Annotated in this window: 52 protein-coding genes, 1 tRNA gene and 1 pseudogene (2 of these 54 running past the window's edge); 28 read left to right on the top strand and 26 right to left on the bottom strand. The window is 40.1% G+C overall.

Annotated elements, in window-relative coordinates; all coding sequences use genetic code 11:
* From BLR37_RS04705 to ade, 15 genes are all read left to right on the top strand, one after another.
* Window positions 1–887: the 3' portion of an MFS transporter gene (locus BLR37_RS04705; RefSeq protein ID WP_090765269.1), read on the top strand. The gene continues 292 nt to the left of window position 1, outside the view; 887 of the gene's 1,179 nt are visible here — the last part of the coding sequence; its start codon lies beyond the left edge, outside the window; it ends in the stop codon at window positions 885–887.
* Between the two features lie 4 nt (window positions 888–891).
* On the top strand, window positions 892–1,734 hold the full coding sequence (locus BLR37_RS04700) for a sulfurtransferase (protein ID WP_090765266.1): 843 nt from the start codon (window positions 892–894) through the stop codon (window positions 1,732–1,734).
* A gap of 178 nt (window positions 1,735–1,912) precedes the next feature.
* Window positions 1,913–2,398 (top strand): YceD family protein, encoded by a 486-nt coding sequence (locus tag BLR37_RS04695; protein WP_244154595.1) that lies wholly within the window; start codon window positions 1,913–1,915, stop codon window positions 2,396–2,398.
* A 15-nt stretch (window positions 2,399–2,413) separates the two neighbouring features.
* Window positions 2,414–2,605 carry a 50S ribosomal protein L32 gene (gene rpmF / locus BLR37_RS04690; protein ID WP_039480510.1) on the top strand — a complete coding sequence of 64 codons (192 nt, stop codon included), beginning with the start codon at window positions 2,414–2,416 and terminating at the stop codon, window positions 2,603–2,605.
* A 101-nt stretch (window positions 2,606–2,706) separates the two neighbouring features.
* Window positions 2,707–3,645 carry a phosphate acyltransferase PlsX gene (gene plsX / locus BLR37_RS04685; protein ID WP_090765262.1) on the top strand — a complete coding sequence of 313 codons (939 nt, stop codon included), beginning with the start codon at window positions 2,707–2,709 and terminating at the stop codon, window positions 3,643–3,645.
* Between the two features lie 18 nt (window positions 3,646–3,663).
* Complete coding sequence (locus BLR37_RS04680; protein WP_090765259.1) at window positions 3,664–4,662, top strand: beta-ketoacyl-ACP synthase III; 999 nt, start codon at window positions 3,664–3,666, stop codon at window positions 4,660–4,662.
* A gap of 141 nt (window positions 4,663–4,803) precedes the next feature.
* Window positions 4,804–5,280 (top strand): acetyl-CoA carboxylase biotin carboxyl carrier protein, encoded by a 477-nt coding sequence (gene accB / locus BLR37_RS04675; RefSeq protein WP_039480520.1) that lies wholly within the window; start codon window positions 4,804–4,806, stop codon window positions 5,278–5,280.
* A gap of 44 nt (window positions 5,281–5,324) precedes the next feature.
* Window positions 5,325–6,668: an acetyl-CoA carboxylase biotin carboxylase subunit gene (gene accC, locus BLR37_RS04670; RefSeq protein ID WP_039480523.1), complete on the top strand. Its 1,344-nt coding sequence runs from the start codon at window positions 5,325–5,327 to the stop codon at window positions 6,666–6,668.
* A 169-nt stretch (window positions 6,669–6,837) separates the two neighbouring features.
* Window positions 6,838–8,034 (top strand): LVIVD repeat-containing protein, encoded by a 1,197-nt coding sequence (locus BLR37_RS04665; RefSeq protein WP_090765254.1) that lies wholly within the window; start codon window positions 6,838–6,840, stop codon window positions 8,032–8,034.
* A gap of 118 nt (window positions 8,035–8,152) precedes the next feature.
* Window positions 8,153–9,034, top strand: coding sequence for a twin-arginine translocase subunit TatC (gene tatC / locus BLR37_RS04660; protein WP_090765251.1), 882 nt, complete (start codon window positions 8,153–8,155; stop codon window positions 9,032–9,034).
* 46 nt (window positions 9,035–9,080) lie between these two features.
* The gene (gene rpiB / locus BLR37_RS04655; RefSeq protein ID WP_090765248.1) at window positions 9,081–9,518 is read left to right on the top strand and encodes a ribose 5-phosphate isomerase B; all 438 of its coding nucleotides are present in this window, start codon (window positions 9,081–9,083) and stop codon (window positions 9,516–9,518) included.
* Window positions 9,519–9,545: 27 nt separating this feature from the next.
* Window positions 9,546–11,180, top strand: a complete 1,635-nt coding sequence (locus BLR37_RS04650; RefSeq protein WP_090765245.1) for a M28 family peptidase — start codon at window positions 9,546–9,548, stop codon at window positions 11,178–11,180.
* A gap of 146 nt (window positions 11,181–11,326) precedes the next feature.
* Window positions 11,327–12,715, top strand: a complete 1,389-nt coding sequence (locus BLR37_RS04645; RefSeq protein ID WP_090765242.1) for a LutB/LldF family L-lactate oxidation iron-sulfur protein — start codon at window positions 11,327–11,329, stop codon at window positions 12,713–12,715.
* Window positions 12,716–12,743: 28 nt separating this feature from the next.
* Entirely contained in the window at window positions 12,744–14,720 is a 1,977-nt protein-coding gene (locus tag BLR37_RS04640) for an alpha-ketoacid dehydrogenase subunit alpha/beta (RefSeq protein WP_090765239.1), read from the top strand.
* Between the two features lie 95 nt (window positions 14,721–14,815).
* Complete coding sequence (gene ade, locus BLR37_RS04635; protein WP_090765235.1) at window positions 14,816–16,453, top strand: adenine deaminase; 1,638 nt, start codon at window positions 14,816–14,818, stop codon at window positions 16,451–16,453.
* Window positions 16,454–16,542: 89 nt separating this feature from the next.
* Here the strand turns inward: ade and BLR37_RS04630 are convergent, their stop codons facing one another.
* From BLR37_RS04630 to BLR37_RS04620, 3 genes are all read right to left on the bottom strand, one after another.
* On the bottom strand, window positions 16,543–17,151 hold the full coding sequence (locus BLR37_RS04630; RefSeq protein WP_208599600.1) for a SprT-like domain-containing protein: 609 nt from the start codon (window positions 17,149–17,151) through the stop codon (window positions 16,543–16,545).
* 243 nt (window positions 17,152–17,394) lie between these two features.
* Window positions 17,395–17,772: a GxxExxY protein gene (locus BLR37_RS04625; RefSeq protein ID WP_090765232.1), complete on the bottom strand. Its 378-nt coding sequence runs from the start codon at window positions 17,770–17,772 to the stop codon at window positions 17,395–17,397.
* A 72-nt stretch (window positions 17,773–17,844) separates the two neighbouring features.
* Entirely contained in the window at window positions 17,845–20,115 is a 2,271-nt protein-coding gene (locus tag BLR37_RS04620) for a helix-turn-helix domain-containing protein (protein ID WP_090765229.1), read from the bottom strand.
* 264 nt (window positions 20,116–20,379) lie between these two features.
* Between BLR37_RS04620 and BLR37_RS04615 the strand changes: the two genes are divergently transcribed.
* Entirely contained in the window at window positions 20,380–21,963 is a 1,584-nt protein-coding gene (locus tag BLR37_RS04615; protein WP_039480555.1) for a peptide chain release factor 3, read from the top strand.
* Window positions 21,964–22,095: 132 nt separating this feature from the next.
* Here BLR37_RS04615 and BLR37_RS04610 read toward each other — a convergent pair whose 3' ends face one another.
* On the bottom strand, window positions 22,096–23,613 hold the full coding sequence (locus BLR37_RS04610; protein ID WP_090765226.1) for a glycoside hydrolase family 32 protein: 1,518 nt from the start codon (window positions 23,611–23,613) through the stop codon (window positions 22,096–22,098).
* 56 nt (window positions 23,614–23,669) lie between these two features.
* A complete protein-coding gene (locus BLR37_RS04605) occupies window positions 23,670–24,722 on the bottom strand; it encodes a helix-turn-helix transcriptional regulator (protein ID WP_090765223.1) in 1,053 nt (350 codons plus the stop codon).
* Window positions 24,723–25,009: 287 nt separating this feature from the next.
* Here BLR37_RS04605 and BLR37_RS04595 point away from each other — a divergent pair, with 287 nt between their 5' ends.
* From BLR37_RS04595 to BLR37_RS04580, 5 genes and pseudogenes are all read left to right on the top strand, one after another.
* Entirely contained in the window at window positions 25,010–26,527 is a 1,518-nt protein-coding gene (locus tag BLR37_RS04595) for a TROVE domain-containing protein (protein ID WP_090765218.1), read from the top strand.
* 289 nt (window positions 26,528–26,816) lie between these two features.
* Window positions 26,817–26,956 (top strand) — tRNA-OTHER (locus BLR37_RS25255).
* Between the two features lie 470 nt (window positions 26,957–27,426).
* Window positions 27,427–28,187, top strand: a pseudogene (locus tag BLR37_RS04590) (nucleotidyltransferase domain-containing protein).
* Window positions 28,177–29,238 (top strand): DNA polymerase beta superfamily protein, encoded by a 1,062-nt coding sequence (locus BLR37_RS04585; RefSeq protein ID WP_090765215.1) that lies wholly within the window; start codon window positions 28,177–28,179, stop codon window positions 29,236–29,238. Before BLR37_RS04590 ends, BLR37_RS04585 begins: the two are co-directional and overlap by 11 nt.
* An 11-nt stretch (window positions 29,239–29,249) precedes the next feature.
* Window positions 29,250–30,674, top strand: coding sequence for an RtcB family protein (locus BLR37_RS04580; protein ID WP_090765212.1), 1,425 nt, complete (start codon window positions 29,250–29,252; stop codon window positions 30,672–30,674).
* Window positions 30,675–31,100: 426 nt separating this feature from the next.
* Here the strand turns inward: BLR37_RS04580 and BLR37_RS25250 are convergent, their stop codons facing one another.
* The 17 genes from BLR37_RS25250 to BLR37_RS04495 form a co-directional block, all read right to left on the bottom strand.
* Window positions 31,101–31,274 (bottom strand): hypothetical protein, encoded by a 174-nt coding sequence (locus BLR37_RS25250; RefSeq protein ID WP_167356550.1) that lies wholly within the window; start codon window positions 31,272–31,274, stop codon window positions 31,101–31,103.
* 137 nt (window positions 31,275–31,411) lie between these two features.
* Entirely contained in the window at window positions 31,412–32,665 is a 1,254-nt protein-coding gene (locus BLR37_RS04570) for a pyridoxal phosphate-dependent aminotransferase (RefSeq protein ID WP_090765206.1), read from the bottom strand.
* A 34-nt stretch (window positions 32,666–32,699) separates the two neighbouring features.
* Window positions 32,700–33,032 carry a type II toxin-antitoxin system RelE/ParE family toxin gene (locus BLR37_RS04565; protein WP_090765202.1) on the bottom strand — a complete coding sequence of 111 codons (333 nt, stop codon included), beginning with the start codon at window positions 33,030–33,032 and terminating at the stop codon, window positions 32,700–32,702.
* The gene (locus tag BLR37_RS04560) at window positions 33,032–33,220 is read right to left on the bottom strand and encodes a hypothetical protein (RefSeq protein WP_090765200.1); all 189 of its coding nucleotides are present in this window, start codon (window positions 33,218–33,220) and stop codon (window positions 33,032–33,034) included. The genes BLR37_RS04565 and BLR37_RS04560 overlap by 1 nt, the downstream gene beginning before the upstream one ends.
* Window positions 33,221–33,240: 20 nt before the next feature.
* Complete coding sequence (argH, locus tag BLR37_RS04555) at window positions 33,241–34,572, bottom strand: argininosuccinate lyase (RefSeq protein WP_090765197.1); 1,332 nt, start codon at window positions 34,570–34,572, stop codon at window positions 33,241–33,243.
* Window positions 34,573–34,628: 56 nt separating this feature from the next.
* Window positions 34,629–34,961, bottom strand: coding sequence for a DUF5615 family PIN-like protein (locus BLR37_RS04550; RefSeq protein ID WP_090765194.1), 333 nt, complete (start codon window positions 34,959–34,961; stop codon window positions 34,629–34,631).
* Entirely contained in the window at window positions 34,961–35,182 is a 222-nt protein-coding gene (locus BLR37_RS04545) for a DUF433 domain-containing protein (RefSeq protein ID WP_090765191.1), read from the bottom strand. Before BLR37_RS04545 ends, BLR37_RS04550 begins: the two co-directional genes overlap by 1 nt.
* Window positions 35,183–35,221: 39 nt before the next feature.
* The gene (locus BLR37_RS04540; RefSeq protein ID WP_090765188.1) at window positions 35,222–36,289 is read right to left on the bottom strand and encodes a M20 family metallo-hydrolase; all 1,068 of its coding nucleotides are present in this window, start codon (window positions 36,287–36,289) and stop codon (window positions 35,222–35,224) included.
* 144 nt (window positions 36,290–36,433) lie between these two features.
* Window positions 36,434–37,243 carry a pyrroline-5-carboxylate reductase gene (gene proC, locus BLR37_RS04535; protein ID WP_090765185.1) on the bottom strand — a complete coding sequence of 270 codons (810 nt, stop codon included), beginning with the start codon at window positions 37,241–37,243 and terminating at the stop codon, window positions 36,434–36,436.
* Between the two features lie 273 nt (window positions 37,244–37,516).
* A complete protein-coding gene (gene argB, locus BLR37_RS04530) occupies window positions 37,517–38,305 on the bottom strand; it encodes an acetylglutamate kinase (RefSeq protein ID WP_208599599.1) in 789 nt (262 codons plus the stop codon).
* Between the two features lie 108 nt (window positions 38,306–38,413).
* A complete protein-coding gene (locus tag BLR37_RS04525; RefSeq protein ID WP_090765182.1) occupies window positions 38,414–39,388 on the bottom strand; it encodes a Rossmann-fold NAD(P)-binding domain-containing protein in 975 nt (324 codons plus the stop codon).
* 128 nt (window positions 39,389–39,516) lie between these two features.
* Window positions 39,517–40,647 (bottom strand): aspartate aminotransferase family protein, encoded by a 1,131-nt coding sequence (locus BLR37_RS04520; protein ID WP_090765179.1) that lies wholly within the window; start codon window positions 40,645–40,647, stop codon window positions 39,517–39,519.
* 82 nt (window positions 40,648–40,729) lie between these two features.
* Entirely contained in the window at window positions 40,730–41,713 is a 984-nt protein-coding gene (argC, locus tag BLR37_RS04515; RefSeq protein WP_090765177.1) for an N-acetyl-gamma-glutamyl-phosphate reductase, read from the bottom strand.
* Between the two features lie 2 nt (window positions 41,714–41,715).
* The gene (locus BLR37_RS04510; RefSeq protein ID WP_244154592.1) at window positions 41,716–42,201 is read right to left on the bottom strand and encodes a GNAT family N-acetyltransferase; all 486 of its coding nucleotides are present in this window, start codon (window positions 42,199–42,201) and stop codon (window positions 41,716–41,718) included.
* Window positions 42,179–42,529, bottom strand: a complete 351-nt coding sequence (locus BLR37_RS04505; RefSeq protein WP_090765172.1) for a cupin domain-containing protein — start codon at window positions 42,527–42,529, stop codon at window positions 42,179–42,181. The genes BLR37_RS04510 and BLR37_RS04505 overlap by 23 nt, the downstream gene beginning before the upstream one ends.
* A 45-nt stretch (window positions 42,530–42,574) precedes the next feature.
* Window positions 42,575–43,768 (bottom strand): argininosuccinate synthase, encoded by a 1,194-nt coding sequence (argG, locus tag BLR37_RS04500; RefSeq protein WP_090765169.1) that lies wholly within the window; start codon window positions 43,766–43,768, stop codon window positions 42,575–42,577.
* Window position 43,769: 1 nt separating this feature from the next.
* The gene (locus BLR37_RS04495; RefSeq protein WP_039480975.1) at window positions 43,770–44,468 is read right to left on the bottom strand and encodes an N-acetyltransferase; all 699 of its coding nucleotides are present in this window, start codon (window positions 44,466–44,468) and stop codon (window positions 43,770–43,772) included.
* Between the two features lie 582 nt (window positions 44,469–45,050).
* Here BLR37_RS04495 and BLR37_RS04490 point away from each other — a divergent pair.
* From BLR37_RS04490 to BLR37_RS04460, 7 genes are all read left to right on the top strand, one after another.
* The gene (locus BLR37_RS04490; protein ID WP_090765166.1) at window positions 45,051–45,749 is read left to right on the top strand and encodes a DUF4397 domain-containing protein; all 699 of its coding nucleotides are present in this window, start codon (window positions 45,051–45,053) and stop codon (window positions 45,747–45,749) included.
* A gap of 323 nt (window positions 45,750–46,072) precedes the next feature.
* Entirely contained in the window at window positions 46,073–48,508 is a 2,436-nt protein-coding gene (locus BLR37_RS04485; protein WP_208599598.1) for a TonB-dependent receptor, read from the top strand.
* Between the two features lie 56 nt (window positions 48,509–48,564).
* Entirely contained in the window at window positions 48,565–49,275 is a 711-nt protein-coding gene (locus tag BLR37_RS04480) for a DUF4198 domain-containing protein (RefSeq protein WP_090765163.1), read from the top strand.
* 68 nt (window positions 49,276–49,343) lie between these two features.
* On the top strand, window positions 49,344–50,558 hold the full coding sequence (locus tag BLR37_RS04475) for a PepSY-associated TM helix domain-containing protein (protein ID WP_090765161.1): 1,215 nt from the start codon (window positions 49,344–49,346) through the stop codon (window positions 50,556–50,558).
* An 11-nt stretch (window positions 50,559–50,569) separates the two neighbouring features.
* Window positions 50,570–51,508 carry a DUF6607 family protein gene (locus tag BLR37_RS04470; protein ID WP_090765159.1) on the top strand — a complete coding sequence of 313 codons (939 nt, stop codon included), beginning with the start codon at window positions 50,570–50,572 and terminating at the stop codon, window positions 51,506–51,508.
* 160 nt (window positions 51,509–51,668) lie between these two features.
* Window positions 51,669–52,814, top strand: a complete 1,146-nt coding sequence (locus BLR37_RS04465; RefSeq protein ID WP_090765156.1) for a M28 family metallopeptidase — start codon at window positions 51,669–51,671, stop codon at window positions 52,812–52,814.
* Window positions 52,815–52,987: 173 nt separating this feature from the next.
* On the top strand, window positions 52,988–54,061 hold the full coding sequence (locus tag BLR37_RS04460; protein WP_090765153.1) for a DUF5694 domain-containing protein: 1,074 nt from the start codon (window positions 52,988–52,990) through the stop codon (window positions 54,059–54,061).
* A 59-nt stretch (window positions 54,062–54,120) separates the two neighbouring features.
* Here the strand turns inward: BLR37_RS04460 and BLR37_RS04455 are convergent, their stop codons facing one another.
* The 4 genes from BLR37_RS04455 to BLR37_RS04440 all read right to left on the bottom strand — a co-directional run.
* A complete protein-coding gene (locus BLR37_RS04455; RefSeq protein ID WP_090765150.1) occupies window positions 54,121–55,128 on the bottom strand; it encodes an LLM class flavin-dependent oxidoreductase in 1,008 nt (335 codons plus the stop codon).
* Window positions 55,129–55,191: 63 nt separating this feature from the next.
* Window positions 55,192–55,878, bottom strand: coding sequence for a class I SAM-dependent methyltransferase (locus BLR37_RS04450; RefSeq protein WP_090765147.1), 687 nt, complete (start codon window positions 55,876–55,878; stop codon window positions 55,192–55,194).
* Window positions 55,879–56,034: 156 nt separating this feature from the next.
* The gene (locus BLR37_RS04445) at window positions 56,035–57,435 is read right to left on the bottom strand and encodes an MBL fold metallo-hydrolase RNA specificity domain-containing protein (RefSeq protein WP_090765144.1); all 1,401 of its coding nucleotides are present in this window, start codon (window positions 57,433–57,435) and stop codon (window positions 56,035–56,037) included.
* Window positions 57,436–57,498: 63 nt separating this feature from the next.
* Window positions 57,499–57,671, bottom strand: partial view of a YtxH domain-containing protein gene (locus BLR37_RS04440; protein ID WP_039481004.1) — the 3' portion only. 55 nt of this gene lie beyond the right edge of the window; the window shows 173 of its 228 coding nt (coding positions 56–228); the start codon falls outside the window, past its right edge; its stop codon occupies window positions 57,499–57,501.

Genomic DNA, 57,671 nt, shown 5'->3' with positions numbered 1-57,671 from the left:
ATGTAAGGTTATTGCTTTTATTCAGGTTCTTAACGGGCTTTATGCTGGCTGGCATTTACCCTGTGGGGATGAAAATAGCATCCGATTATTTTAAAGATGGTTTAGGCAAATCGCTGGGCTTTCTGGTAGGCGCTTTGGTATTAGGCACAGCCTTTCCGCACCTGTTAAAAACATTTACGGCAAATTTCCCCTGGAAATATGTGATTTATGCCACCTCAATTTTATCGGTAATTGGTGCCTGCGCCATCTTTTTCCTTGTTCCCGATGGGCCATTTAGAAAGCCAGGGCAAAAATTTGACTTCTGTTCCAGTTTAAGCGGGTTTAAAAATGCAGGTTTCCGGTCGGCTGCTTTTGGTTACTTTGGCCACATGTGGGAACTATACACCTTTTGGGCATTTTTACCGGCAATGCTTTTACATTACAATAGCGTGCACCCTACTGCACAGTTAAATATTCCTTTGTTTTCGTTTTTGGTAATCGGGTCAGGTGGCGTATCCTGTATGGCAGGTGGGTTGTTATCTCAAAAATTCGGTGCTAAACGCATTGCGATGATCGCCCTGGCCATTTCTGGTTTATGCTGTTTGCTTTCCCCAATCTTCCTTTTCTCCCACTCTGTTTATGCACTATTGATCTTTTTATTTATCTGGGGATTATCAGGCACGGCAGATTCGCCCCTATTCTCTTCATTAATAGCCAAAAACGCGCCCGAAGCACTAAGGGGAACCTCGCTTACCCTGGTGAACTGCATTGGCTTTGCCATTACTATTGTGAGTATCCAGGTGATTAATATGTTATCAAAAGAGATGAATTCGCATTATCTTTATATGGTTTTAGCCATCGGACCAATTTTGGGACTTTTGGCCTTATTTAAAAAACAACACAGCTAAAAACATGAGTAATAAACTATCCCCTATCATAAAACCAGAAGATTTAATTGCTTTAAATCAAACCAATGAAATCGTGCTTATCGATGCCAGTGCGGGCTCAAAGGCGCGCTATGACGAACAACACCTTGCGGGTGCACTTTTTGCCGATGTAAACGCTGATTTGGCTAATATCGGCGATTTCGCTCAGGGTGGCCGTCATCCTTTACCTACTTTCGAACAATTTGCCGGGGTTCTGGCCAAATTTGGTATTGATCAGGATAGTCATGTGGTGGTTTACGACGATAAAAACGGAGGCAATGCTGCAGCCAGGTTATGGTGGATGCTCAAAGCCATTGGCCATGAAAAAGTACAGGTAATTGATGGTGGATTTCAGGCGGCTGTTGATGCGGGTTTCCCAACCAACAATACAGTTGAAACGCCTAAATCTGCTAAACCTTACACAATTGCTGAATGGAAGCTGCCCCTCTCTGATATAAACGAGGTAGAAGAGGTAGCACAAAACAACGATTATATGGTAATTGATGTGCGCGATGCCAACCGTTACGGTGGTTTAACCGAACCAATTGATTTAATTGCCGGCCACATCCCAGCTGCTACCAATATTCCCTTTACCGAAAATTTAGATGAAAAGGGCTTCTTTTTATCTCCGGAAGAGTTAAAAGACAAATACAGTAAAGCGCTGGCTGGCATTGAAACCGAACACACCATTGTACATTGCGGATCAGGAATTACTGCCTGCCATACGCTGCTAGCAATGGATTATGCTGGTTTACCAATCCCGAAGCTTTACGTGGGTTCATGGAGCGAATGGAGCAGAAACAATAAGGAAATGGTGCTGGCTGGCTAATCTTATACAGACCTTACAGGTTTTAAAAACCTGTAAGGTCTAAAAATCAAGAGTTAAGATCAACAATTTTCAAAAAACATTTTTAATCTAATTATTTTATCCCTACATTTGCAGGCTAAAATTTTACAGTACTTTGAAGCCACTAAAACAATTTTCATTACCGTTTACCGGGTTAAAATTGGGAACTCATCAATTTGATTATGAGCTTGGTGACAGCTTTTTTAACGCTTTTGAGTATTCGTTGATTAAAAGCGGAGATTTAAAGGTTGACCTGGAACTTGAGAAACAAGAGACCATGTTAATTCTGAAATTCAAAGTTATTGGTACAGTAAAATTAGATTGCGATAAATGTTTATCAGAATTTGCTTATCCGGTAAACCTCTATGAAAGGCAGATTGTAAAATTTGCTGAGGATGAACTGGAGAGCGATGATGAAGAAATTATTACGCTAAGCCGTAAGGACTCTGAAGTTGATCTATCGGGGCCTTTGTACGAAATGATAAACGTAGCGGTACCTTATATCAAAAATTGCGGGCAGGCAAACCAGGATTGCGACCAGAATATGGTTGAGCGCCTGGAGCAACTATCGGTTGCGAAGCAAGCAGAAGAAAGTGAACAAACAAGCGACCCACGTTGGGAAGCCCTTAATAAGTTAAAAAAATAATTAGATTATACACCAATGGCACATCCAAAACGGAAAATCTCGAAACAGAGAAAAAATAAAAGAAGAACACACTATAAAGCTGTTGCGCCTTCTTTAGCAACTTGCTCGGCAACAGGTGCTATCCACGTACCTCACCGTGCTTACAACGTTGATGGTAACTTATACTACAACGGCAAACTGGTTATCGAAAATACTCAGATTGGGTAATTTTCTTAAAAAATTGTTTGTGTTTTCAGCGGCTTTAGTCATACCTTAGTCAACTGAAAAATTCAGGATTACACCTGACTTAACACAAACAGATTTTTTCTATGAAAATAGGCCTCGACATAATGGGCGGAGACTATGCTCCCAAAGCAATTGTTTTGGGAGCAATAGCTGCTCATCAATCGCTTAACGCCGGAGAGCACCTTGTTCTTATTGGCGATACCGAACAGATTAAACCCATTCTAGCAGAAGAAGGCTTTAATCCAGATCATTTTGAATACGTTCATACTGATGAAGTAATTGGTATGGGCGAACATCCTACCAAAGCAATTGTTCAGAAACCAAACTCGAGCATCGCAGTTGGTTTTAATCTTCTAAAAGAAGGTAAAATCGATTCGTTTGCCAGTGCAGGTAACTCTGGAGCAATGTTGGTTGGCGCTGTATTTAGCGTTAAAACCATTCCGGGCATTATTCGCCCTTGTTTATGTACAATCCTTCCTAAAATTAAAGGCGGCACTGGCTTGCTTTTAGATGTTGGCGCTAATGCCGACTGCAAACCCGATATTTTATTACAATTTGGCGTACTGGGCAGTTTATATGCAGAAAATCTTTTGCAGATAACCGATCCTAAGGTAGCGCTAATGAACATTGGTGAAGAAGACGAAAAAGGAAACATGCTAAGTATGGCTACTTTTCCGTTGATGAAAGATACCAACCTGTTTAACTTTGCAGGCAATGTTGAAGGCAGGGATTTATTTAATGACAAGGCTGATGTAATTGTTTGTGATGGATTTACCGGGAATGTAATGCTTAAACTGGCTGAATCATTTTACGTATTAACCATCAAGAAAGGATTAAAAGATGAGTTTTTTGATCGTTTTAATTATGAGCAATATGGTGGAAGCCCGGTATTAGGTGTTAACGCTCCCGTAGTTATCGGACATGGTATTTCCAGCCCGTTAGCCGTTAAAAATATGGTACTCCAATCCAGGGAAATGATTACTACCGGATTGGTAGAAAAAATTAGAATGGCATTTAAATAATTTATTAAAATTCTTAAAATGAGTAAAATTCACGCTGCTATTACAGCAGTAAATGGTTACGTTCCCGACTATGTGCTTACAAACGCAGAGTTAGAAACCATTGTTGACACTTCGGATGAATGGATTACCAGCAGAACGGGAATTAAAGAACGTAGAATTTTAAAAGGAGAAGGTTTAGGTACTTCAGATATGGCTGTTCATGCTGTAAATGGTTTACTTAAAAAGAGAGGAATTGATGCAAAGGAAATTGAACTGATTATCTTTTGCACCACTACTCCCGATTTTACTTTCCCTGCAACTGCAAACGTTTTAGCTGATAAAATTGGTGCAACCAATGCATGGGGTTACGATTTACAGGCCGCTTGTTCTGGCTTTATTTTCGGCCTTTCAACAGGTGCATCTTTTATCGAGTCGGGCAGACATAAAAAAGTATTGGTAGTTGGTGGCGATAAAATGTCGTCGATTATTAATTACGAAGACCGTACTACCTGCATTATTTTTGGCGATGGCTGCGGCTGTGCCTTATTAGAGCCTAATGAAGAAGGTTTAGGTATTCAGGATTCTATCTTGAGAACCGATGGAGCCGGAAGAGATTTCTTAGGTATGAAAGCCGGAGGTTCTGTTAAACCGGCAACGCACGAAACCATTGATGCCAGAGAGCACTTTGCGCACCAGGAAGGCCCAACAGTATTTAAATTTGCCGTAACCAATATGGCTGATGTTGCAGCCGAAATTATGGAACGCAATAACTTAACTGCTGATGATGTAGCCTGGCTGGTACCTCACCAGGCCAACAAACGTATTATCGATGCAACTGCAAACCGCATGGGCGTTACTACCGATAAGGTAATGATTAACATTGAGCGTTATGGTAATACAACCAACGGTACCATTCCATTGTGTTTATGGGAATGGGAAAGCAAGCTTAAAAAAGGCGATAACATTGTGTTAGCAGCATTTGGTGGTGGCTTTACCTGGGGCTCTGTGTACCTGAAATGGGCATACGATACCGTATAGTTTAGAGTTGGCAGTTTGGAGTGAAATTGGCCATTAGCCAGCAACAAAAAGACTATCAACCACAATTAAAATTTAAAACAAAAAAAGTATAACTTAGTTAATTCATTTATACACTTTTTTTCACATAACAAGGATTAAAAAATGGATATCAAACAAATACAGGAACTGATTAAATTTGTTTCTCGTTCTGGAGTAAACGAAGTTGCTATTGAGCAAGAGGACTTCAAAATCACGATCAAAACAAACCAAGCACCTACAGTTGTGCATGCTACCATCCCGCAAGCTCCGCTTGTTCAGGCTGCTGCACCAGTTGCTACAGCTCCTACTGCTCCGGTTGCAGCAACTCCTGCTGTTCCTGCTGCAGAAGACACTTCGAAATACATCACCATTAAATCTCCAATGATTGGTACTTTCTACCGTTCAGCTAGTCCGGAAAAACCAATGTTTGTAAATGTTGGCGATGAAATCGGTGCAGGTAAAGTAGTTTGTATTATTGAGGCAATGAAACTTTTCAACGAGATTGAAAGCGAAGTTTCAGGCCGTATCGTTAAAATCCTGGTTGATAATGCATCACCTGTTGAGTACGACCAACCATTATTTTTGGTAGAACCTATTTAGTTATTGATTACACAGATTAATTAGTAATCAGAAAAGGTAAAATTATGTTTAAAAAAATACTTATTGCCAACAGGGGAGAAATCGCTTTGCGTATTATCCGTACCTGTAAGGAAATGGGCATCAAAACGGTTGCTGTTTATTCTACCGCCGATCGCGAAAGTTTACACGTACGTTTTGCTGATGAGGCCGTTTGTATTGGTCCCCCGCCTAGTAAAGATTCTTATTTAAATATCCCCAATATTATTTCGGCGGCAGAGTTAACCAATGCCGACGCCATTCACCCAGGTTATGGGTTCTTGTCAGAAAATGCTAAGTTTTCTAACATCTGCCGCGAGTATAACATCAAGTTTATTGGTGCTACGCCAGAGCAGATTAACGATATGGGCGATAAAGCTTCGGCAAAAGCAACCATGAAAAATGCCGGTGTTCCAACCATTCCAGGATCGGAAGGTTTACTTACCAGCGTGAAAGAAGGTATTACTATTGCCAACGAAATGGGCTATCCGGTTATCCTTAAAGCTACTGCCGGTGGCGGTGGCCGTGGTATGCGTGTAGTTTGGAAAGATGAAGATTTTGAAAATGCCTGGGATAGTGCACGTCAGGAATCTGGTGCAGCATTCGGTAATGATGGTTTATACCTGGAAAAATATATCGAAGATCCACGTCACATTGAAATCCAGGTTATTGGCGATCAGTTTGGCAAAGCCTGTCACTTATCAGAACGCGATTGCTCAATTCAACGCCGTCACCAAAAACTGGTAGAAGAATCACCTTCGCCATTTATGACCGAAGAACTGCGTTTAAGAATGGGTGAAGCTGCGATTAAAGGCGCTATGGCTGTAAATTACGAAGGCGCAGGTACTATTGAGTTCCTGGTTGATAAACACCGTAATTTCTATTTCATGGAAATGAATACCCGTATCCAGGTAGAGCACCCGGTTACAGAAGAGGTAATCAACTTCGATTTAATTAAAGAACAGATTAAAGTTGCAGCCGGTATTCCGATTTCAGGTAAGAACTATACCCCTGAAATGCACGCTATCGAGTGCCGTATTAACGCCGAAGATCCAGCGAACAATTTCCGCCCGTCACCAGGAAAAATTACGAATTTCCATTCGCCAGGTGGCCACGGTGTACGTGTAGATACGCACGTTTATGCTGGATATTCAATTCCTGCCAACTACGATTCGATGATTGCCAAATTAATTTGCGTGGCTCAAACCCGCGAAGAAGCAATTTGTACCATGGAACGTGCTTTAAGCGAATTTGTAATTGAAGGTATTAAAACTACAATTCCTTTTCACTTACAATTGATGAAAGATCCTAACTTCAGAGCAGGTAATTTCACCACAAAATTCATGGAAACCTTTGAATTTTCAGAAGGATAAAAACGATTATAACGTTAAAACATATCAAGGCTGTTCAAAATATTTGAACAGCCTTTTTTATTGCCCTCAAATTTTTATTCAGCCCGGATAAATAGCTGATCATTAATATTTAACTTCAACTGTAGCATTTAGTTAGCTCGTTACGTTTATATACAAAAACACTCCGGTAATGAAAAAAAATCTAATTAACGTCATCCTTTTCGTACTTGCTTTTGCTGTATTTACTTCCTGCAAAAAAGACGAGTATGAAACCATCCAAATTGTAAAAATGATTTCCGTTAAGGAAATGAGGGCCTTGCCTACGGGAATAACCAAAGCCACTCCCGCCAAAAGGACTGGCAAAATCTACATTTACAACGATTACCTTTTTATCAACGAACCTAATGAAGGTATCCACATCTACAACAATGCTAATCCGAATGCGCCGGTAAATGTGGCTTTTCTGAAAATTCCGGGAAACGTAGATTTAGCGATCCACAACAATATCCTCTACGCCGATAATTTTATTGATTTACTTGCTTTTGATCTGTCGGACATGAACAATATCAAGCAGGTTAAAAGGTTAACAGATGTTTTCAATCAACTGTATAGTCCAGGTTCTGAAAAGTATCTTTACACTTATAAAGACACAATAGTAAAAAAACGGACCAGTAAGGATAAAATATATTATGATGCTTACAGTAATTCTTCATCGCAGGGTGGTTCGGGGCAAGGAGGCTCAATGGCCAGATTTACCTTAATGAACGACTATTTGTACACGGTGGGATTAAATAACCTGAGTTTATTTGATGTTAAAACAGCATCGAATCCAACCTTTTTAAAGGCTATTACTTTAGCTTGGGGTGTTGAAACTATCTTCCCGTACGAAAATAAATTATTTATCGGTACCAATAGAGGCATGCACATTTTTAGCGCCACCGATCCTGCCAATCCGGTTCAACTTTCTACTTACAGCCACATTTTTGCTTGTGACCCAGTTGTTGTGCAAGGAAAATACGCTTATGTTACCTTACGTACGGGCAACACTTGCAGGCAAGCGAGCAATCAATTGGAAGTTGTAGATATAGAAGATCCAGCCAAACCGAAACAGCTTGCAGTTTATCCGATGCAAAACCCGCATGGTTTAAGCACCAGTGGAGATAATTTGTTTTTATGCGAAGGCAACTTCGGAATAAAGAGTTTTAACATTGCCAATAAAACTAAAATAGGCGACAACCTGTTGCAGCATTTAAAGAATATCAAAAGTTTTGATGTTATCGCCGGCCCCAAATCTTTGATCGTAACAGGAGAAGATGGAGTATATCAATTCAATTACACCAATGCAGCCAATTTAAAGCAATTGAGCATAATTAAGGCGCAGCTTTAAATTATTGCAACGGCTGAGTTCGATTTTTTCAGTCATTTCTCAGAATAATATAAACTATTTCTATATTTAACACGTAAATACCATTCTATTCAAATAGAATGGTATTTTTGTTTTCAACATGAGCGACAATAAAAAAACAGCCCTTACAAAAGCAATCGGGCAAAAGAGTACAACCTTAGAGGCAGAAATGTCTTTTTTCGATCATCTCGACGTACTCCGTAAACATTTAATCAGAGCAGTAATTGCAGTTGCCGTATTTACGGGTATCGCGTTTTATTTCAATGAAGAAATTTTAGATAAAATTATTTTCGGACCTAAAAAGCCCGATTTCTGGACCTACCGCATGATGTGCAAACTGGTAGAGCACTTTCCTTCGCTCGGCAAGGATATGTGTATCACCAAAATTAACGGCGAAATCATCAATACCGAAATGGCAGGTCAGTTTAACCTGCAGTTAAACGTGTGTGTTATGTGCGGTATTGTGGTGGGCTTCCCTTATCTGTTATGGGAAATCTGGCGCTTTGTTAAACCTGCCCTGCACGAGAATGAGCGCAAATCTGCAAGCGGTTTTGTATTCTTTGCATCTGTATTGTTTGTTATCGGTATCCTTTTCGGCTATTTTGTTGTTTGTCCTTTATCAGTTAACTTTTTAACAGGCTATACCGTTAGTACAGAAATTAAAAACACTTTCACTGTCGATTCTTACCTTTCATCAGTTGCGACACTTACTTTAGGTACAGGTATTATTTTTGAGCTTCCGGTAATCATTTTCATTTTATCAAAGCTGGGATTAATGACCCCGAAACTGATGCGGGCAAGCAGAAGGTACGCTGCTGTAATTATTTTAATTATCGCAGCTATTGTAACGCCTACACCAGATATCATGACGATGCTGATTGTGGCTACTCCGCTATTCTTACTGTACGAGCTAAGCATTTTTGTTTCAGCTTACATTGAAAGAAAGAAGAAAAAGACAGAAGCGGCATTCTACGCTAACTAACAAAAACATTACGAACAGAATTCATAATTCTCTATACATTTGAACAATGTCTGATACAAAAATTAAAATTGCTATTGGCGCGGATCATGCCGGATTCGAATACAAAGAAATATTAAAAGATTTTTTACAAGCCTACGAGGTAAAGGATTTTGGTCCTTATAGTGCAGATTCAGTTGATTATCCTGATTTTGCGCATCCTGTTGCTAACGCTGTTGAAAGTGGAGAATTTACTTACGGTATTTTACTTTGCGGCTCGGCCAATGGTGTGGCCATTACTGCCAACAAACATCAGGGCATTAGAGCAGGCTTATGTTGGGAGAACGAAGTAGCCTCTTTGGTACGTCAGCACAATAACGCAAATGTATTGTGTATTCCGGCACGTTTTGTTTCAGCAGATGAAGCAAAAAAAATTACCGAAACTTTTTTAACTACAGCATTTGAAGGCGGTCGCCACCAAAACCGGGTCGAAAAAATTTCGTGCTAAACAGAAACTCAACTAACTATTATCATAATGAACAAAAAGTTTTTAACCCTTGGTTTGGCTACGCTTGTTACGGCAAGTTGTTTTGGTCAGATTAAACCACTACCGGCCAATAAAGACGCTATCAAGTTTAGCAAGGCCATTAATCCTGATAATGCCTACAAGCACCTTTCTGTTTTGGCATCTGATGAATACGAAGGTCGTGAAACAGGAACCAAAGGGGCCTGGATGGCCGCCGATTATATTCGCGATTATTTTAAATCTATCGGCTTAAAAGGTCCGGTTGATGGTAGCTATTTCCAGAAAATTAACCTGGTAAATGTTACTTTAAAAGAAAGCCATGTAACCGTTAACGGTCAGCCGAAAGAATACCAGAAAGATTATATCGTGTCGCCAAGCTTAATCAGCGATAACGGTTTTACTTTTTCTACCGATCAGATTGTATTTGTCGGTTACGGTGTTAAAAAAGACAACTATAACGACTTTAACGGAACCGACATTAAAGGAAAAGTGGTAATGATGTTCAGTGCCGGTGATCCAACTATAAAGCCAGGCACCAGAATTGACAGGGCAGCTTACCGTGCCATGCTCGAAACACGTGCGAAATATTTTGCTGAGAACAACGTAAAGGCCATCATTCTGATTGATCCTATGGTAGACAGGATTACAGAGAATACCAAGCAGGCCCAAAACAAAGGCAGGGTAATGGTAAAAACCAATGCAGCGATCGAAGCCCAAAAACAAAATGATATCCCGCGCATTTCGATTTCTACAGCAGTTGCAAACGATTTATTAAAAGGAGCAAATACAACTGCCGCCGATTTACAGAAAAAAATAGTAGAAAGCCAGGCACCTGCTTCACAGGTATTAAACGTTCCTTTTTCTGCAAGTGCAGCCAAAAACGAAGCATCAGTTAGGTGCGAAAACGTTTTGGGTTACTTAGAAGGTTCTGATCCGGTACTTAAAAAAGAAGTTTTGATCCTTACTGGTCACTACGATCATATTGGTATTACTCCCGATGCTCCAGGTTCGGATAAAATAAACAATGGCGCAGATGATGACGGATCTGGAACTACCGGTGTTTTATTGATGGCAAAAGCATTTACCGATGCTAAAAAGGCAGGTAAAGGTCCTAAACGCAGTATTTTATTTATGACTGTTGTTGGTGAAGAAAAAGGGCTTTGGGGTTCTGAATGGTACTCTGAGCATCCTGTTTTCCCTGTTGCCAATACTATTGCCGATTTAAACACCGATATGATTGGCCGTACAGGTGAAGAATACCTGGGTAAGCCAGATTCGGCAAACTACATTTACTCTGTAGGCTCGAAAATGTTAAGCAGTGATCTGGCTAACATCAGTGAGCAGGTAAATGCCACTTATACCAAAATGAAACTGGATTATAAATACGATGATCCAAAAGATCCTGAGCAGATTTATTACCGCTCAGACCACTATAACTTTGCTAAATTAGGTATTCCGATTATTTTCTATTACGATGGAATGTTACAACAGGATTACCACAAACCTGGCGATGAAGTAAGCAAAATCAACTTCCCGCTCCTGGCAAAAAGGGCAAAATTAACCTATTTCACTGCATGGGAGCTTGCCAACAGAGCTAAACGCCCGGTAGTAGACATGGACGGAAAAGGAAATCCGAAGAAATAATATTCAAAATACTCAGCCTCAACGAAATGTTGGGGCTTTTTTATGCACATTACTTTTGGTGCCTGCATAAATTCATATCTTTGGTTTTTAACAGCGTAGCCTGAACTAAAAGCAGCTATTCTTCGTTACCCCTATATAAATTGCCATTGATGAAAACTGCCGAGGAATTTTTAGAGAAGTCTGATGAGAAAGCTTTCGATTTACCGCACCGTAAAACCATAAATTACAATATTGGTAAATACAATGCGGCAGTTGAACGCGGCTTATCGAAATTCGAAAATCTCGAAGCTTCTAAAAAAAAGGCCCATGTAATTAAATGGCGTGTAATGGAAAACCTCGACAAGTTCTTACCTGAGTTCGAATCGAACTTTCAGCGCCGAGGTGGTAAAGTAATATGGGCCAACGATGCGGCAGAAGCTCAGCAGGAAATCCTCAATATCATTAAAAGAAACAATGGGAAAACGGTCATCAAATCTAAATCGATGACGACTGAAGAAATCCACCTGAACTATTTTTTGGAGCAGAACAATATCGAATCGCTGGAAAGTGATCTGGGCGAATACATTGTTCAGTTATTGGGTCAGGCACCCTACCACATTGTTACCCCCGCCATGCACTTAAGTGCTACTGATATTGCACAGTTATTTCACGATAAATTTGGAACCCCGCTTGATGCCACACCACCGCAGCTGGTGCAAAAAGCAAGGGAACTACTCAGAGATAAATATTTAAATGCCGATATCGGTATCAGTGGTGGTAATTTCCTGATTGCCGATACGGGAAGTATTGCTATCACCGAAAATGAAGGCAATGCCAGGTTAAGCACTACTTTCCCCAAAATACACATTGCCATTGTTGGTATCGAAAAGGTAATTCCTTCTATGGCCGACCTGGATCTGTTCTGGCCTTTACTGGCATCACACGGTACCGGACAAAATTTGACGGTTTACAATAGTATCCTGAGCGGTCCGCGTCAGCCAAACGAAACGGATGGCCCAGAAGAAATGTATGTTATCCTGCTGGATAATGGCCGTACCAATTTACTGGCGCAAAAAGACCAGCGACAGGGCTTGTACTGCATTCGTTGTGGTGCTTGCCTAAATGCTTGCCCTGTATATAAAAATATTGGCGGGCACACCTATAACACCACATACAGTGGCCCGATTGGCTCTGTAATTACCCCGCATTTAAAAGGCATGGAAGAGTTTAAGCATTTAAGCTATGCTTCCAGTCTCTGCGGAAAATGCTCGGAGGTTTGTCCTGTAAAAATCGATATCCATAAAATGTTGTTGCTCAACCGTAGGGATGCTGCAGCAGGCCATGAAAATGGGAAAAAGGAAGAAATGGGCTGGAGCATGTTTAACAGGATGATGCAAAAACGCAAATGGATGGATTTCTTTGGTGGAAAATTTAAAAACTTTATGCTCAAAACCTTCTTCAAAAAGAGTTGGGGCAAATACCGCGAGATGCCAAAAGTTGCCGATAAATCTTTTGCAAAGCAGTTTGAGGAGATGAAAAAGAACCGGGAATCTTAATCAGAAACCATTAGCCAAACAACCAAATATGCATTTCAACCGAAGAGATAAAGACGACGAATTCTTACTGAATTTATACAAAAAGCTGCTTTATCCCCGGATGGTGGAGGATAAAATGCTCATATTGTTACGCCAGGGGCGCATAGGCAAATGGTTTTCGGGTATTGGACAAGAAGCCATTGCTGTTGGCAGTACAATGGCCATGCAGCCTGAGGAATACATTTTACCCATGCACCGTAATTTAGGTGTTTTTACCTCACGTAATATTCCGCTAAAGAAATTAATGGCCCAATGGCAGGGCAAGTTAACCGGCTTTACCAAAGGCCGCGACCGCTCCTTTCATTTTGGCACACAAGATTATAAAATTGTGGGGATGATCTCCCACCTCGGTCCGCAAATGGCTCTTGCCGATGGCATTGCCTTAGCTGATTTACTTGCTAATAAACAACATGCTACCCTGGTTTATACCGGTGAAGGTGCAACCAGTGAAGGCGATTTTCACGAAGCGATAAATGTTGCAGCTGTTTGGGGCCTTCCGGTCATCTTTTTAATCGAGAATAATGGTTACGGGCTGTCAACCCCAAAAGCAGAACAGTACAGATGCAAAAACCTGGTTGATAAAGCCATTGGTTATGGCATTGAAGGCTGGCAAATAGACGGCAATAATATTCTTGAAGTCTATGATACCATTAATCAGCTGGCCATGGAAATCAGAAAAGACCCAAGACCTGTTTTGGTAGAGTGCATGACTTTCAGGATGCGTGGCCACGAAGAGGCATCAGGCACCAAATATGTACCGCAAGAAATGTTCGATGAATGGGAAAAGAAAGATCCGTTAAACAATTACGAAGCATATTTAATTGAACAAGGCATTTTAACTACCGATACCATCACCGATATTAAAATCCAGTTTAAAAAAGATATTGAAATAGCTGTAGAAGAAGCTTTTGAAGAGCCAGAGCCTATTCCAAATACTGTTCAGGAAGAAACGGATATGTATTTCCCTTACGAATCCGAAATCATTCAACCGGGCGAGGCTACTACTGAAAAAAGATATTTAGATGCCATTAGCGATGCACTCGATCTCGCTATGGAAAAATATCCTAATCTGGTTTTAATGGGGCAGGATATTGCCGATTATGGTGGTGCCTTTAAAATTACGGATGGCTTTATGACTAAATATGGCAAAGGCCGGGTGCGTAACACCCCTATTTGCGAATCGGCGATTGTAGGTGCGGGTTTAGGCCTTTCTATAAATGGATATAAAGCTGTTGTAGAAATGCAGTTTGCAGATTTTGTAAGTGTTGGCTTTAACCAGATTGTAAACAATTTGGCCAAAACACATTACCGTTGGGGCGAGAAAGCCGATGTTGTAGTACGCATGCCTACAGGTGCCGGAACGGGCGCCGGTCCTTTCCACTCGCAAAGCAATGAGGCCTGGTTTACCAAAACACCAGGCTTAAAAATTGTTTATCCTGCATTTCCAGATGATGCCAAGGGCTTGCTTTTAGCCGCCATTGCCGATCCCAACCCGGTAATCTATTTTGAACACAAATACCTGTACAGAAGTTTAACTGCGGCAGTACCTGATGGTTATTATACCACCGAAATAGGAAAAGCGGTTACCTTAAAAACAGGTAGCCAGTTTACGATTATCACCTATGGTTTAGGCGTACATTGGGCTTTGGAATATCTAAACAATCACCCTGAACAAGAAGCAACTCTGGTTGATCTGCGTACACTCCGGCCCTGGGATCAGGAAACGGTAGAAGAAGCTGTAAAAGCTACCGGTCGGGTGCTGATTTTACACGAAGATACCCTGACCAATGGTTTCGGCGCTGAAATTTCGGCCTGGATTGGAGAGCATCTTTTCCATTACCTGGATGCACCTGTAATGCGTTGCGCCAGTTTAGATACCGCCATCCCGATGAGCAAGGTGCTCGAAGATGACTTTTTAGCTAAAGCCAGGCTGGCAGCAACAATTGATAAATTATTAAAATACTAAAAGAGGGTTAATCGTATAAACGGTTTAAATTGGTTAATTGTAAGTTGATCTAACAGTTAACCCATTGATACAATTAATTAGTTAAACATAAAGAAATGGGCACATTCAAAGTCGAAGGAAACATCGTCAATATTTTAAAACGAAATATTTTTTTCGGCGAAATAACGGTTGAAACCGGAAAAATAAAATCGATTACCAAAATTTCAGAAGAACGCCCAGGCAGCCCTTTCATTACTCCGGGTTTTATCGATAGTCATGTACACATCGAAAGCAGTATGCTAATTCCGAGCGAATTTGCCCGGCTGGCTGTAGTGCATGGTACGGTGGCCACCATCAGCGATCCGCACGAAATTGCCAATGTTTGTGGTATGGAAGGTGTTGAGTTTATGATCGAAAACGGAAATACTGTACCCTTTAAATTCAATTTCGGGGCACCAAGCTGCGTTCCGGCTACTGTTTTCGAAACCGCTGGTGCAGCCTTAAACCACGATGATGTTAAAGCTCTGTTAGAACGTCCTGAAATTAAATACCTCAGTGAAATGATGAACTTCCCAGGGGTGCTATACAAAGATGAAGAAGTTTTAAAAAAGATTGCAGCTGCCCACCAGCTCGGTAAACCTGTTGACGGGCACGCACCAGGCTTACGTGGCGATGCGGCTCAAAAATATATCGACGCGGGTATTTCTACTGACCACGAATGTTTTACTGCAGAAGAAGCGCTGGATAAACTGCAACGTGGCATGAAAATATTGATCCGCGAAGGCAGTGCAGCCAAAAACTTCGAGGCTTTAATTCATTTACTTCACGACTGGCCCAAAATGATGATGTTTTGCAGTGATGATAAACACCCTGATAGTTTAGTAGAAAGCCACGTTAACGAAGTTTGCGCGAGGGCCGTAGCTAAGGGAATCGACGTTTTTAAAGTACTAAGAGCAGCATGCATTAATCCTATATTACACTATAAACTGGAAGTTGGTGCTTTACAGGTAAACGATGATGCCGATTTTATTGTGGTGGAAGATCTTGTTAATTTTAAGGTAAAACAAACCTATATCAATGGGCTTTTATTAGCAGAAAACGGCAAAATGGTAGGTAATTGGATCAATCATGTGGCCGGTAAAGAATCGATTAACCATTTTGATTGCAGCCCCAAAAAAGAAGCAGATTTTATATTGGAATACACCAATCAGCAAGAAATCCCCGTTATTGAAGCCTTGGATGGTCAGCTCATTACCAATAAAATACAGGCAAAGCCCAAGATTGAAAATGGCAATATCATAAGCGATGTAGCGAACGACATACTTAAAATGGTGGTGGTTAACCGCTATCAAGATGCTCCAATAGCTATTTCCTTTGTTAAAAACTTTGGCTTAAAACAGGGAGCGATTGCATCAAGTGTTGCGCATGATAGTCACAATATCATTGCAGTGGGTGTTGATGATAAAAGTATTTGCGAAGCGGTAAACCTGGTGATAAAGGAAACCGGTGGTGTTGTCGCTTTAGGCAATGGAAAAGAAGAAGTGCTGCCGCTGCCTGTGGCTGGCTTAATGAGTAACCACAATGGTTACGAGGTTGCCACGTGTTATACTACTATCGATCGATTTGCAAAAGATTTGGGTTCAACCCTCCTCGCTCCTTTTATGACGCTTTCTTTTATGGCGCTTTTGGTTATTCCACACCTGAAACTAAGCGATAAAGGTTTGTTTGATGGTGATGAGTTTAGGTTGATTTAATATCATCAAATACGCTGATCTGTAGTGAAAAGTTAAGTAAAAAACTTAAAGAGATGTTGAAACAAGTTCAGCAGGACGCTAATAATAAATTATTCTAACAAAAACACCTCTGCAAGCGGATTAAACAAGTAAACCCGTTTATCATCTAAGCACACACAGCGGTAACGTTTTCTGATGCGCTCGCCTTTGGTAAAACGGCGGCCATCCTTGATTTTGAAGTTGGCATTTACAGGCAATTGCTCCACATGCAAGGTACCGGTTGTATCAGCATCGTATTTTTTTAAGGCACGTGATAAATGTAAATCTGAACAGCTCGAAGCAGCAGGGTTCGACATGTAGTTATCTATCGCTTTATGAATATCATCGGGAAAGATATTCATATCAAAAAAGGGCACCATCATACGTTGAAAGTTTTTTTTCCATTCGGTCCCATGTGGCTTTACCTTATTCTTAAAATCATTCCAGGTTAACAAATGTGCAAATTCGTGCACCGTGGTTACCAGAAAAGCGTAATGGTTGAGATTAAAATTAACTGAAATGCGATGACCTTTATCGCGAAAAGGATGGCGGTAATCTCCAAGTTTAGTGGAACGGGTTTTAGCGATCTTAAATTCACATTGAAAATAATCTATCCACTTGGCAATTAGCGGGGCGGCCTCGGCAGGCATGTATTGCGCTAAAACTTTAACTTTCTCCACAGATGCTAATATAATTATTTTTAAAGTTTAACCACAAAAGGCTCAAAGTTTTACAATGAAAAAACAGAATTATTTAAGTTCTTTAACCACAGAGTGCATTGAGTTCGCACAGAGAAAACAGATTATTTTTGTGATAATTCAGTGCAAAAAGAATTTGATACAAAAAGCATTCATACGATTATGCATCAATTTGCCTAAATTTTAACCACAGAGCACATTGAACTTTCACAGAGAGAAAGAGTACTAGTATCCATTTACTATTCGTCTAATTCCATCTTTTAATCTTAGCACATTAAAATTCATTAATAGCCCAAATCTGTAACCTCCAAGTTTCATGTACGTTAATGTTTGTGCAAGGTGAACATCACTGAGGGCTTCTATACTTTTCAACTCCAAAACAAGCTTATTCTCCACCAAAATATCTATGCGGTAACCACAATCCAGTTTTACATCTTCAAAAACTAAAGGCATAATTTTTTCTTTCTCAACCTGAAAACCTGCTTGATCAATTTTATAGAACAGGCATTCTTTATAAGCATTTTCGAGCAAACCTGGACCAAGGGCAGTATGAACATCAATTGCCAGCCCAATAATGGTTCTCGTTAATAAATCTTCTTTCATAAAGCTCTGCGTGCTCTGTGTTAGCCTCTTTTTCTCTGTGGTAAAAATTGCTCTTTTGTGGGTAAAAGCATCTTACTCTTCTGTTGGAAACAGCGATGCCAGCACCATTTTTATCTCGCCGAAAGAGTAATCCTTGCCCAGAAACTCCCTGATTGTAGCCATTGATTTCGTTTTCTGGCTTTCCACAGCATCTGTAATATTCCTGATTTTATTGGGTTTAACCAGTTTGTTTACATCCAGTTGCTGGGTAGAAACATAGTAAGCCAAATGGCCTTCAATGGTACCTAACGATAAACCGCGTTCCTTTGCAATTTCAGTTAATGTTTTGCCCTGTTCATACAATTCAAAACTCAGCAGTTTGGTATCAGGCTTCGGCTCTTTCTTTTTCTTCTCTGTTGCAGTTCTTACTTTTAGCGCCATTCCTTTAAGGGTGATAGCCTTTTTCAACTGTGCTTCCCTTTCAACTACATTTAAAAGTGCCTCGGTATCGGCTTTACTGAACTCTTTACCGTCTATAATCGCTTCCAGCAGTGCCTTACTTTTGTGAATTTTCTTCAACTGTTCATAAATCACAATTTCCAGTTCAAGCAATTCGGTCAGGTAGGTTTTAACCTGTTTTTCTTCTTTTATGGCCTCTATCTGTGTTAAAAATTTATCCGATACCTCCTTAATCAAAGGGCTGAAATATTTTACCGCTGCCTGCACCCGCTTGGATACATTGAACAAAGTATGTTCGGTTTGTTGGGCAAACAGATTTTTAAGCTGGTTGATAAAAGTATCAGCCGTTGCTGTAATTTTCTGGAAATCTTTATACAAATCCATCGTCCATTCGTCGTAGCGCTGCTTAGTCGATTTAGCTTCGCTCTTATCAAAAGTTTGCATGTGTTCCTTAAAATAATAGCGCGCCATGTTCAGGTCGAAGGCAGATAGTAAATACGTCCTGATAAAATCATAACTCTCGGCACTGATCTGCTGATCGAGCACTTCGGCTGGTTGTTTCGTTTTAGAGAAATAATGGATATTTTGATCTTGTTGCAAACCACTTTCACGCAGATGTGAAGTTAATACCAGGCCTTTAAGTGAGCGTAGGCGCGAAAGCGCAACATAAGCCTGTCCCGGGGCAAAAGCGTCACCAATATCGATAATCGCTTTATCAAAAGTTAAACCCTGACTTTTATGCACCGTAATGGCCCAGGCCAGCTTAATTGGATATTGTACAAAAGAACCCGCCACATTTTCTTCAATTTCATTTGTGGCTTCGTTGAGTTTATATTTTACATTCTCCCAGGTGTAAGGCGAAATCTGTATCACTGTTCTATCTTCAGGCAACTCAATTTCTATCACTCCTTTTTCAATATGGTGCACTACCCCTATTTTACCATTGTAATAGCGTTTTTCGGCAGTCATATCGTTTTTAATAAACATAATTTGTGCACCAACCTTAAGTTCTAAACTTTTATCGTTGGGATAAGCATGCTCGTTAAATTCGCCGGTAACCTTTGCCTCAAAAAAGTAAGATTTGCTGGTCAGCTGTGTTAAGCGGTCACGGTTTATGGCATCAGCTTTATTGTTATGCGTGGTTAGGGTAATGTAATTCTCTGTTGCTGCAGGTTTAAAATCCTGAATAAAATGTTGTTGTAATAACGCGGTATCCTGTGCGGTAATCTGGTTGTTCCGCAGGTTATTCAGCAAATCGATAAAAACCGAATCATCCTGTCGGTAAATTTTATCCAGTTCGATATATACCGGCGGATTATTTTGCAGCGCCAGGGCATCGAAGAAATAAATACTCTTGTAAAATCCGGCCATTACCCGCCATTCGTCATTTTTAACTACAGGTGGTAACTGATGTAAATCGCCGATAAATAATAGCTGAACACCTCCAAAAGGCACATTTTTATTCCTCCTGATGTAGCGCAGTGCGAAATCAATCGCATCCAGCATATCTGCCCGCAGCATACTCACCTCATCAATCACCAACAGTTCCAGCTCCTGAATCAGGCGTCTTTTATTGCCCTGCATATTTAAATGCTTAGCCAATGTACGAGGTGTATTAAAGTTAAAGGTGATATTCTGATTAATGATGTTCCCCGCTGCATCTGGAAAAAAAGCACCAAATGGCAGCTGAAAAAGAGAATGAATGGTAACCCCTGCTGCGTTAATAGCGGCTATACCCGTCGGCGCACAAATCATTGCCTTCTTATGCGTAAGCTGAATCAGTTTCCGCAAAAAAGTAGTTTTACCAGTCCCCGCTTTTCCTGTTAAGAAAACGTGTTTAGAGGTGTAATTCACAAATTTAGCCGCAATTTCTGCGGGCATAGAAGTTTCTTCTAATGTAGGCATCTGCAATAAAATTTTAGTTTGCTAAACAGGCGGGATAAATAAAGCTAAACATTTTAGCACAAAAATAGGGATGATTTATAAAAATTTTGGATTATTTCGTTTTTATCTTCGAACTATTGCCTTGGGTTTAAACCCAAGGTAATAGTTATTAAACAATTAGCCAGTTTTTCGTATCTTTGCAGCCTCATGGAGCAAAAATCTAAAATTCTTCTGTTAGCAAGATTTCTTTAAAGCTTCCACCTATCTTATAATTTCCTTTTTATTATGCTTAACCCTGAAATAGAAAAACGTAAAACCTTTGCCATTATAAGTCACCCCGATGCGGGTAAAACCACACTGACAGAAAAATTTCTGCTGTTTGGTGGTGCCATCAACACGGCCGGTGCAGTAAAAAGAAATAAGGCAAACCAGAGCAATACCTCCGATTTTATGGAGATTGAAAAGCAGCGTGGTATCTCGGTTGCAACTTCGGTAATGGGTTTCGAATACAGCGGTAAACGCATCAATATTCTGGATACACCGGGTCACAAAGATTTCGCCGAAGATACTTACCGTACTTTATCGGCTGTGGATAGCGTAATTTTGGTGGTCGACTGTGTAAAAGGTGTAGAGGAACAGACCGAAAAACTCATGTCGGTTTGCCGCATGCGCAACACGCCTGTAATTATCTTCATCAACAAAATGGACCGCGAAGGTAAAGAAGCTTATGATCTACTAGATGAAATTGAAGAAAAGCTAAACATTAGCTTATGCCCGCTTTCGTGGCCAATTGGTCAGGGACATACCTTTAAAGGAGTTTACAGCATCTATAACAAACACTTAAATTTATTCAATTCTGATAAAACCAAAGTAACCGATTCGGTAGTTGCTGCAAATGATCTGAACGACCCTTCACTTTTAGATTACCTTAAAGCATCGGAAATTAAGACTTTAAATGACGATGTGGAGCTGGTTGATGGAATTTACGGCAAAGTAGATAAGGATTTATATACCGAAGGCTTGCTGGCTCCTGTATTTTTTGGAAGTGCCATTAACAATTTCGGAATCAAGGAATTGCTGGATACCTTTATTGAAATTGCCCCAAGCCCGAAACATCGCGAGGCCGAAGAAAGAGATGTTTTGGTAGAAGAAAAAAACTTTAGCGGTTTTGTATTTAAAATTCACGCCAACTTAGATCCTAAACACCGCGACCGGATTGCTTTTTTGAGAATTTGCTCTGGTAAATTTGAACGAAATAAATTTTATTATCATACCCGTCAGGATAAGAAACTGAAATTCTCTAACCCGATGGATTTTATGGCCAACGAGAAAAGTATTGTTGAAGAAGCCTGGCCAGGTGATGTGGTTGGTTTGTACGATAGCGGTAACTTTAAAATCGGCGATACTTTAACCGAAGGTGAAAAACTGCAGTTTAAAGGCATCCCTAGTTTCTCTCCTTCTATTTTTAAAGAGGTAGAAAACATGGACCCTATGCGTACCAAACAGTTGGAAAAAGGAATTGAGCAATTAACCGATGAAGGGGTGGCGCAATTATTTGTGATGCAGCCCGGAAACCGGAAAGTAATTGGTGCAGTGGGTGAGCTTCAGTTCGAAGTAATTAACTTCCGTTTAGAACACGAGTATGGGGCAAAATGCCGTTTCCGTACGCTAAGTTATACCCGTTCAAGCTGGGTAACTTCAGAGGATAAAAAGAAACTGGATGAGTTTGTAAAACGCAAGCAACAGCACATTGGCTTTGATAAAGAGGCTAACCCGGTTTACCTGGCCGATAGTGAGTACATGATTAATTTAACCAAACAGGATTATCCTGATATCGATTTCCATAAAACAAGCGAGTTTAAAAGCTAGTCTGGAGTCAGAGGTCCGGGACACATCATTTTTTAATATATATAGAATTGTCACCCTGAGCCTGTCGAAGGGCCTACCTTAAAATTGTGTGAGGCGTTTCGACAGGCTCAACGTGACAAACTATTATTGTTGTTATTTCTTACTCAAATCCCAAATCTTTAAACTGCTCAAAGTACTTTTACCATCTTTCGAGAATGCGGTAATCCCCGTTGCCTTTTCGTCCGGAAAAATCATGGTAGAAATCACCTTTTCACCACCATTGCCAAAAACTTCAAGCGATGATTTATCAATCAGGATCTGAATTTTTACTTTACCACCAACAGGATTTATTTTAGCAGTTTGCACGATGTTCTTATCGTTTTTAATGCCTTTTTCTGAGCGCGAGCAATCAACATAAAGCTCATTTTTATCAGCCTGGTAGCCTACTTCAATTTCCTTAATCACTTTACCTTGTCCATCTTTTAATTGTGCCAGCTTAAAGCCTGCATTTTTAGCACCATTCAAATCAAATTCTGCTTCAATCCAGTTTGCATTGGTAATGTCATCCAGTTTCAATTCGCCATTAACAGCCAGGTTTTGTTTGGAAATTACCCGGTTTTGAGCCAGTTTTTTAAGATTACCTGCAACAACCGAACTAGGCTGCTGAAACAACCTCACGCCATCAGGAGTAGTTTTCAAAGCTAAATCCCTTGGAATAGACATCTGCCCTTTCCATGGAAAAGTTTCTTTACCTCCCGGCTGTAACCAACCTAAAAGGATGCGTTTATCATTTGGCGCACTGTTCCAGGGAATGGCCGCATAAAATGAGTCACCATCATCTACCAGCAAGGTTAATTGGCCATCGTTGTCATTTTTAAAAGTTTTGCCATCAAAATCGCCTACAAAATATTGCATGGTTGGACCTTTTGGCCCAAACAGCGAAATCATGAGCACCCATTTGGTGTTATTCTTATTTCCATCAACTGCAAGTGGAATCATAAAAGGGCATTCCCAGCCACTGCCCTGGTTGCCTTGCTTACCAAAATCACTCAGCATGGTCCAGTCTTTAAGGTTTTTCGAACCGTAAAACCGTGCCTGATGTTCATCCACCATCGCAACGGTCATAATCCATTGTTTCGAAGCCTCATGCCACCACACATTCGGATCGCGGAAATCCTTTTTGTTTAAATCAATGATGGGGTTTTTCGCATAATTGGTAAAAGTTAAGCCACCATCGTTGCTATAGGCCATATACTGCGATTCGTTATGCTGTTTAGGTAAATCGGCCGTATAAAAAGCCAGAATTGGTGCTTTCCCTTTGCCTAAACCACTTGCGTTTTGTTTATCTAAAACCGCCGAGCCAGAGAAAATCATGGTTGTGGTATCTTTGGTGATCTTCTCGGGGATGGCAACTGGCAGGTGTTCCCAATTTACCAGGTCTTTACTTTTCGCATGGCCCCAGCTCATATGCCCCCATTTATTTTCGAAAGGATTATACTGGTAATACAAATGGTATTCACCATTTAGGTAAATCAATCCGTTAGGATCGTTAAGCCAGTTGGCTGGCGCTGTAAAATGGTAACTGGGCCGCCATTGCGGGGTAGCTTGCTGCGCAAAAGTGTTTAACGAACAAGCAATAAGGATGGATAAGATATATTTGGTTCTGCTCATAATTGATTATTGAGCCTTTAAAATACAAATAAGAATCCAATTACTAAAACGTTTAACTAAGTTGTGGTATTTTCAACAGTATCATTTTCCTTTTGGATGGTTTCATACTGCTCATAAGTTTGCTGCAAACGTTTTTTTATTTTCCAGATCAGCAATTTTGGCGAACGCACTCTAACACATTCTCCAAAACCCAAAATCTCGCGTTCCAGCTCATAATTCAGTACAACATCTATTCTGAAAACGGTAGTTTTATCATTTTTGTTCAATATTACCTGCGAAGTATGCAAAGGTTTGGTAATTACATAGGGTGCATGATCGTTGGTAAACTCCAATATAACTTTTTGCGCCCTGTCTCTTTGGTTTTTGGTCACCCCAATCAAATCATCATAATAACGGTCGAAATCGACCCCTTCATAGGCTAAAAATTCTTCATTGGGCAATTCCTGAAATTCAACAATCCGGTCAAGTGCTAAATTGAGAATTCCTGGTCGTTTTTTAGCCTTACAGATCAAAAACCAGCGGTTACGGTATTCTTTTAGCAGGTAGGGAAAATAAATGCCCTGTTGAGCCTGTTTTGCCTTGAAGGATTTATATTCAATCAACAAGGATCGTTTATTCAAAACAGCCTGGTAAAGTGGCGGAATACATTCGATCCCCTTCACCAGCTTATTGCTTTCTAACTGAATGTTATTGCCACTCTGTTTGGTCGATTTATAAAGATTGTTTTCTAAACGGGCAATCATATCGCTCATCTCGTCGAAATAATTGAAAGCATTAAACTGCTTTAGCACGCCAACAATTTCTTTCATTTTATCTACATCGGCATGATTAATCGGTGCTTTTGTAATGCTAAAACCGGTATCCTCATAGGCATAAAATCGCTTGTCTTTTACCACAATAGGCGCATTGTAACCCAATTTATCGCTTCGCATCAACTGAATGTCGGCCTGTATGGTACGCTTACTTACTCCGCTGGTTATACCTTCCAGCTCGTAAAGCGTTTCGGCAACCTTTTCTATAATATCATCGAGCGTCCATTTACGGAAACGATTTCTCAAACAATCGTCGATGGTTTTGTAGCGAATGAGGGCTAATTTATTGATGGCCATTTTGTGGGTTTTATGGTCGAAGTTAAAAATCTGGCATTTAAGTCTCTGTTAAAGATAACTAAGTTTCATACAACTACGCAATACAATTGCGCAATTGCGTACCAAAAACACAAATTCAATCATAAATTAAATTTTATTAAACTAAAAATCAACAGGTTAATTAAAAAACTGCAAAATATTTCCAACTGCGCAATTCCTTCGCGTAGGGCTGGTGGCATCTTTGTAATGTCAGAACGGTAAAGAGATTTACACAGACAAAAAAGATTTAAAAACTTAATTCAATTATTATGAAATTCAATTTTTTTAACAAAAACAGACAGCTAACAAAAAATCATGAAGATGCAAAAGCATTCGTGATGAGTCCTGAAATGGAATTGTATACTGCAGTTGTTACTACAGGATTGAACGATTCGTTTTACGAAGCTGGAAATACCAGATTAGAAAGGCTCAAAGCTTTAATTGAAAAATGTAGCCCTGAATTTATTGCCAGGCTGGCTATTTACGCCAGAACGGAAATGAATTTAAGATCCATACCAATGGTTTTATCGGTAGAGCTGGCCAAAAAAACATCAGGTAACTCACTTGTGAGTAGAACTGTTAACAGAGTTGTTTTACGTGCAGATGAGATCACTGAAATGTTGGCTTACTATCAAATTGCAAACGAGCGAACTGAAATCAAAAAGCTGAATAAGCTTTCAAAACAAATACAAAAAGGTTTGATAGGAGCTTTTAACAATTTTGATGAGTACCAATTTGCCAAATACAATAGAAATGCAGCGGTAAAATTAAAGGATGCTTTGTTTCTGGTACACCCTAAAGCTAAAAATGCTGCTCAGCAAGCTATTTTTAACAAGATCGCATCTGATAGCCTGGATACGCCATACACCTGGGAAACTGAACTTTCTGCTTTAGGTAAAAACAGATTTGCAAATGAAGCTGCCAGAGCATTAGCAGTAACCAGAAAATGGGAGGAGATGATAGAAAGCAAAAAGATCGGCTACATGGCTATGCTAAGAAACCTGCGTAATATTTTAGAAGCTAATGTTTCGGCTAAGCACATTGAGCTGGTTTGCGATTACCTGGCTAATGAAAAAGCGGTTTTAAATTCGAGACAACTTCCGTTCAGATTTTTGTCTGCATACAGAGAGTTAAAATCAATTAAATCGAGCTTTACGTCAGCCATGTTAGATGCCCTGGAAAATGCAGTAATGTGTAGCGCAAAGAACATAAAAGGCTTTGGATTTGATACTTCAATTGTAATTGCCTGCGATGTTTCGGGATCAATGCAAAAACCAGTTTCAGCAAGAAGTACTGTGTTGTTGTACGATATAGGCTTAATGTTAGCCATGTTACTTCAGTCGCAATGCAAAAATGTAACCACTGGTATGTTTGGCGATACTTATAAAGTAATCAATATGCCTAAACAAAATGTTTTAGCCAATGTGATGGAATATTACAGACGTGAAGGTGAAGTTGGCTATGCTACAAATGGATATCTGGTAATCGATGACTTAATAAGACAAAGAAAGGTTACTGATAAGGTGATGATATTTACCGATACGCAAATGTGGAATAACAATAACACCAACAGCACTTTTGCAAACTCGTGGTCTAGATACAAAGAAATCGCACCAAATGCCAAATTGTATTTGTTCGATTTAGCTGGCTACAGTAACCAACCGGTAGATGTTAGACAAAATGATGTGTATTTGTTGGCTGGTTGGTCTGATAAAATTTTTGATATCCTTTCAGGAATGGAAGATGCAGTTTCTGCGCTCGAGAAAATAAGTCGAATTGAAATATAAACCCATCCCACAGTAAAATGACTGTGGGATATTAAAAAACATTTATAGAAAAGCAAGTGTCGTTAAAAAGAGTTACTTCGCATTCAGGTCGCCCTGGTTGTAGGTTCGAATCCTACTTCTTTAAACAGAATAGCTCAATGGTAGAGCAGGAAAACAGTCTCTTTTGCCTTTAACCTTGCCTAATTATAGAAAAAAAATAAAAAACAGAAAACAAGCAAGTGTCGTAAAGAAGAGTTACTTCGCACTCTTAATGCCCGTGTCGCAGGTTCGAGCCCTGCCCCATGTAAATGGGTAGCTCAGCTGGTAGAGCAGGAAAAATAGTCTCTTTTTGTCATTTACCTTGCTTTAATTAAAATACCAAATAAGTGCCGTAGATAAAAGTTACTTCGATTCAAGCCCAGGATGCTGGTTCAATTCCAGCTTCTGCCAACGCAGAATAGTTTAAGTTTTAGAACATGGGGAAATGTCTTTTATCACCTATTGCCTTATCTATAATAAAAACAGAATGCCGTAAATAAAAGTTACTTCGTCGCAATTGAGGGGAGGAATAATGAAGTTGTAAAGCCAGCAAGATTATCCGGTTCGACTCCGGCAACGACATGCCCCGTAAACTTTTGTTGCTTTTTGCTTCTGTTCATTAAAAAATTAAGATGCCGTTGTCAAGTGTTACTTCGAGGGTTGAATATAGTGCAGGTTCGAATCCTGCTAGTAAATATACACTTGCCAGTATTGCTCTTAAATGATTACGCTCTCGCAAAAAAATGAGTGCCGTTGCTAAATGTTACTTCGTCCAAAAAGTTTGATACATTTTGTGCTTGTAGCCTCATTAATTAAAATGATTAAATTTAGAAGCCCCCTGGCATGGTGAATGTTACCTGCCGGGGATTAATTAGAGAAAAATGAAAACCGAGATAATAAGGAAACTTGGCGAAATAGAATGCGCACACAACATCAAAATATTATTTGCCTGTGAGTCTGGAAGTAGAGGTTGGCAATTCCCGTCACCAGATAGCGATTATGATGTAAGGTTTATTTATAAACGCCCTTTGGATGATTATTTATCGGTTTCTGATAGCCCGGATCATCTTGATTTCCCAATTAATAATGAACTTGATATCAATGGCTGGGATATAAGGAAAGTGCTCAAACTGATCAGAAAATCAAATACAACTCCGTTTGAATGGTTACAGTCACCCATAATTTATATGGAGCACGATCATTTCAAAGAGGACTTGTGGAAATTGTGCCAGCAGTACTTTTATAGAAAAACAAATGTTAACCATTACCTGGGTATTGCGCTTGGTGCATTAGAAACTGGTACAAATGCAGGAGAAATCAAAATAAAAAGCTTTTTTATGTGCTCAGATCACTACTTTCAGCAAAATGGTGCTTAGAAAAAAACACTATTGCGCCAATGACGATTGAACCGTTAATTACCTTAATGCCTGAAAATTTACTGGAGATTGTTCGCGAACTTATTTTACTCAAATCAACTTCTAATGAAGGATTTCTGATAAAAATAGTTCCTCAGTTAAGCACATACATCGATCATGAATTTGAAAAATGTAGTGCAGCCGCTAAAGACTTGCCAAAAGAAAGTTTTAGCGGGGAAGCCCTGGATATTTTCTTTAGAAAAACGATAAAGAGTTATGACAATTAAAGATTTAAAAGATAGAAATCTCTTGTTATTTGAATGTTTAAGTGGCAGTAAGGCTTATGGCTTAAATACTCCGGAATCTGATACAGATATAAAGGGTATTTATTACATGCCTAAAAGCATGTTCTTTGGCTTTAAGTATATCCCACAAATCAGCAATGAGAGTAATGATGAGGTTTATTATGAAATTGGCCGCTTTGTAGAATTGTTAATCAAGAATAATCCGAACATTGTTGAGATTTTAGCAACACCTGAAGACTGCATTTTATATAAGCATCCCGTAATGGAGAAATTAAACATTGCGATGTTCTTGTCCAAATTGTGTAAAGATACTTTTGGTGGTTATGCTTTAACCCAGATCAGAAAGGCAAAAGGTTTAAATAAAAAGATTTTGAATCCAATGCCAAAAGCTCGAAAAACAGTACTTGATTTTTGTTATATAACAGGAAATTATTCAGCAGTTAAAGTTAAAGCATGGCTAAAAAAAAGGAATATCCTACAGGAAAACTGTGGGCTATCAAAAATTTCGCACACCAAAGATCTTTATGCATTATTTTATAACAATGAAAAAAACATTCCCTATAAAGGCATAGCAAATAAAACAAATGCCAATGAAGTTTCAGTATCTGCCATCCCCGCTGGGGAAACGGGAATTGCGTATTTATTCTTCAATAAGGATAGTTATTCCTCGTACTGCAAGGAGCATAGTGAATATTGGGAATGGGTAGAAAAACGGAACGAGGAACGCTACAGTTTAAATAAGAATCATGGTAAAGATTATGATTCGAAAAACATGATGCATACCATCAGGCTATTACAAGTAGCACTTGAGATTGTACGGGATGGAAAATTAAATGTAAAACGACAAAATCGGGATGAGTTACTCATGATTAAAAGAGGAGAACTTGATTACGAAGAGGTATTAAAAATGGCTGAGGCTCTGATGGAACAAATTGAACAAGAAACAACCAAAAGCAAGCTCATGGATAAGCCAGATACTGCTTTAGTTGAGTCTTTACTTGTTGAGATGCGAACAGCGCTTTATGCCGATTAAAAAAAACAAAAATGAAAAACAACATAACAGGAAATAACCTGCTTGAAACAGGTTATACTGAAGGAAAAATATTAGGCTTAGCATTGGATATTTTGAAAACAAACTTTGCGGATATTGAAGAAAAAGAATTGCTGGCCTTATTTAAAAAAGTAAAAGATTATCCCGAAAGTTTTTTGGATGATCCAGTTTTACATCCGCTGGCCACGGCCATGATTGAAGAAGCCAATGCTCCAAAAGATGAAATCATTGAACTGGTAAGCCATGCCAAACCCTACGCGGTATTTGGCCCTGATTACATTGAAGAAGGTGCCAGAAACCAAATGGATATTGCCATGAAACTACCCGTATCGGTAGCAGGGGCTTTAATGCCCGATGCCCACCAAGGCTATGGCTTGCCTATTGGCGGTGTACTGGCCACCAAAAATGCAATTATACCTTACGGTGTAGGCGTTGATATTGGTTGCCGAATGGCGTTGAGTATTTTCGACATTCCTGAAAAGCATTATTTCGGTAAAGATGCCATGTACAAACGCGAGTTGATTGCCTTTACCAAATTTGGAGCAGGCAGAGAGTTTAGGGGTTTGGAAAGAGCCGAGCACGAGGTGTTGGATAACGAAGCTTTTAACTCAACTACTTTCCTTAAAAACCTGCATGGAAAAGCCTGGGCTCAATTGGGTACATCAGGCGGTGGTAACCACTTTGTAGAATGGGGGATTATTGATTTTGCCGAACGCGATGAAGTTCTAAATATCGATAAAGGTCGTTATGTAGCCTTGCTAACCCATTCCGGTTCGCGTGGTTTAGGTGCTACTATTGCCGGTCATTATACCAAACTGGCGAAAGAGATCTGTAAATTACCTAAAGAGGCCGCAAACCTCGCCTACTTAGACCTTAACACGGCCGAAGGGCAAGAGTACTGGATTGCCATGAACTTAGCTGGCGATTATGCTTCGGCCTGTCACGAGGTAATTCATAAAAGGTTAACCAAAGCCATTGGTGCAAAAGTTTTAGCCAAGGTAGAAAACCATCATAATTTTGCCTGGAAGGAGCTTATTAACGGTGAGGAAGTGATTGTTCACCGTAAAGGCGCTACTCCGGCCGGTAAGGGCGTAATGGGGATTATCCCGGGAAGTATGACCGCTCCAGGATTTCTGGTTAGAGGGAAAGGTGAAACCAGCGCAATCAATTCGGCATCGCATGGCGCGGGTAGACAAATGAGCAGGACGAAAGCCATTCAATCGATCACCAAATCGGACATGAAAGCAATTTTGAAAGACCATAACGTAACCTTAATTGGTGCGGGTATAGACGAAGCGCCGATGGCTTATAAAGACATCCATAAAGTAATGGCTGCACAAACAGAACTGGTTGATGTGGTGGCTAAATTCGAACCTAAAATGGTAAGAATGGCTGATGATGGGAGCAGGGAGGATTAGTTTGGAGTCTTGAGTCCAAAGTCCTCAGTCTGGAGCCTGGAGCCTGGAATAGAAGACCTCGTGGGTTTTAAAAAACCCGGGAGGTCTTTCTCATTAATTTATTATGAGAAAAACATGGGTTCCTGTCTATTGGCCCAAAAGAACAGGACTTCTATCCGATCTGGTTTAATTTCATAAAATACAGAGGAGATCTTTTTAATTAATCCCTGACGTATGTTAGGATCAAATTCAGTTTCTTTATAAATGAAAGGAGAATGACTTATTAAGTCTAAGGTTTTAATCGTATTCTTTTTAAAATCTTTTAATGCTTTTGATCCTAGTCTTTCATGTATTTGAGCACAGATTGACTCGAAAGTTTTTAGTGCTGTTTCTGATATGACTATCGGCAATTCCATTACATCCCAGAAATTCTTTCTTTAAATTCTGCTAAAGAGATGCCTTTACCCTCCTTAATATCATCCTGCCCTTTTTTAATCCCTGATATGACGTGCTGAGGTAAGTCGTTGTTTTTTTTATTTCGTAAGGAACTTCTAACGCTTCAAGAAATGCCTTTAATGCTTTCTCCTGCACTTTATCGGGATGTACCACGTAAGTTTCCATATCCAATGTGATTTTAAACTAATATACAAATTTACAGATTATTCAATACAACGTACTCCTAAAAGAATTGCTTAATTAAAAAACAAACCCCTCTACAAAACAAATTGAAGAGGGGTTTACATGTTATGAATGAGGATCTATTTCAACTTACTTAAAGCTGTTTTAATTCTCGGTAACATGTCTTTAATATCCTGTAAGGTACAAGCACCTACCGAAGCCCTGAACCATGGCATGCTGTGTTCGTTTCCGAATGCCGAGAATGGCACCAAAGCAGCTCCCGCTTCTTTAATTAAATAGAAGTTAACATCGGCACTATCTTTTAAAAGCTGACCGTCTTCGGTTGTTCTTCCGATATAATCAATTTTAATGGTTAGGTAAATGGCTCCCATTGGCTCTACGGCATCAACATTAAAGCCTTCGGCCTTTAATGCATTAAAGCCATTATAAAGCGCGTTTAAGCTATCTTGTATCTGAGCCTTAAAGCTGGTTAAGAATGCATCAACCTGCGGCTTGTCGTTAAAATAGTTTGACATGGCAACCTGCTCTGCTTTTGGCGCCCAGGCACCCATGTGTCCAACAAGTGCTTTCATCCGGTTAATAATATCTTCCGGACCAAATCCCCAGCCTACGCGTACACCTGTTGCAGCTAAACATTTAGAGCTACCATCTACAAAAATGGTAAACTCGCGCATAGCCGGACGTAACGAAACCGGATTTACATGCACTTTATCAAAAGTTAAAAGCGAGTAAATCTGATCGTACATCAGGTAAAGTGGTTTTTCATCTGCTCCTCTGGTTGCATTTTCTTCCAAAACAGCATCACAAATCTCAGCCAAAGCATCGGCATCGAACATGGTACCGGTAGGATTTAGTGGCGAGCACAGTGCCAGTAAAGTTGCACCTTTTAAATGCGGTTTTAACTGTGCCGCAGTAGGCATAAAATTATGCGCTGCATCGGTTTCAACTGCAATAGCATTTGCTGATGTTAAATGACAATAGTGGTTATTGTTCCATGATGGAGCGGGAAACACTACGGTATCGCCCGGATCAATTAGCGCCAGAAAGGTAGCATAAATTAACGGACGCGAACCTCCCGAAACCAAAATACTGTTGGTATTGTATTCCAGACCAAATCTGTCTTTTAACAATTCTGAAACGGTTTCACGTAAAGGCAAAACACCATCAGCAGGCGGATAATTGGTTTGATTGGCATTATAAGCTTCCACAATTCCAGCTTTTAACTCAGCAGGAATTGGGTAAATATTCGAATCGAAATCGCCAATAGTAAGGTTAGCAATCGATGCGCCTTTGCGCTTCATTTCATTAACTTCGTTACCAATTTTTATAATTTCTGAGCCAATTAATGAATTGGCTATTACTGAAACTTTCATGTAGTTGTATGTTGCAATGCTGATATCAGCAAATTTATAATGCTTTTATTAATTTTTGAAGTTCCTTTTTATCAATGCTGCTTTCTTCCGATTTATCATAAAGTGTTAACATATTGATAATTGTACCCTCAGGTATATTAGAGACTAAATAAGTGATTATTCTAAATCCACCGCTTTTACCTTTTCCTTTGCTTTTTATGGCCAGTCTGATTTTATATAGACCTGCTCCCAAATCATTTCCTTGATGTGGATCTTTCAGGAGCTTTTCCTCGAGCTCATAAAGGTCTTCGACTAAAGAGAGATACTTCTTTTTATAGATTTTGGCTTTTTTGATAAAAACGGATGAATAAATAACCTCATTCGCCATTAAATATCTTTTAAAGTTAGTGGTTTCCGTTTTCCTTGTTGCATTTCCTTAATCTCTTTTAAGGCCTGCGCAATTTCAGCGGTTATCTGACTTGTTGGTTCTGATTTAACTTTTGCACCAATTTTGCTAAGGAATTCTTTTACAAAACCTGCATCCTTATCCTTAATTTCTATTGTTAAAGTTGTCATAATTACAAATTTAGCAAAATTTATTTAACCAAATCTGCTATTGCATTATTCACTTTTTCGAAACCAAACTGTGCTAATACAGCCTTCATTGATGCTTCAATCTGCTCGTTGCAAAGATTACCTATACTGCCTTCGTGGGTATGGTGTATCTGGTTCGATGGTGCAAAAGTACCACTTTCAATCTGCTCACCAACTATTTTATAAGCTTCTCTAAACGGAACACCTTGTAGGGCCAGTTCATTAACCACTTCAACACTAAACAGGTAATCGTACTTTTTATCCTTCAAAATATCATCCTTTATGGTAATGTTCTGGAACATAAAGGTGGCAATTTCCAGGCATTCATTAAGCGACGTAATTGCCGGGAAAAGATTTTCCTTTAGCAGCTGTAGATCGCGGTGATAGCCAGAAGGTAAATTGGTAATCATCATGGCAATTTCATTTGGCAAAGCCTGAATCTTGTTACAACGCGAACGGATCAACTCAAAAACATCAGGATTCTTTTTATGCGGCATAATGCTCGAACCTGTAGTCAGTTCGGGAGGGAAACTGATAAAGCCGAAATTCTGGTTAATGAAAAGGCAAACATCCATGGCCATTTTAGCTAGAGTAGCTGCAACAGCACTCATGGCCTGTGCCAAAATTCTTTCTGTTTTACCACGCCCCATTTGCGCATAAACCACATTATAGTTTAAGCTTTCAAACCCCAATAGTTTAGTGGTTAAAGTTCTGTTCAAAGGGAATGATGAGCCATAACCTGCGGCAGAACCCAATGGATTTTTATTGGTAATTTTCCAGGCGGCCAGCATCAGTTCCATATCATCGGCAAGGCTTTCTGCATAAGCACCAAACCACAAACCAAACGATGAAGGCATCGCAATTTGCAAATGCGTATAACCTGGTAATAGTTTATCTTTATGGGTATTGCTCAGCGTTATCAACTGGTTAAACAAAGTAGAAGTCTGGTTAACCATATCTTCGATGCAGGCACGGAAAAACAGTTTTAAATCAACCAGAACCTGGTCATTACGCGAACGGCCACTGTGGATTTTCTTACCTGCTTCGCCGATGCGTTGGGTTAGCAACCACTCTACCTGCGAGTGTACATCTTCAACCGTATCTTCGATGGTAAAATTACCGGCCTCAATTTCGGCGTAAATATTTTTAAGTTCCTGCTGAACAGTTTTTAACTCATCGGCAGTAAGCAAATTAATGGTTTCCAACATTTCGGTGTGAGCCAGTGAGCCCAGCACATCAAATTTTGCCATTTGCAGATCCAGTTCACGGTCTTTACCTACAGTAAAATTTTCTACAAACTGATTTACATCAATATTTTTTTGCCAAATCTTCATTTCAATTTATTTAACCGCAAAGGGCACCAAGCTTTTCGCGAAGCACACTAAGCATTTTATTGAATTTCTAAACAAGAGAATTCTTCCTGCTTTATAAATTCTGCTATTAATTCTTTTTTTGCTAAAAGTATCTGTGATACCGAGAGGGTTGTATTGTTGCCCGTTCTGAGCCAGATTATTTTCGGTGGATGCCCATATAAATTAGAAAATTCATAAAAATCGGCATCAAAAGTAACCACTGTAAAACCATTTTGACCAGCAAATGCCCAGATCTCCTTATCTGATTTATTCTCCAGATTTAATTTCCTGATTTGCTCACTCTGTGGGAAAGCCTGCTGAATAAGCTTAATAATCCGGAAAGAAATATTCTGATCAAATAGTAATTTCACTAGGCCACCCTTATTTTATGTTCCCGATCGGCAGCATATGCCAAACAAGCTAATACCTGTGCTTCGGTCAATTCATCAAAATCTTCCAAAATCTGTTCCAGGGTCATGCCGTTCGCAAACCAGTTTAAAACATCATAAACTGCAATTCTGGTTCCAATTATACATGGCCGGCCGAATCGTTTATCGGCATTAATCTCGATAAAATTAGCATAGGTGTTCATATCCCAAAGATAAACATTATTTAAAGGAATTTATTTTAGCTATCCTACTACAACCGGCTTTAACATATTAACATATCCTGCAACCCCTTCAGCAACCTCACGTACATACAAAAACTCATCAGCCATGTGCGAACGGCCAGAAAAACCCGGACCAACTTTTACTGAAGGAATATCCAGCAAAGCCTGATCTGAGGTAGTCGGCGAGCCATAAGTTGTTTTGCCCAGGGCTACACCTGCCTGCACAACCGGATGATTTTTATCAATAGATGATGGTTTTAAACGGATAGAGCGCGGCGTAACATCACAATCCACGTTTGCACGGATAATTTCCAATACCTCTTCGTTGGTATAAGCATCTGTTACGCGTACATCAACAGTAAAAGTACAATTGGCCGGCACCACATTATGCTGCGAACCTGCATTGATTATTGTAACCGTCATTTTCAAGGGGCCAAAAACTTCTGATACCTTAGGGAACTGGTAGTTTCTGAACCATTCTATATCTTTCAACGCCTTGTAAATGGCATTCTCGCCTTCTTCGCGGGCAGCATGTCCGGCTTTACCGTGCGATACACAATCTAACACCAACAAACCACGCTCAGCAATTGCTAAATTCATTTCAGTTGGTTCGCCCACAATACCAAATTCGAGCTCACCTAAATCCGGCAATACCAGCTCTAAACCGTTATTCCCCGAAATTTCCTCCTCGGCTGTGGCTGCCAAGCAAATGTTATATTTTAAATTTTCCTGCTCGTAATAGTACAAAAATGTTCCGATTAACGAAACCAGGCACCCTCCCGCATCGTTACTGCCCAAACCAAATAATTTATCGCCCTCAATTGCCGCATCGTACGGATCGCGGGTATAACCAGAATTTGGCTTAACTGTATCATGGTGGGAGTTTAGCAATAAGGTTGGCTTATTGGCATCAAAATGTTTGTTATAAGCCCAAACATTATTCATTTTACGCTGGGTCTTAATCCCTCTCTCTTCTAGAAACTGAGCAATTAAATTTGCGGTCCTGTCTTCTTCTTTACTAAAAGACTGGATGCGGATCAATTGCCTCAATAAGTCCAGGCTTTCTTTTTGTATATTTTCTAGTAACATAGTATCAAGTACTCTTTATCTGGTATCAAGTATTAAGTATCGAGTATCGGTTAATCTTGATACTTAATTCCTGACACCCATTTTATTTTGTTGTAAAAGTATCAAGACATTGCACCACTGCTTTTAGCTTTGGTCTTTAAGCTTTTAACTCTCTTTAGTGTACAAATTCCCAGCTTTTAGGGCCGAAAGTTTAATACCTTTTATTAGCGACGAGCTAAAACCATTGTGTTCCATTTCATTTAAGCCGGCAATGGTGCAACCTTTGGGCGAAGTTACCTTATCTATTTCTGATTCCGGGTGTGTTCCGTGTAATAAAAGTAAATCGGCCGCACCTTTTGCAGTTTGTACAGCCATTTTCAAAGCTTCATCTGCATGGAAACCAATTTCTACACCACCTTGCGATGCAGCTCTGATCCCCCTTAAAAAGAAAGCAATACCACAGGCGCAAAGCGCAGTAGCCGAGGTCATTAGATCTTCGTTGATTTTAACCACCGAACCTACAGTCTCAAACATGCGGGTAACATCTTCCATATTTTGCGGCGAAGCATTGTCGCTCGCAATACAGGTCATCGATTGGCCTATAGCAATGGCGGTATTGGGCATTGCCCTGATTATCTGAACATCACTATCCAATTTTTCGCGAACCGCGGCACAGCTTACGCCCGAGATTACGGAAATTACCAAATGTTTAGCAGGATTAATGGCGGGTTGGATTTCATCCAAAACCAAATTCAGCTGTTGTGGTAATACCGCTAAAATAATTACATCGGCTTCTGCAGCCGCTTCAGCATTATTGGCTGTAACTTTGTAGCGTTCCTGCGCAAATTTATAGAGGTTGGCCGTGTTTCGCCGGGTTAGGGTGATGTTTTTAGTAGTAGTATAATTGGCTTTAACCAATCCTTTGGCTAAAGAAAGGCCAATGTTTCCGCTACCGATAATGGCAATTTTTTTCATTTGTGGTTCATTTATTATTTCCTTCGGATTCATTACAAAGATCATGTGATTTCACCGATTCCTGTTTATTTCTGAAAATCAGTTTCAGTAGTTCTATTTATATGCAGTCCTGCTATCCGCTTTATCCCGATGAATCGGGATGTCCGCTGCTATCAGGTTTATTGGGCAAAAACAGTAATTCTTCGGCTCCTTTTTCCTTGCAATGGGCAAAACCTTTCGCCTCCTACCTTTTAACCTTCCACCTGCTCACCCTCAACCTTTAACCCCTCTGCCTTATTCCAGCATTTTGGTGCCAAAAGTACCGGTAGCCAGCTCTGTCAGCTCATCAGCCTTGCCAATATATACAGCCGAAACACCTTTTTTAATGGCTTCGAAAGCATTATGCAATTTCGGAATCATTCCACCTGCTACCGTCCCATCAGCTTTTAAACCCTCAAATTCACCTGCTTTAATTTCTCTCACCACAGAGCCATCGTCATTTACATCTTTCAGCACGCCCTTTTTCTCAAAGCAATATACCAAACGGGTTTCATATAAGCCTGCCATAGCCACTGCTACCGATGAGGCAATGGTATCGGCATTGGTATTTAGCAATTGTGTTTCACCATCATGCGTAATGGCACATAAAACCGGTACCAGTCCCGCTTTCAATAAGTTATCTAATGTAGTTGCTGACACCGAGTTTTCATCCAGATCGCCAACAAAACCATAATCGATTTCTTTAACCGGACGTTTTTTTGCCTGAATTACATTTCCGTCGGCACCAGTTAAACCAATCGCATTGCTACCTTTAGCTTGCAATTGGGCAACCATATTTTTATTGATTAAACCAGCATAAACCATGGTTACAATCCGCAAAGTTTCAATATCAGTAATCCGGCGGCCTTCAACCATTTTCGCTTCAACACCTAAGCTTTCACCCAGTTCGGTTGCAATTTTGCCTCCGCCATGCACCAGAATTTTATCGCCGGGTAAAGCTGTAAAATCCAACAAAAACCGGTGCAGGTTTTCAGAATTATCAATTACGTTTCCGCCAATTTTTATGATAGTGAGTTGGTTCATTTCTATTTTATTAGTTAACCACAGATGTGCACAGATAAACACAGATTTAAATTATAAAAAGTATCTGTATTCATCCTTTTTATCTGTGGTTAAATTTGGGCAAAATTATTATTTCAATTCTTCCAGTACCGCTTTAATTACAGCTTGTGCAGCCCATAAACGGTTTCCTGCTTCGTGGATTACCAATGAATTTGGACCATCCAAAATCTCTGAAGATAATTCCAGATCGCGGCGAACCGGTAAGCAGTGCATAACCTTTGCATCGTTGGTGATTTTTAACTTTTCGTTATTCATCATCCAGCCATCAGGGTAAGTTAGTACCTTACCATATTCTTTGTAGCTGCTCCAGTTTTTCACATATACATAATCGGCACCAACCAGGGCTTCTTCCAAATTATATTCAATTTTAGCACCTGGCGTAAAATCTTCAGCCAGCTCATAACCTTCCGGCTGGGCAATTGTGAAATCAATCATACCCTCTTCCTGTGCTTTGCACATCCACTCGGCAAAAGAATTTGGAACGGCCTGTGGTAAAGCTTTTACGTGCGGTGCCCAGGCCAAAACTACTTTAGGTTTTGTGCCATCAGGTTTCTTGGTCCAAGTTTCGTGAATGGTTATGATATCGGCAAAACTCTGTAAGGGATGGCGTGTTGCACTCTCCAAACTCACTACCGGCACTGCACAGTATTTTACAAACTTGTTAAAAAAATCTTCACTGTAATCTTCCTCACGGTTGTTTAGTTTTGGAAATGACCGCAAGCCCAAAATATCGCAATATTGTCCCATAACCGCGGCAGCTTCGCGAATGTGCTCAACAGTAGAACCATTCATCACTACACCATCCTGGGTTTCTAATGCCCAGCCTTCTTTATCCAGGTTCATCACCATTACATTCATACCTAAATTTAATGCGGCTTTTTGCGTGCTTAAACGGGTACGTAAGCTTGGGTTCATAAAAACCAAACCCAGAGTTTTGTTCTTACCTAAATCCTGATGTGCATAAGGGTTAGCCTTCAATGCCAATGCATCAGTTACAAATTGCTTGATGTTTGGAACATCGTGTACGGAAGTGAAAAGTTTCATTTTTTAATCTAAATTAATTTATCCCGATCCCTCACCCTGAACTTGTTTCAGGGCCTCCTAAACAAGAGGTGCTGAAATAAATCCGATAGTTATCGGATCAGCATGACGAACGGCCTGATACACAATAGCTATTTTACTAATTTTTTAAACGCACTCAAAAACTCATCAGCGTGCGATTTAGTTAAATTTAATGCTGGCAATAAACGGATTACATTTGGTTTTGCCTCACCGGTGAAGATAAAATGTTTAAATAATAATTCTTTTTTAACATGCGCCAGCTCCTCAGGCAATTCAATACCAATCATTAGACCTCGGCCACGAACTTCTTTTACCTGCTCAAATTTCTTTAATTCAGTAATTAAATAGTTTCCAACCTCTTCGGCATTTTTCATCAGATTATCCTGCTCCATAACTTCCAGTACGGCTAATGCTGCAGCGCAAGCCAGGTGGTTACCGCCAAAGGTTGTACCCAATTCGCCATGCCAAGGTTTAAATTTAGGAGCAATAGCAATTCCAGCTACTGGAAATCCGTTGCCCATGCCTTTTGCCATGGTGTAAACATCGGCTTCTACTCCGGCCCAGTCGTGCGAGTAAAACAAACCTGTACGGCCATAACCACATTGTACTGAATCGGCGATGTAAACGGCATTATACTCATCGCATAACGAACGGATTTTTTGAAGGAAACTTTTCGAAGCTTCTTTAATTCCACCAACGCCTTGTATGCCTTCAATAATTACCGCACAAATTTCGTTGCCCTGTGCTTTAAAAGTCTCTTCTAAAGCCACTTCGTTATTGTGTGGCAAAAAGATAACATTTTCAGTTTGGTTAACAGGTGCTACAATTTTGGGGTTATCGGTTACTGCAACTGCTAAAGAGGTACGTCCGTGAAAAGCACCGGTAAAAGCAATCACCTTTTTTCTCCCATTGTAAAACGAAGCCAGTTTAAGTGCATTTTCGTTTGCTTCGGCACCAGAATTACATAAAAATAACTGGAAATCTTTTTTGCCCGATACTTCGCCAAGCTTTTCGGCCAGTTGTACCTGCAAAGGAATTTTAACTGAATTTGAATAAAAACCAACCTTGTTTAACTGATCGGTTAAACGGCTTAGGTAATGGGGATTGGTATGACCAATTGAAATTACGGCATGTCCGCCGTATAAATCTAAGTATTGTTGTCCGTTAGCATCCCAAACATTGCTGCCGGCTGCTTTAGTAATTTCTATATCGTTAAGTGGGTAAACGTCGAATAAGTTCATTTTTTAAGGTTTTTGTCATTCCAAGGAACGAAGAATCTGTTTCATCGTTTGCAGATGCTCCTTTCCTCAGCATGAATGGTTATTAAAAATTAGCGGCTTTTAATCGCAAGCCTGCAGTTTCCTCTAATCCAAACATTAAGTTCATGTTCTGAACAGCCTGACCGCTGGCGCCTTTTAACAGGTTATCGATAATACTGATAACAAACAGTTTGTTGCCATGTTTCTCGATGTGTACCAATGCTTTATTGGTATTTACCACCTGCTTTAAATCAATGTTTTTCCGGCTTACATGTGTAAAAGGATGTGCGCTGTAATAATCTTCGTAAATAGCTTGCGCCTCTTCCAAAGTAAGATCGCTTTCCATGTACATTGCCGCCAAAATACCACGGGTAAAAGCACCACGTTGCGGGATGAAATTCAAGGTGTCAGTAAGCGATGGTTGTAACTGCAACAAGCTTTCGCTGATCTCATTCAGGTGCTGGTGTTCAAAAGCCTTATAAATAGAAAGGTTGTTGTTTCTCCAGCTAAAATGTGAGGTCGTAGCTAAGCTCTGTCCTGCCCCTGTCGAACCTGTAGTAGCATTAATATGCACCTCTTGCTTAATTAGACCTTTAGCAGCTAAAGGCAATAATCCCAGCTGAATACAAGTTGCGAAACAGCCTGGATTGGCAATATTGCTTGCTGATTTAATTTTATCGCGGTTCAATTCCGGAAGTCCGTAAACGAATTTACGGTTTAAAAGCTGTGCATTTTGAGCCAGTCTGAAGTCCTGCGATAAATCAATAATCCTGATGTTATCGTTAATGGAATTAGCAGCTAAAAACTTCTTTGCATCGCCGTGGCCAACACAAAGAAAAAGCACATCAATATCCTGAGAAATATCGTTTACAAAGCGTAAATCGGTATCGCCAATTAAATCGGTATGCACATCAGAAATAAGGTTTCCAGCATTACTGGTGCTGTTTACAAAAGCAATTTCAACATTTGGGTGGTTAACTAAAATGCGCAGCATTTCGCCGCCAGTATAACCTGCCCCACCAATTATCCCTGCTTTAATTTTATTCATCGCTATGAGTTTAGTACTATTTTATAAAGAAAAAAATCTTCGTCGTTTGCCTGTTTCACAAAACCTATACTTTCGTACAAATGCTGTGCGGTGTAATTATCTACGGCTGTTTCCAGTTGTACAAATGTAGCTCCTGTAGTTTTGGCAAACTCCATGGCGGTTTTAATCAACTTTTCACCTATACCTTGTTTTCGGTAATCGGCATCAACATACAGATCGTTTAGGATCCAGTTTTTACTTAATCTTACCGATGAATATTTTGGATATAGCTGCGTAAAACCTATTGCTTGTTGATTGTCGGCATCAATGGCTAAAAAAACTACCGATTCGTTTTGCTGCAAACGTTCATCAATAAAAGCTTTGGCCATCCCGATATCCGAAAACTGATTATAGAAAATACGATATTGGTTAAACAGGCCAGCTACCAGATGGCCTTCTGTTAATCCGATTCGTTTGATTTCTATATTACTCACAATCAGTTCTGTCATTTAGGGTTGATGGATAGGAAAAAAGTATAAATTCCAGGTCACCAGTCCCGTTGTTTAAGATTTTATGTTTGTCGCCTGCTTTAATTTGCAAACCTTTGCCGACATCAACAATAAATGATTCGCCTTCAATTAAAAATGTCGCCTGGCCTTTCAATATGAAGAAAAATTGCTTTGCATAAGTATGAAAATGCAACTTCTCGGCAGTGTTTGCAGGCATCAGCTCTTGCTTAACCGATGCCTCCGGGCTATTTACAAAATTCCATCCATCACAGTTGTCGCCCCATTTGTAGTGGTTTAAGCAATGTTCTTTTGACAGGATTTCGTTCATTTTGAGTATCAAGTATTAAGCATCGGGTATCAAGACCTTAGGCTTTTAGCCTTCAGCCTCACTATTTACTTTATGCCAGATCATTACCTGGTTGCCGAAGATTTTAGAGAAACCTTTTACATCTTCACCGCTCCAGGCATTGTTCATTTCGCCATAGCTACCAAATTTGTTGCTCATTAAATCGTGGTTAGATTCAATACCGATAATCTGGAAACGATATGGCAATAGCTCAACAAAAACTTTACCGCTCACAAATTTCTGCGTATCAGCTAAGAATGCTTCGATATTCCGCATGATCGGATCATGGAACTGACCTTCATGCAACCAGTTGCCATAGAAAGAAGATAATTGTTCTTTCCAGCTTAACTGCCATTTGGTTAAGGTATGTTTTTCTAAAGTATGGTGCGCTTTGATAATAATTACCGGGCCTGCAGCCTCGAAACCGACACGGCCTTTAATACCGATAATGGTATCGCCCACATGGATATCGCGGCCAATACCGAAAGGTTGCGCAATAGCCTGTAATTTCTGGATTGCTTTTACTGGCTCCAATTTTTCGCCATCAAGCGCTACCAGCTCGCCCTTTTCGAAAGTCAATTCAATTTTTCGCGATTCGGTTTCAGAAACCTGAGTTGGCCAGGCGCTTTCCGGCAGAGTTTCGTGAGAGGTTAACGTTTCTTTACCACCTACTGAAGTACCCCATAAACCTTTATTGATCGAGTATCTTGCTTTTTCGGCACTATATTCAACACCATGACCCGCCAAATACTCAATTTCCGCTTCACGTGATAATTTTAAATCCCTGATTGGCGTAATGATTTCAACACCTGGAATCAGAATATTAAAAATCATATCGAAACGCACCTGATCATTACCCGCACCTGTACTTCCATGTGCCACATAATCAGCACCAATTTTCTTTACATAGTTGGCAATTGCAGTAGCCTGACTTACACGTTCTGCACTAACAGAAAGTGGGTAAGTTGCATTTTTCAATACGTTGCCGAAAATCAGATATTTAATACAATCGTCATAGTAACCTTCTGTTTCATCTACCACAGCATGCGATTTTACCCCTAAAGCGTAAGCTCTTTTCTCAATTTCCTGTAATTCCTCATCTGAGAAACCACCAGTATTTACAATCACCGAGTGAACTTCTAATCCACGGTCTTTTGCCAGGTAAATACAGCAAAATGAGGTATCTAATCCTCCGCTAAATGCTAAAACAACTTTTTTCATGCTATTTAAATAAAAGGGTAAATAAAAATAAAAGGGCTTTTAAGCCGGTTTTCGGCTTTGGTTTAACAACCAAACGTTGTTTGATGCGCATAAAGCGCTCGTATAATTTGGGTTTCTTTTGCAGTTCTTCGGCAAATTGCTTGGCAACTTCGTGTTTTTTCTCAGCCGGATCGTAAAGCATAGCAGTGCACATGCAGTTTTTACGTTCCTTCATTTTTAAAATCTCGAAGTTTACGCAACTCTGGCAGCCTTTCCAAAATTCTTCATCCTGGGTAAGTTCGCTGTAGGTTACCGGTTCGTAGCCTAAATCTGAGTTTATTTTCATTACCGCCAAACCAGTTGTTAAACCAAAGATTTTTGCTTTGGGGTACAACCTTCTCGATAAGCCGAAAATTTCATTTTTAATGGCTTTGGCCAATCCGGCTTTACGGTATTTTGGACTTACTACCAAACCACTGTTGGCCACAAATTGTCCGTGACTCCAGGTTTCGATGTAGCAAAATCCTGCCCATGAACCATCTTTGTGGAAAGCAATAACCGATTTGCCCTCTTGCATCTTGTTAGAGATGTATTCTGGCGAACGCTTTGCGATACCTGTACCACGTGCTTTCGCAGATTCGGCCATCTCGGTTACAATTTCTTCTGCAAATACACGATGTTCAGGAAGTGCAACCTGCACTATAAATTCGTTAATATCCATTCGTTTTCTAACGAAAAATTATTAGTATTCTTGTTAATTGGGTTTTTAGAGAGGATCAATTCCTCGTTACGTTTAGTTGAGTACTAAATACGTGGAGTAAAATTTTGCCGGCTTGTGGGGTAATAAAATACGGGTTGAAAACGATTAATAAACAAACTTTCACCAGCAACCAAATGGGCTGTGAAAACAGAAAGTTTATGTAAAAATTGTTTAATCATTTTCTGCGTATTAAAACGGCTTTAACTCTATTGAGGTGCAAAGGTTTAAATAAAAATCGAGTTACACAATATTATCCTCATTTTTTTATGCCTGGAGTTTAATTTTTTTAAACTAATCTGACTTAATTCTACCTCAAGGCACACATTCATTTAAAACTAAAAAGCAATTGTTAAACAGATCGGATTAAATCGGGCCTGCCAATATTAACATTGTTAAAAATATCTGGCAAACTTTAACATCTGCTTAACATCATTTAACATCCTCCAATAGGCTTTAAAAGCAATATTTGTAGGCCTGTAGCGAAAGCTTTTCGGCTAACGTTTTATGGTTACCCTTTAATATTTAAATCCAATTTCAAAAAAGATGAAGAATTTTACTCCATTTAATCTCAAGTTTTTCCCCTTGTTTATTTTCGCTGTGCTAACCGTGCTAACTTCCTGCAAAAAGGAGGAGACAGATACAACGATTTCTTACTTAAGGGTGGTAAATGCCTCGCCTTCTTTGGCTACCTATAATGCCTATTTTAATGGTACTATGGTTAATTCGGCAGCACTACCCTTTGGTGGTTCGGCTTCTTACAGCTCTTACACACCTGGATCTTATAGTTTAAAATTTACAACCGCCAGCAGTGTCGAAAGCCTGCTCACCAAAACTGTAACCCTGGGCGTAAACTCCTATTATTCTACTTACCTGATTAATAAGCCTGCAGCGCTAGATACTTACACCCTTTCTGATGATTTGAGCATCACCGCTACCGATAAGGCTTATGTACGTTTCATCAATCTATCGCCTGATGCACCCGCTTTAGATTTGGCAAAAACCAGTGCTACCACATCTCTGGCTATCAATAAGGCTTATAAAACGGCAAGTGGTTTTACCACTGTAGATGCAGGAACTTATACCCTTGATGCCAAAGAAACATCTACAGGTACTGTTAAGACTACCTCGGCCAGTTCCACCTTTGTAGCGGGCTATCATTACGATGTTATTTGCGGTGGACTGGTAACACCGGCAAACGATACGGAAAGACCTTTAAGTTTACAGGTTATACTAATCAAGTAAGCTTAATTTCTCTGCTAATAATTAAACGTCTTGTGTTTTACACGAGGCGTTTTTTGTTTTTATGCTGTTTTGACACCTGGCTTTAAATCCCAATAGCACGATTTATGCTTATTCAGGCAATTAATTAATGCTAAAATTAAAAAAAGCAGCTCCCACAAAATTTAACACTTTCTTATTTAGAATTGTTCAAAATAATTTGGATTATCCAATTTTCTACCGTTATTTTGCGTCTCTTTAGAATTAATCCAAATAAATTTTAAAAAAGACTAATACGCATGCTTTCCCTTAAAAATGCATTGCACATCATTCTTTAAAACAATAAAATGAATAAAACCAGACTACTCGTATTAACCGCAGTGATGCTCCTAATCAATACCATTACTTTTGCACAACAATTCGCAACCATAAAAGGTACCGTTTCCACAGCTGATGGGAAGCCCGCTGCTTACATTTCTGTAGGTCTAAAAGGTAAAGGACTGGGTAACGTAACCAACGATAAAGGTTTATATGAAATTGCCAGGGTTAAGCCAGGTACTTATAACATTAGGGTTTCGGCTGTGGGAATGCAAAATCTCGAAAAAACCATTACCGTAGCTGCCGGCGAAAGCAAAGTGGTTGACTTTGTAATTAGCCAGAACGCTAACCAGTTGAACGAAATCAATATTAACCATGGCCGCACCAACCGTTATGTTACTAAAAAAAGTGAGTATGTATCGAAAATGCCACTTAACAATTTAGAAAACCCACAGGTTTACAATACAGTAGATAAAGCCATATTAGCCGACCAAATGGTTTTCTCGGTTGATGATGGCACCAGAAATATCCCCGGATTACAAAAAATGTGGGAACCTACCGGTCGTGGTGGAGACGGAGGTAGCTATTACAGTGTACGTGGATTCACTGCCCAATCGGCTTTAAGAAATGGTGTTGCCGGTTTGGTTACAGGTGGTATTGATGCTGTCAACCTCGAAAAACTGGAAGTGTTAAAAGGCCCATCAGGCACTTTATTTGGCAGCGCTTTAACATCTTATGGAGGCGCGATTAACCGCGTAACTAAAAAACCATTTTTTACCACTGCGGGCGAAGTAAGCGTGGGTATGGGTAGTTCGGATTTTAGCCGTGTAAGCGTCGACTTTAACAAACCACTTGATAGCAACATCGCATTCAGGATAAACGCTGCCTATAATTACATCAACGATTTTCAAGGTGCAGGCTACGATAAAAGCTTTGCGATAGCGCCAAGCTTGCTATTTAAAATCACCAAAAAGTTAACGCTATCATTAGATGCCGAAATCTTTAATACACAAGGTACCGGTAAACAGGCATTCTTCTTTTATTATCCTACTTCAGCTTTGGGTGCTACATCTCCTGCTGAAACCAAACTGGATTATAACCAACCTTACCGCGGCGATGGATTATTAAATACTTCGAGAAGTACTAACTTTTTTGCTCAGGCAGATTATAAATTTTCAGATCATTTTACATCAAGTACGATTTTTACCAGTAGCCACAGTTTTTCTAACGGTTATGGACCGTATTTCTACTTATTGCCAGATAATGTAGTTACCGGGAATGCAGCTGATGCAGGCAAAAGCAATTACCTGGTAAGGGCCGATCAGTCTACAGAGCGCTCAAAAAGCCAGTTATATGGCGTACAGCAAAACTTCAATGCAGATTTTAACATCGGCAGCCTGCGCAACAGAACAGTTGTTGGATTCGATTTCTTCAGAAAAAGCCCAACTATCAATTTCAATGGTATTGACCAGTTTGATATCGTACCGCTAAATGTTGCCGGATTTGATTACAGCCAGTTTAATGGCAGTACGGTAGCACAACGCTATATTCAGCAAAATATGGCACCTCCATATATCGTAAATGTTAAAACCAATATTTATGGTGCCTACATTTCGGATGTATTGAATATTACCGATAAATTAATGGCTTTGGCGGCGTTACGTTACGATTATTTCGACAATAAAGGCGGTCTTGAATACAGCCCTGTTGAGCCTTATGCACAGAAAGGATTCTCTCCAAAATTCGGTTTGGTTTATCAACCCATCAAAGATCAGGTTTCTATTTTTGCCAATTACCAAAACAGCTTTACCAATAAAGGCGCTTACCGTGCACTGGTTAATGGCTCACTTACCACGGCTATTGCCAAACTGGAACGTGCCAACCAAATTGAAGGTGGTGTTAAGTTAGATGCTTTTAATGGTAAATTATCTTCTACCATTAGTTACTACAACATTAAAGTAGAAAATGTGTTGAGGGCCGATCCTAACGATCCGGCAAACGCACAAATACAAGACGGAACTCAGCTTAGCAAAGGTATTGAAGTCGACCTTATGGCCAACCCGGTTAATGGCTTAAATATTAACGCAGGTTTCGCTTATAACGATTCGAAATATACTGAAGCTGATGCAGATGTAATTAACAGAAGACCAGCTACTGCCATGTCGCCTTACCTGGCTAATTTCTTTATCAGCTATCGTTTTAGCGGAAACGCTTTAAATGGCCTTGGGTTCGGATTTGGCGGTAATTACGCCAGTGCTAACAAAATTGTAAACAGTGTAAGCATGGGTGTTTACACCTTGCCGTCGTATACTGTTTTAAATGCCTCAGCATTCTATGACCTTAAAAGAATCAGATTTTCTGCAAAGGTTGACAACCTAACTGATGAAAAGTACTGGATTGGCTACACCACTCAAAATCCTCAACGCTTAAGAACTTACGCCGGCAGTATTACTTATAAATTTTAATCCTCATCAGGAGAAATTGGATCAGATCAGTTTCTCCTGATTTAAAAACCGAAAACATGAAAACTAAAATTGCATTATTATTTTTCTTTATGGCCTTTAGTATCTCGGGGGCTTTTGCACATGCATTATGGATAGAAACCGCTGCCACTGGCAAAAAAGGCCAGACACAGGAAGTAAAAATTTTCTTTGGCGAATATGAAAGCGGTGAGCCCGATTCGGCGGCCAAATGGTTCAGCAACCTTAAAGATTTTAAACTCGTTTTAACGGCGCCAAATGGCAAAACGCAGGTTTTAACCGCGTCGCCTGATGTACTTTTTTACAAAACCAGCTTTACGCCCGATCAGGATGGCACCTACAAACTTTCTGTGGTGCATGAGGTAGCAACTGTTTACGAAAAAGCAAAAATCGAATATTATGCTTTTGCCGATGTAGCCGTAAGTACCCTGAAAATAAACACCAGCTTCCCTGCTGAAGCGGCTTTAACCATCAGGCCGGATAAGCACGCTTTAAAAGCCGGAGAAAAAGCTATACACCAGGTAATTTATAACAAAGCACCTTTTGCAAACCAGAAATTAACCGTTGTTGGTCCGGATAAAAAAGGGCAGCAAACAGAGACTGATGCTGCTGGTAAATTCACTTTTAACCCTAACACTAAAGGAAACTATTTTCTGGAGGCTTTTACAGAAGACAAAACCCCTGGAAAATTAAACGGAAAAGATTACGATAAAATCTGGCACCTGGTAACTTATACTACTCAGGCCAACTAAAGCCCGATATCAAAAAGTAAGAACCAATTGGCTTTAAACCCAATTGGTTCTTTTATAAATAAAGCTTAATGGCGCTAACAAAACCGATACAGAAAAAAACGAAAAAATCGCGGCTCAGACGAATTAGTGATTGGCTGCACCTATGGTTGGGAATTGCCTCTGGCCTGGTAGTTTTTCACCTGGGTATTACCGGCTGTATTTTCGCCTTTCAAAAAGAAATTTCGGAGTTCATTCACCGGAAAGAGGTTTTTGTTGAAGTACCGGCCAACCGAAAAACCATTGCTTTAAGTACTTTAACTGCAACTGCTGAAAAAGCACTGGGTGGCAAGAAAAAAATCACTTTCCTATCCAGCTATACCGAACCCGACAGGGCCTGGGAATTTGGCACCTACAAAGCAGGAAATCCAGATGCTTTCTGGTATTTCGATTCGATAGACTACTATGATCTGGTACTCATTAACCCTTATACGGGCAAGGTTACTTTGGTTGCCGATCACAAATATGAGTTCTTTGGCATCATTAAAATGCTTCACTGGAGCTTTCTCATTAACCACCCCATCGGGCAGCAGATTATAGGCTGGTCTACCATCATTTTTGTCTTTCTCTTAATCTCCGGGATGATTATGTGGTGGCCCAAAAATCTTAAAAAATCAAATTTCGACAAGAGTTTTAAGATTAAGTGGAAGGCTAAATTTAAACGGGTTAATTACGATATGCACAATGTACTGGGCTTTTATGTGATGATTATTTGCCTGATGCTGGCCTTAACCGGTTTGGTTTGGGCTTTCCAATGGTTCCAATCAACCGTATATGTGGCGGCTGCTAGAAGCACTACACCGCCTAAACAACCCGAAGCCAAATCAGATTCAACTAAAACCATTACCGCCATACCTTTTGACATAGCTTTTGAAACCGCTAAAAAAACTTTCAAATCTGCCGATCGCATTGGCATGTCACCTGCCGAAGGTGGAACAACTCCCATATATGCAACTGGGTACAGGGGATCGGAAACTTACTGGAATTTTGATCTACTGCTGTTTGATCAGTACACTGGTAAATTGCTTGCCCGTAAAAACCAATCCGAAAAAAATGCAGGCGAAGCACTAATTGGAATGAATTACGACATGCACGTGGGCGCTATTTTAGGCCTCCCCGGAAAAATTATGGCTTTTTTTGCCAGTCTTATTGCAGCCAGCCTGCCCATAACCGGATTTATTATCTGGTGGGGCAAAAAGAAAAAGAAGAAAAATCCCGCAGTTGCGGAAAAACAAGCACACCTCTAATTTATTATAACATGAAATTTTTAAACCTGATTTTGGTGCTTAGCGGTATGATTACCCTTAACGCCAATGCACAAACAAAAGTTGATGCTCCGGAAGATAAACTGGAAAAAGATAGAAAAGCAATCAAATCACTGGCCGGCTTTTATAAAGTGAATTTTAATTATGGGGAAGTAACGGCGCCTGATCCAAACTACCAGTTCAGCAAGCCTTACCGCAGCCACGGAAAAGAGTGGGCAGAAATTATTGTAGATGAGCCTAAAAGAATTGTTATTCAGCACATGCTGGCCATTGATGATACTACAGTGATTAAACACTGGCGCCAGGACTGGACTTACGAAGACCCGAACATTATGCTTTACACACAAGATAATGCCTGGAAAAAAGGCAGTTTCACGGCAGCCGATGTAAAAGGTAAATGGACACAAAAGGTTTATCAGGTAGATGATAGCCCGCGTTACCAGGGTTTTGGAACCTGGAGCCATGTGGGTGGCCATGATGCTTGGTCAAGCGAAACGGATTCACCATTGCCAAGAAGAGAATCGACTGTACGTAAAGATTATAATGTGTTAACACGTGGCAGCCGGATTACCTTAACCAAGGAAGGCTGGATGTTTGAGCAAGACAATAAAAAAGTAGTGCGCACACCACAAGGCGATAAATTGCTGGCGGTTGAAAAAGGTTATGAAGAATTTACCAAAATAGATCCCAAAACTTTTGCCTACGCACAAAAATGGTGGACAAGCCAGCAAAATTACTGGGCCGATGTACGTAACGTTTGGGCTGATGTTATCGGATCTGGCGATACCCTGAAAGTGAAAACCATGGCCAATGGCAAATTATTGTACGAAACACTTTTCAGTTTGGGAGATCAATCGGTTAAAGAAAAGTGGACCGCAGCTCAAAATAAAGAAAAGGTAAAAACAGCTTTACAACCTTACTTAAGCAAGTAGAACAGATTGTTTATAGTGTAATGGTTGATGGTTAATAGCAAGGGTCTGTTAACTATCAGCCATTTTTTGTTTAATGTTGTTCTGGATTTGTAATCCAGAATAAGTGAACCGTGGATTTTTAATCCACCTGATGAATTGTTTTATTTTACTAAATTCAGGCATGAAAAAACTCTGCTTTCTCCTCTTTTTATGCTTTGCTTTTAAAGGTTTCGCACAAGATTCGACTTATACCCGCAGTGTAATTAATACGCTTACCTCGAAGCAATTTTGGGGCAGAGGTTATACCAAAGACGGGATGAAAAAAGCTGCTACTTACCTGGCAGATTCCTACAAAAAAATTGGCCTGTTACCCATGGGCACTGGTTTTCAACAAGATTTTAGTTTCCCCGTAAATACATTTCCTGGTAAGATGTTGATTGAAATTAATGGCAAAAAACTGATTCCAGGCAAAGATTTTATCATCAACAACGAAAGTATAGGCCTGAAGCAACGGGCCATGCTGCAAAAGACAGATAGTGTTACCTATCAGGCTGGTCCAAGTCTTCAACTGATAATAAAAGATAAACTCACCTGGTCAGTAGCAACAGAAGTGGCTCCCAAAACAACTGTGCAGCTGAACAAAAAAAGTATTAGCACTACCCCCAAAGAAATCAATGTTGATATTGACAACCAGTTCATCGAAAATTTTGCTGCAGCAAACGTCTGTGGTTTGGTAAAAGGGACCCAATATCCCGATTCAATTTTAATGATAACAGCACATTACGATCATTTGGGAGGCATGGGCGCTGATACCTATTTCCCGGGGGCAAACGACAATGCTGCAGGTGTGGCCACACTGCTAAGTCTGGCTAAATATTACGCTGCAAACCCGCAGCCTTACAGCATTGGCTTTATTTGCTTCGCTGCCGAAGAAGCCGGACTACTGGGTTCGCGCTATTTTGTAGAAAACCCACTGGTGCCCTTAGCTAAAATCAAATTCCTGATTAATTTAGACCTGGTAGGTACCGGGGAAAAGGGAATGACGGTGGTAAATGCCAGCGTTTACCCGAAGGCTTTCACCAATCTGAATCAAATCAATGATGAACACCACTACATCAATAAAATTAATCCTCGCGGAAAGGCTGCTAACAGCGATCACTATTTTTTTACCGAAAGTGGTGTACCGGCATTTTTTATCTACACACAGGGAGGACCGGCAGCCTATCACGATGTGTTTGATGTAGCCGAAAATCTACCGCTTACCGAATACAACGATTTGTTTAAACTCATTGTCGGTTTTAATCAAAAACTAATGGGAACTAAATAAGTTAAGATTGCCAGTCAAGCTGGCAATGACGATTACGGCTACATGGACTGCAAATTGTGCTCACACGACAAATTCTTATGTTGGGATAATATTATGAGCCTTTGGGATAATTAAATAGCAGAGCTAAAGTGCCCTAAGCATCTTTGAACCAACAAAAACAAACCCGGTTCAAAATGAAAACGATAACCAACTTTAGCCTGGCATTATTGCTTTTAATTGGAATTTCAGTTAAATCAAATGCCCAAAACCAGATCGAAATTGTAATTGTAGGTTCGGCGCACGACAATTCTAAATCAACCCAAAATTTTCAGCTCATTGTTGATAAACTGAAGAACTTTAAACCAGACATGGTTTTTGGCGAGTATTTGCCCCAAAGCGATTTCGCTAAGCTTGAAGCCGATAACTGGGCAAGAAAAGTATTCGACAAAGGGCATAATTATATCGAGAAACGCAATCCCGAAAGCGTTAAAAATTTATCGGCACAGATTAAAAAAGATAAAAAAGCCCTGGCATCATTCCCCTATTACCACCAAACACGCATGAACCTGGCCGTTAACTATGCCAAAAACTGGGATCGTGGCAATGCAGATTACCAGATTTTTGTACTCGAAAACTACATGAAAAGCAGTTTTGGTAAAGAAGAACAGGCTGCCTACAATAAAATATTTGGAGGTACCGACTCGCTGAAGAAGTTTGGTTTTTACCGTGCTGGCAGCGAATATGTTAAAATCTATTTTCCGCTGATTTATCAGTTAAAGCAAGAGCAGATTTATAACATGGACTGCCAAACTTATGATAAACCCTGGAGCATCGCCTGGGCAGAAACAGATTCACTAACCCAAATATTGATTAAAAAAGCTAAAGCTGATAGTAGTTCGGCTGAAGCGGCAACCCTGAAAGCTATAGAAACTTATTCGAGCTATACACCTGAAGAAGAAAAGGCTTTTAACGCAGATGCCTATGCCGGAATGAATACGGTAAAATATGGCGTACTGGACGAAGCCTGGAACTTTTATGGTGGCCCACATTTTTATGGATACGCAGGTTTCCCAACAGAAAGCGTTAAAGCCATGATTGCCCAATGGACCTTAAGAAATGAAGGCATGTGTAAAAACATCATCGAACAGGCCAGGGCAAAAAAAGCCAGGCGTGTTGTAGTTGGGGTTGGTGCTTCGCACCGCAAGTGGATGGAAGAAATTTTAGCTAAAAACCCAGATGTTAAAATCGTTAACTATAACGATCTGTAGTAAATTATCCAACAAGCTCCAGGAGTGTCAGATAGCAGTATCTGACACCACCTTAAATTTTACTGCAAAAACATTTCTGCCAGTAACTGATATGATTTAATCCGGTCTTCGAAATGTTCGGTAATGGTAACAGCCATTAATTCATCTACATCATAATCAGCGGCCAGTTTACTCAGCCTTGCCTTAATCACCTCAGGCGTGCCATAAATCATCCTGGGTTTATTCGCATTTATCCGTTCCTGCTCTGCAGCTGTATAGGTTAGATGTTTAATATCTTCCCAGCCAGTTGAAGTTAAGCCTCCTCCTTTTTCCAGTTGTAGAAAGCGATAACTCATTAAAGCTTCCTGCTGCCTCACTTTTTCTTCATCTTCCGAGCAGAAAACAAAAAATGCCACATTATCAACCGACTTCGCCAAATCAACCGATGGCTTAAAATGATCACGATAATATTGAACCGCCTGTGGTCCACCATGCGGATTAATAAAATGAGCGAATGAAAAACCCAGACCAAAATGGGCAGCAAATACAGCGCTTTGTCCGCTGCTGCTCAAAAGCCACTGTGTAGGTACAGTTTCCGAGATGGGAATCGCTTTTATCTTCGCCTGGATGCCCCCATCCGAAGTATCGTGCAGGTAATGCTGCAATTCTCGTAATTGCTCCATAAAATCCTGCTCGCTCCAGTTGTTAGATGGGTTTAACATCGAAGCGGTAATGCGATCGGTGCCCGGAGCTCTGCCCATTCCCAGATCGATGCGGTTTGGATGCATCACCTCAAGTAAACGGAAACTTTCTGCAACTTTTAATGCACTGTGATTGGGAAGCATAATACCTCCTGAACCGATACGCAAGGTTTTGGTATGGTTTGCCAGATGGGCAATTAATATCTCGGGTGTAGATCCTGCTAAACTTGTGGTATTGTGGTGCTCAGAAACCCAGAAACGATGGTAGCCTAACCGTTCGGTTTCTTGTGCCAGCAAGGTAGTTTCTTCAATTGCCCTGCGCGCGGTAACACCTTTGCGCACCGGCGACTGATCTAAAACGCTTAATTTAATTTTAGTACTGCTCATTTCAACAAATGTAACAGACGGCTATTTCAATTAATCAATACGAAAGGCTTTATGACTTTAAAATTATTGCGCCAGCGTCAATTTTACCAAATACTGATCTTCGCCATCATCAAAAATAATTTCGCAATGCCAACCGGTTTCTGCGGCTATCGATTTAATGGTTTCCTCATCTACATAAATCCAGTTAAACCAGTTTCCTTTTTCTCCTTTATACTCATATTGGTAAGAAACCTCGCCATAGTATTGGTTTTGAGGTTTTGGCATGTCTCCATACAGATAAGCAATATCCGATGAATCGAAAATTACCTGTCCGCCGGGATTAAGCAAGTTTTTTATCTTACTCAGAAAATCTTTAAAACCGGGCAAAGTACCGGTAAGGCCAATCCCATTCATCAACATTAAAATGGTATCGAATTTTTCCTGGTAAGTAAAAATATCCTGTACCAATGCTTTTTTTACACCACGGTCTTTCATGATATTTACCGCAGCTTCCGAAATATCAATAGCGGTAACATCGATATTAAAGGCCTGCAACAACAGGGCATGGCTCCCCACTCCTGCTCCAATATCCAAAACCTTTCCGCTGCACATGTGCAGTGCCTGCAGCTCTAAAACCGGCATATCTTCATCATCCCTGAAGAAAAATTCTAAAGGCATTTCCTCGGCTTCGTCATAAGAGTTATGCAGCCACAAAATATCGGCTTCGCCGGTTCTGTAAATATCAGTGAGTGCTTTACCAAAAACATCCATGGGGCAAAGATAGGTAGGAAAGCTGAAAGACTAAATAAAAGTTAGTCGAAAGGTTAGTCGGGATTACAAATCCCGACTTATGAACCCAGGATTTTAAATCCTGATATAAATTTAACTAAGGTCTGGATTTTAAATCCAGACCAACAGGAGCCAAGATTAATTAATATCAAATACCTGATGATATTCTGGTATAGCTACATGTTTAAAACCATGATCTTTTAACCGGGAGGCAAAATGTTGTTGCACCTCATATTCTCCATGTACCAAAAACAATTGCTTCACTTTTGCAGGATCCTGGGCAGATAAGAAACGTAACAAATCTTCGTAATCGCCATGGGCACTCATCGATTTTATGGCACGCACTTCGGCTTTAACTTCGTACTTATCTCTAAAAATATCTACTACCTTTTGGCCCGCAATTAACTTTCCACCTAAAGAATTTGGCTCGCAATAGCCTACCATTAAAATGGTATTTTTAGCATTGCCAATATTGTTGCGAATATGGTGCTTTACCCGACCAGCCTCAGCCATACCAGAGGCAGAAATGATTACACATGGCCTTGGATCTTCGTTCAAAGCCTTCGATTCCTCTACGCTTTCGATAAAACGCAAGCCTTTAAACGCAAAAACATCGTGATCGATCTTTAGCGTTTCTTTAACCCCGTTATTATATACTTCGGGATGGTTTTTCAGAATTTCAGTTGCTTTTGACGATAGCGGACTATCTACGTAATAAGGCACGTCAGGTAGTTTCCCTTTTAGCTCCAATCCGTTTAAAGCATAAAGCAACTCTTGCGTGCGTCCAACAGCAAATGCAGGAATAATTACCTTACCTTTCTTAATATTACAGGTATTGTTAATGATTTCCAGCAGCATGTTTTCGATTGGATCGAGATCCTTGTGCAGCGAATCGCCATAGGTAGATTCCATCAAAATGTAATCAGCCTGATCAAATTGTTGCGGACTTTTTAAAAGCAAATCGCCATAGCGGCCTACATCGCCTGAAAAGGTAATCCGTGTTGGCTTTTCATCTTCGGTAATGGTTAAATGCACTGCTGCACTTCCTAAAATATGGCCTGCATCTGTAAACCTTAAGCGGATACCGGGCTCAATTTCGAAATCTTCTTCGTACTCCACAATTTTCATCTGGCTTACCGTCTGCACAACATCATCTTCAGTATAAAGGGCTTCTTCCATTTCTTCACCATGGCGCAGGTGGCGGTTGGCAAATTCAGCATCCTGCTCCTGTATTTTGGCCGAATCCATCATTAAAATACGGGCGAGATCCATCGTGGCTGAGGTACAAAAAATATTTCCGCTAAAACCTTCAGCAACCAGTTTGGGTAATAAACCGCAATGATCGATATGCGCGTGCGACAAGATCATGTAAGTAACCTTTTTAGCATCGAAGCCAAAATAGTCGTTCAGTTTATCGGTAACGTGCCCCATTCCCTGGAAAAGGCCACAATCTAATAGTATTTGGGTATCGTTTTTTAGGGTAATAAGGTGCTTACTCCCGGTAACAGTACGGGCAGCACCATGAAAAGCAATTTTCATTTAGGTGGTGGTTAATATTATACAAGAATAAAAATGCCGGATATTTCCGGCACTTCCAATTCTTTAAGCATTTATTTCTGCTATTTTATCTTTAACCTTATCAGCAGCATCTGTAGCTTTACCAGCCAGGCCTGCGAGTTTATCTTTTGAGGCATCTAAAAGATCGGCGAAAAAGTCTGATACTTTGCCTTTAAGATCGCTGGTCGAATCTGATGATAATGCCAATGCGATGGTTG

Origin of the sequence: Pedobacter soli (genome assembly GCF_900101435.1) — a bacterium.
In the GTDB taxonomy this organism is placed as follows: Bacteria; Bacteroidota; Bacteroidia; order Sphingobacteriales; family Sphingobacteriaceae; genus Pedobacter; species Pedobacter soli.
The sequence above is the reverse complement of the archived record's forward strand: the minus strand, read 5'-3'. Positions and strand labels throughout refer to the sequence as shown.

Bases quoted from the DNA above. Each gene is read 5' to 3' on its own strand.
- BLR37_RS04700 (WP_090765266.1), top strand. From the start codon at position 892: ATGAGTAATAAACTATCCCCTATCATAAAACCAGAAGATTTAATTGCT.
- rpmF (WP_039480510.1), top strand. From the start codon at position 2,414: ATGGCACATCCAAAACGGAAAATCTCGAAACAGAGAAAAAATAAAAGA.
- plsX (WP_090765262.1), top strand. From the start codon at position 2,707: ATGAAAATAGGCCTCGACATAATGGGCGGAGACTATGCTCCCAAAGCA.
- BLR37_RS04680 (WP_090765259.1), top strand. From the start codon at position 3,664: ATGAGTAAAATTCACGCTGCTATTACAGCAGTAAATGGTTACGTTCCC.
- accB (WP_039480520.1), top strand. From the start codon at position 4,804: ATGGATATCAAACAAATACAGGAACTGATTAAATTTGTTTCTCGTTCT.
- accC (WP_039480523.1), top strand. From the start codon at position 5,325: ATGTTTAAAAAAATACTTATTGCCAACAGGGGAGAAATCGCTTTGCGT.
- BLR37_RS04665 (WP_090765254.1), top strand. From the start codon at position 6,838: ATGAAAAAAAATCTAATTAACGTCATCCTTTTCGTACTTGCTTTTGCT.
- tatC (WP_090765251.1), top strand. From the start codon at position 8,153: ATGAGCGACAATAAAAAAACAGCCCTTACAAAAGCAATCGGGCAAAAG.
- rpiB (WP_090765248.1), top strand. From the start codon at position 9,081: ATGTCTGATACAAAAATTAAAATTGCTATTGGCGCGGATCATGCCGGA.
- BLR37_RS04650 (WP_090765245.1), top strand. From the start codon at position 9,546: ATGAACAAAAAGTTTTTAACCCTTGGTTTGGCTACGCTTGTTACGGCA.
- BLR37_RS04640 (WP_090765239.1), top strand. From the start codon at position 12,744: ATGCATTTCAACCGAAGAGATAAAGACGACGAATTCTTACTGAATTTA.
- ade (WP_090765235.1), top strand. From the start codon at position 14,816: ATGGGCACATTCAAAGTCGAAGGAAACATCGTCAATATTTTAAAACGA.
- BLR37_RS04625 (WP_090765232.1), bottom strand. From the start codon at position 17,772: ATGAAAGAAGATTTATTAACGAGAACCATTATTGGGCTGGCAATTGAT.
- BLR37_RS04620 (WP_090765229.1), bottom strand. From the start codon at position 20,115: ATGCCTACATTAGAAGAAACTTCTATGCCCGCAGAAATTGCGGCTAAA.
- BLR37_RS04615 (WP_039480555.1), top strand. From the start codon at position 20,380: ATGCTTAACCCTGAAATAGAAAAACGTAAAACCTTTGCCATTATAAGT.
- BLR37_RS04610 (WP_090765226.1), bottom strand. From the start codon at position 23,613: ATGAGCAGAACCAAATATATCTTATCCATCCTTATTGCTTGTTCGTTA.
- BLR37_RS04605 (WP_090765223.1), bottom strand. From the start codon at position 24,722: ATGGCCATCAATAAATTAGCCCTCATTCGCTACAAAACCATCGACGAT.
- BLR37_RS04595 (WP_090765218.1), top strand. From the start codon at position 25,010: ATGAAATTCAATTTTTTTAACAAAAACAGACAGCTAACAAAAAATCAT.
- BLR37_RS04585 (WP_090765215.1), top strand. From the start codon at position 28,177: ATGACAATTAAAGATTTAAAAGATAGAAATCTCTTGTTATTTGAATGT.
- BLR37_RS04580 (WP_090765212.1), top strand. From the start codon at position 29,250: ATGAAAAACAACATAACAGGAAATAACCTGCTTGAAACAGGTTATACT.
- BLR37_RS25250 (WP_167356550.1), bottom strand. From the start codon at position 31,274: ATGGAAACTTACGTGGTACATCCCGATAAAGTGCAGGAGAAAGCATTA.
- BLR37_RS04570 (WP_090765206.1), bottom strand. From the start codon at position 32,665: ATGAAAGTTTCAGTAATAGCCAATTCATTAATTGGCTCAGAAATTATA.
- BLR37_RS04565 (WP_090765202.1), bottom strand. From the start codon at position 33,032: ATGGCGAATGAGGTTATTTATTCATCCGTTTTTATCAAAAAAGCCAAA.
- BLR37_RS04560 (WP_090765200.1), bottom strand. From the start codon at position 33,220: ATGACAACTTTAACAATAGAAATTAAGGATAAGGATGCAGGTTTTGTA.
- argH (WP_090765197.1), bottom strand. From the start codon at position 34,572: ATGAAGATTTGGCAAAAAAATATTGATGTAAATCAGTTTGTAGAAAAT.
- BLR37_RS04545 (WP_090765191.1), bottom strand. From the start codon at position 35,182: ATGAACACCTATGCTAATTTTATCGAGATTAATGCCGATAAACGATTC.
- BLR37_RS04540 (WP_090765188.1), bottom strand. From the start codon at position 36,289: ATGTTACTAGAAAATATACAAAAAGAAAGCCTGGACTTATTGAGGCAA.
- proC (WP_090765185.1), bottom strand. From the start codon at position 37,243: ATGAAAAAAATTGCCATTATCGGTAGCGGAAACATTGGCCTTTCTTTA.
- argB (WP_208599599.1), bottom strand. From the start codon at position 38,305: ATGAACCAACTCACTATCATAAAAATTGGCGGAAACGTAATTGATAAT.
- BLR37_RS04525 (WP_090765182.1), bottom strand. From the start codon at position 39,388: ATGAAACTTTTCACTTCCGTACACGATGTTCCAAACATCAAGCAATTT.
- BLR37_RS04520 (WP_090765179.1), bottom strand. From the start codon at position 40,647: ATGAACTTATTCGACGTTTACCCACTTAACGATATAGAAATTACTAAA.
- argC (WP_090765177.1), bottom strand. From the start codon at position 41,713: ATGAATAAAATTAAAGCAGGGATAATTGGTGGGGCAGGTTATACTGGC.
- BLR37_RS04510 (WP_244154592.1), bottom strand. From the start codon at position 42,201: ATGACAGAACTGATTGTGAGTAATATAGAAATCAAACGAATCGGATTA.
- BLR37_RS04505 (WP_090765172.1), bottom strand. From the start codon at position 42,529: ATGAACGAAATCCTGTCAAAAGAACATTGCTTAAACCACTACAAATGG.
- argG (WP_090765169.1), bottom strand. From the start codon at position 43,768: ATGAAAAAAGTTGTTTTAGCATTTAGCGGAGGATTAGATACCTCATTT.
- BLR37_RS04495 (WP_039480975.1), bottom strand. From the start codon at position 44,468: ATGGATATTAACGAATTTATAGTGCAGGTTGCACTTCCTGAACATCGT.
- BLR37_RS04490 (WP_090765166.1), top strand. From the start codon at position 45,051: ATGAAGAATTTTACTCCATTTAATCTCAAGTTTTTCCCCTTGTTTATT.
- BLR37_RS04485 (WP_208599598.1), top strand. From the start codon at position 46,073: ATGAATAAAACCAGACTACTCGTATTAACCGCAGTGATGCTCCTAATC.
- BLR37_RS04480 (WP_090765163.1), top strand. From the start codon at position 48,565: ATGAAAACTAAAATTGCATTATTATTTTTCTTTATGGCCTTTAGTATC.
- BLR37_RS04475 (WP_090765161.1), top strand. From the start codon at position 49,344: ATGGCGCTAACAAAACCGATACAGAAAAAAACGAAAAAATCGCGGCTC.
- BLR37_RS04470 (WP_090765159.1), top strand. From the start codon at position 50,570: ATGAAATTTTTAAACCTGATTTTGGTGCTTAGCGGTATGATTACCCTT.
- BLR37_RS04465 (WP_090765156.1), top strand. From the start codon at position 51,669: ATGAAAAAACTCTGCTTTCTCCTCTTTTTATGCTTTGCTTTTAAAGGT.
- BLR37_RS04460 (WP_090765153.1), top strand. From the start codon at position 52,988: ATGAAAACGATAACCAACTTTAGCCTGGCATTATTGCTTTTAATTGGA.
- BLR37_RS04455 (WP_090765150.1), bottom strand. From the start codon at position 55,128: ATGAGCAGTACTAAAATTAAATTAAGCGTTTTAGATCAGTCGCCGGTG.
- BLR37_RS04450 (WP_090765147.1), bottom strand. From the start codon at position 55,878: ATGGATGTTTTTGGTAAAGCACTCACTGATATTTACAGAACCGGCGAA.
- BLR37_RS04445 (WP_090765144.1), bottom strand. From the start codon at position 57,435: ATGAAAATTGCTTTTCATGGTGCTGCCCGTACTGTTACCGGGAGTAAG.